37 protein-coding genes, 2 pseudogenes and 1 other annotated feature are annotated in these 42,862 nt (G+C 41.4%); of the genes and pseudogenes, 28 read left to right on the forward strand and 11 right to left on the reverse strand.

Features of this window, described 5'->3' with window-relative positions:
* The 3 genes from N482_RS08990 to N482_RS09010 all read right to left on the reverse strand — a co-directional run.
* A partial coding sequence (locus N482_RS08990) for an AbgT family transporter (protein WP_063376755.1) occupies positions 1–1,581 on the reverse strand: 1,581 nt, incomplete at its 3' end.
* Positions 1,582–2,048: 467 nt separating this feature from the next.
* Positions 2,049–2,167: a sequence feature (AL1L pseudoknot), on the reverse strand.
* An 818-nt stretch (positions 2,168–2,985) separates the two neighbouring features.
* On the reverse strand, positions 2,986–3,249 hold the full coding sequence (locus N482_RS09005) for a DUF3081 family protein (protein ID WP_063376721.1): 264 nt from the start codon (positions 3,247–3,249) through the stop codon (positions 2,986–2,988).
* A 49-nt stretch (positions 3,250–3,298) separates the two neighbouring features.
* Positions 3,299–3,835 carry an isochorismatase family protein gene (locus N482_RS09010; protein ID WP_063376722.1) on the reverse strand — a complete coding sequence of 179 codons (537 nt, stop codon included), beginning with the start codon at positions 3,833–3,835 and terminating at the stop codon, positions 3,299–3,301.
* Between the two features lie 77 nt (positions 3,836–3,912).
* On the opposite strand from N482_RS09010, the gene N482_RS09015 reads away from it, so the two are divergent.
* Positions 3,913–4,854: a ribonuclease Z gene (locus tag N482_RS09015; RefSeq protein ID WP_196765326.1), complete on the forward strand. Its 942-nt coding sequence runs from the start codon at positions 3,913–3,915 to the stop codon at positions 4,852–4,854.
* Here N482_RS09015 and N482_RS09020 read toward each other — a convergent pair.
* The 6 genes from N482_RS09020 to N482_RS09045 all read right to left on the reverse strand — a co-directional run bounded on the left by N482_RS09020 (position 4,840) and on the right by N482_RS09045 (position 11,048).
* Positions 4,840–6,138 (reverse strand): DUF2252 family protein, encoded by a 1,299-nt coding sequence (locus tag N482_RS09020; RefSeq protein WP_063376724.1) that lies wholly within the window; start codon positions 6,136–6,138, stop codon positions 4,840–4,842. The genes N482_RS09015 and N482_RS09020 overlap by 15 nt on opposite strands.
* Before the next feature lie 2 nt (positions 6,139–6,140).
* A complete protein-coding gene (locus N482_RS09025) occupies positions 6,141–6,971 on the reverse strand; it encodes a polyphosphate kinase 2 family protein (RefSeq protein ID WP_063376725.1) in 831 nt (276 codons plus the stop codon).
* Positions 6,968–7,738, reverse strand: coding sequence for an AraC family transcriptional regulator (locus tag N482_RS09030; protein WP_063376726.1), 771 nt, complete (start codon positions 7,736–7,738; stop codon positions 6,968–6,970). The genes N482_RS09025 and N482_RS09030 overlap by 4 nt, the downstream gene beginning before the upstream one ends.
* A gap of 167 nt (positions 7,739–7,905) precedes the next feature.
* Positions 7,906–8,709, reverse strand: coding sequence for a DUF1338 domain-containing protein (locus N482_RS09035; RefSeq protein WP_063376727.1), 804 nt, complete (start codon positions 8,707–8,709; stop codon positions 7,906–7,908).
* A 70-nt stretch (positions 8,710–8,779) separates the two neighbouring features.
* Positions 8,780–9,805 (reverse strand): arginine N-succinyltransferase, encoded by a 1,026-nt coding sequence (astA, locus tag N482_RS09040; RefSeq protein WP_063376728.1) that lies wholly within the window; start codon positions 9,803–9,805, stop codon positions 8,780–8,782.
* 37 nt (positions 9,806–9,842) lie between these two features.
* Entirely contained in the window at positions 9,843–11,048 is a 1,206-nt protein-coding gene (locus N482_RS09045) for an aspartate aminotransferase family protein (RefSeq protein WP_063376729.1), read from the reverse strand.
* A gap of 156 nt (positions 11,049–11,204) precedes the next feature.
* Between N482_RS09045 and N482_RS09050 the strand changes: the two genes are divergently transcribed.
* Positions 11,205–11,633: an Lrp/AsnC family transcriptional regulator gene (locus N482_RS09050; RefSeq protein ID WP_063376756.1), complete on the forward strand. Its 429-nt coding sequence runs from the start codon at positions 11,205–11,207 to the stop codon at positions 11,631–11,633.
* 13 nt (positions 11,634–11,646) lie between these two features.
* Here the strand turns inward: N482_RS09050 and N482_RS09055 are convergent, their stop codons facing one another.
* Positions 11,647–13,560 carry a putative bifunctional diguanylate cyclase/phosphodiesterase gene (locus tag N482_RS09055; protein WP_081227850.1) on the reverse strand — a complete coding sequence of 638 codons (1,914 nt, stop codon included), beginning with the start codon at positions 13,558–13,560 and terminating at the stop codon, positions 11,647–11,649.
* Between the two features lie 447 nt (positions 13,561–14,007).
* On the opposite strand from N482_RS09055, the gene N482_RS09060 reads away from it, so the two are divergent.
* The 11 genes from N482_RS09060 to rluF all read left to right on the forward strand — a co-directional run bounded on the left by N482_RS09060 (position 14,008) and on the right by rluF (position 30,511).
* Entirely contained in the window at positions 14,008–14,310 is a 303-nt protein-coding gene (locus N482_RS09060) for an isoamylase early set domain-containing protein (protein WP_063376730.1), read from the forward strand.
* Between the two features lie 6 nt (positions 14,311–14,316).
* The gene (gene malQ / locus N482_RS09065) at positions 14,317–16,305 is read left to right on the forward strand and encodes a 4-alpha-glucanotransferase (protein WP_063376731.1); all 1,989 of its coding nucleotides are present in this window, start codon (positions 14,317–14,319) and stop codon (positions 16,303–16,305) included.
* Positions 16,305–18,542 carry a 1,4-alpha-glucan branching protein GlgB gene (glgB, locus tag N482_RS09070; protein ID WP_063376732.1) on the forward strand — a complete coding sequence of 746 codons (2,238 nt, stop codon included), beginning with the start codon at positions 16,305–16,307 and terminating at the stop codon, positions 18,540–18,542. The genes malQ and glgB overlap by 1 nt, the downstream gene beginning before the upstream one ends.
* A 1-nt stretch (position 18,543) precedes the next feature.
* Positions 18,544–20,607, forward strand: a complete 2,064-nt coding sequence (gene glgX / locus N482_RS09075; RefSeq protein ID WP_063376733.1) for a glycogen debranching protein GlgX — start codon at positions 18,544–18,546, stop codon at positions 20,605–20,607.
* A complete protein-coding gene (locus tag N482_RS09080) occupies positions 20,588–23,071 on the forward strand; it encodes a glycogen/starch/alpha-glucan phosphorylase (protein WP_063376734.1) in 2,484 nt (827 codons plus the stop codon). The genes glgX and N482_RS09080 overlap by 20 nt, the downstream gene beginning before the upstream one ends.
* A gap of 30 nt (positions 23,072–23,101) precedes the next feature.
* Positions 23,102–24,400 carry a glucose-1-phosphate adenylyltransferase gene (gene glgC, locus N482_RS09085; protein WP_063376735.1) on the forward strand — a complete coding sequence of 433 codons (1,299 nt, stop codon included), beginning with the start codon at positions 23,102–23,104 and terminating at the stop codon, positions 24,398–24,400.
* Positions 24,401–24,409: 9 nt separating this feature from the next.
* A complete protein-coding gene (locus tag N482_RS09090) occupies positions 24,410–25,939 on the forward strand; it encodes a glycogen synthase (RefSeq protein WP_063376736.1) in 1,530 nt (509 codons plus the stop codon).
* A 152-nt stretch (positions 25,940–26,091) separates the two neighbouring features.
* Positions 26,092–27,309, forward strand: coding sequence for an EAL and HDOD domain-containing protein (locus N482_RS09095; RefSeq protein WP_063376737.1), 1,218 nt, complete (start codon positions 26,092–26,094; stop codon positions 27,307–27,309).
* On the forward strand, positions 27,309–28,412 hold the full coding sequence (locus N482_RS09100; RefSeq protein WP_063376738.1) for a DUF418 domain-containing protein: 1,104 nt from the start codon (positions 27,309–27,311) through the stop codon (positions 28,410–28,412). Before N482_RS09095 ends, N482_RS09100 begins: the two co-directional genes overlap by 1 nt.
* Positions 28,409–29,512 (forward strand): ABC transporter substrate-binding protein, encoded by a 1,104-nt coding sequence (locus tag N482_RS09105; RefSeq protein ID WP_063376739.1) that lies wholly within the window; start codon positions 28,409–28,411, stop codon positions 29,510–29,512. The genes N482_RS09100 and N482_RS09105 overlap by 4 nt, the downstream gene beginning before the upstream one ends.
* A gap of 105 nt (positions 29,513–29,617) precedes the next feature.
* Positions 29,618–30,511, forward strand: coding sequence for a 23S rRNA pseudouridine(2604) synthase RluF (gene rluF, locus N482_RS09110; protein ID WP_063376740.1), 894 nt, complete (start codon positions 29,618–29,620; stop codon positions 30,509–30,511).
* 18 nt (positions 30,512–30,529) lie between these two features.
* Here rluF and N482_RS09115 read toward each other — a convergent pair.
* Positions 30,530–31,885: pseudogene (locus N482_RS09115) on the reverse strand (efflux RND transporter permease subunit); the annotation flags it as partial.
* 62 nt (positions 31,886–31,947) lie between these two features.
* Between N482_RS09115 and N482_RS09120 the strand changes: the two are divergent.
* From N482_RS09120 to N482_RS24275, 15 genes and pseudogenes are all read left to right on the forward strand, one after another.
* A complete protein-coding gene (locus N482_RS09120) occupies positions 31,948–32,397 on the forward strand; it encodes a LysR substrate-binding domain-containing protein (RefSeq protein WP_231100823.1) in 450 nt (149 codons plus the stop codon).
* On the forward strand, positions 32,381–32,686 hold the full coding sequence (locus N482_RS09125) for an MGMT family protein (protein WP_063376742.1): 306 nt from the start codon (positions 32,381–32,383) through the stop codon (positions 32,684–32,686). Before N482_RS09120 ends, N482_RS09125 begins: the two co-directional genes overlap by 17 nt.
* A gap of 120 nt (positions 32,687–32,806) precedes the next feature.
* Positions 32,807–33,382 (forward strand): LON peptidase substrate-binding domain-containing protein, encoded by a 576-nt coding sequence (locus tag N482_RS09130; RefSeq protein ID WP_063376743.1) that lies wholly within the window; start codon positions 32,807–32,809, stop codon positions 33,380–33,382.
* A 59-nt stretch (positions 33,383–33,441) separates the two neighbouring features.
* The gene (locus N482_RS09135; RefSeq protein ID WP_063376744.1) at positions 33,442–34,065 is read left to right on the forward strand and encodes a sigma-70 family RNA polymerase sigma factor; all 624 of its coding nucleotides are present in this window, start codon (positions 33,442–33,444) and stop codon (positions 34,063–34,065) included.
* The gene (locus N482_RS09140; RefSeq protein ID WP_063376745.1) at positions 34,058–34,708 is read left to right on the forward strand and encodes a ChrR family anti-sigma-E factor; all 651 of its coding nucleotides are present in this window, start codon (positions 34,058–34,060) and stop codon (positions 34,706–34,708) included. Before N482_RS09135 ends, N482_RS09140 begins: the two co-directional genes overlap by 8 nt.
* Positions 34,708–35,679 (forward strand): YbgA family protein, encoded by a 972-nt coding sequence (locus N482_RS09145; protein ID WP_063376746.1) that lies wholly within the window; start codon positions 34,708–34,710, stop codon positions 35,677–35,679. Before N482_RS09140 ends, N482_RS09145 begins: the two co-directional genes overlap by 1 nt.
* The gene (gene phrB / locus N482_RS09150; RefSeq protein WP_063376747.1) at positions 35,676–37,058 is read left to right on the forward strand and encodes a deoxyribodipyrimidine photo-lyase; all 1,383 of its coding nucleotides are present in this window, start codon (positions 35,676–35,678) and stop codon (positions 37,056–37,058) included. The genes N482_RS09145 and phrB overlap by 4 nt, the downstream gene beginning before the upstream one ends.
* Positions 37,059–37,061: 3 nt before the next feature.
* A complete protein-coding gene (locus N482_RS09155) occupies positions 37,062–37,487 on the forward strand; it encodes a nuclear transport factor 2 family protein (protein ID WP_063376748.1) in 426 nt (141 codons plus the stop codon).
* Positions 37,484–38,206, forward strand: coding sequence for an SDR family NAD(P)-dependent oxidoreductase (locus N482_RS09160; protein ID WP_063376749.1), 723 nt, complete (start codon positions 37,484–37,486; stop codon positions 38,204–38,206). Before N482_RS09155 ends, N482_RS09160 begins: the two co-directional genes overlap by 4 nt.
* A complete protein-coding gene (locus N482_RS09165; protein ID WP_063376750.1) occupies positions 38,203–39,456 on the forward strand; it encodes an NAD(P)/FAD-dependent oxidoreductase in 1,254 nt (417 codons plus the stop codon). Before N482_RS09160 ends, N482_RS09165 begins: the two co-directional genes overlap by 4 nt.
* Positions 39,453–40,178, forward strand: coding sequence for a DUF1365 domain-containing protein (locus N482_RS09170; RefSeq protein WP_081227853.1), 726 nt, complete (start codon positions 39,453–39,455; stop codon positions 40,176–40,178). Before N482_RS09165 ends, N482_RS09170 begins: the two co-directional genes overlap by 4 nt.
* 1 nt (position 40,179) lies before the next feature.
* A complete protein-coding gene (locus N482_RS09175; RefSeq protein ID WP_063376752.1) occupies positions 40,180–41,442 on the forward strand; it encodes an SAM-dependent methyltransferase in 1,263 nt (420 codons plus the stop codon).
* Entirely contained in the window at positions 41,414–41,944 is a 531-nt protein-coding gene (locus N482_RS09180; protein WP_063376753.1) for a DUF2878 domain-containing protein, read from the forward strand. Before N482_RS09175 ends, N482_RS09180 begins: the two co-directional genes overlap by 29 nt.
* 138 nt (positions 41,945–42,082) lie before the next feature.
* Positions 42,083–42,358 (forward strand): nucleoid-associated protein HU-beta, encoded by a 276-nt coding sequence (gene hupB / locus N482_RS09185; RefSeq protein ID WP_063356261.1) that lies wholly within the window; start codon positions 42,083–42,085, stop codon positions 42,356–42,358.
* A 162-nt stretch (positions 42,359–42,520) separates the two neighbouring features.
* Positions 42,521–42,841: pseudogene (locus N482_RS24275) on the forward strand (transposase domain-containing protein); the annotation flags it as partial.
* Positions 42,842–42,862: the final 21 nt, after the last annotated feature.

Raw genomic sequence — 42,862 nt, forward strand, 5'->3', positions numbered from 1 at the left:
AACTATCCTGACACAGGGGGAACCAAACACCCAAATGTAGAAGAGTGCTACCCAACCAACAAAGAAGAACATACTGTACGGTAGCATTGTCGCAACTAGGGTACCGATACCCATGTCTTTTTTATACTTGGTGGCAACTGCCAATATCAAGCCGAAGTAACTCATCATTGGTGTGATTAGGTTTGTAACAGAATCACCAATACGATAAGCAGCTTGTATCGTTTCAGGTGCATAGCCCACAAGCATTAACATCGGAACAAAGATTGGCGCAGTTACGGCCCATTGCGCTGATGATGAGCCAAGGCTCAAGTTAACTAGCGCACACATAAGGATAAACAGTACAAAGACCTCGGGTCCTGTTAGGTTTAATGCTTGTAACAGTGCTGCACCATTAATTGCCAAAATAGTTCCCAAGTTTGTCCACTTGAAAAATGCTACGAATTGGGCTGCAAAGAATACCAATACAATGTACATACCCATGGAGCTCATGCTTTTACTCATCGCATCAATAACATCACGGTCATTTTTCATGGTGCCTACAACGCGGCCATAGACAAAGCCTGGAATGGCGAAAGTTACGAAGATAAATACAACGATGCCTTTTAAGAAAGGAGAACCTGCTACAGCGCCTGTTTCTGGGTGACGTAAAATACCGTCTTCTGGTACGATTGTTAAGGCAAGTAATACAGAAACAACAAGTAAGGAAACGCCGGCCCATTTCAAACCTGACTTTTCTTTCTCTGTTAGGTGTTCAATGTTGTTTTCAGAAAGGTCGATACTGGCTTCATTTGGATCGTATTTTCCAAGTCTTGGCTCGACAATCTTTTCAGTGACCAATGTACCTACAATAGCAATCAAGAATACTGAGATCATCATGAAATACCAGTTTGCCTCTGGACCAACCTGATAAGTCGGGTCAATCATTTGTGCAGCAGGCGTCGTAATACCAGCAAGAAGTGGGTCAATAGTTCCTAGTAATAGGTTCGCACTGTAACCACCAGATACACCAGCAAATGCTGCGGCTAAACCTGCTAGAGGGTGTCTTCCAAGACTATGGAAAATCATTGCAGCAAGCGGGATCAACACAACATAACCTAACTCAGATGCCGTGTTTGAAAGGATGGCTGCAAACACAACCATGAAGGTAACAAGACGTTTAGAAGCACCCATCACCATGCCACGCATTGCCGCAGACAACATACCAGAATGCTCAGCAACACTTACACCTAACAATGCAACAAGCACAGTACCAAGCGGTGCAAATCCAGTGAAATTAGTTACCAAGCCAGTAACAATTTTCTGGAGGCCTTCTGCGCTTAATAAGCTAACAACTTCGATAACACCATCTGCATCTCGACCTTTCGCGCCTTCTGGGCGTGGGTCAATTGCACTGAGTCCCATCCAGTCAGCGATACCACTGAAAATTACGATTGCAATACAGAACATCGCAAAAAGAGTAATAGGGTGAGGAAGCATATTTCCTAAAAATTCAACCGTCGCTAAAAAGCGGTTAAACAAACCACCTTGTTGTTCAGGAGATTGGGGATCTTGCTTAGCTTTAGTCTCTACTGCATTCGACATAGCAATTTTTCTCGGTTCTAAAAAATGCGGCATACCTTATCACTTTTTCATTCAGTGGTCATTTATTAAAGTTAACTAAAAGTGAAAATGAGATAAAGTTACAAGTTATGCTGATAAAGGGCTCTGTGATACTACAGTATGCTCATGATCTAACTCTTTTTAGAGTGAAAAGTGAACTAGTATATTTTTAGAGTAAGTAAGTCTATGAAATATTATATTGCTAAGTAATTAGATGCCAACTAGAAAGAGGTGTTGATAACAGCGGCTCTAAAACTCAGCAACTGCATTTTACAGAGATTATGTTTTTGGGTTTGCAGCTCCATAGGTCACCACTTTTTTTACGAATTAGAAAAGTAGTAGAACGGTTAGGTGCCTATGTGATTTGTGCACTAGAGGCATTCTGTCGTTCGAATCACTATTCAGACTTAGAAGGGTTTGTAAATTCTTGCTCACTATTATGGACACCTCGTTACACAATAGGCAGTTCCTTGCACATTGACTCGATACCGAAATGCTCACGGTAAGCGTCAATAAATGCCACGGCTATTTCTGTTTGGGGTCGAGTTCCGCTTGGGCGAAAAAAGCGGCAGCTTGCCTCAAAATGTCATTTGTTCGTTTTAATTCTTTATTTTCGCGCTCTAACTCAGCCAAGCGCTCCTCAGCGGATTGAGAGTTAGAAGATGGATCAAAAGGCTGAGTCTAAGACTTTTTAACCCATGCAATAATATTTCTAGCGTACACCCCAGTTTATCTGAAATCGATACTAGCACAGCCTAAAGAGACGGGTACTCATGCTGTTGCGTGGTAACCAGCCTAACTGCACTTTCACGAAATTCAGGTGTATAGCGATTTGACTTTTTCATTGTTCCAGTTTCTCAAGAATTTGAGTCTCTGGCAAACCCGGGGAGATTAATTATCTGGATTATGCGACAGTTTAAGAGTAAATAATTTATTTAAATATAATTTTTGATCTTTTTCTGATGAGTCCATTTAAGGCCGCATTCTAAGTTCTAATGGGCATGATAAAATTTTGAGCTGAACTTCTAACTTAATTACAGTGTTGATTTGATTTGTCTGTTTTTTGGTCGTTTAATTGGCTTATCTCAATTTTTGTTTTGTATTATTCCTTTGAATAACAAAGGGTACTTCCTGAGTCGTATACCTATATAATCATCAGCCATTATTTGGGTGCAAATGCGATTTACATCTTTGTCAATCGCAAGCACCCATTGCATGTGTTCAATGGCACGTTGGAACCCTTTTTTTAAAAACTGCTGTTGTTGGTAAAACTCGCAGTTATCATGCAAGGTAACTAATTTTTTTGGGTGTTTTTGCAGTTCTGCAAGCACCCGATAAATGTAATCTTCGGATGTTTTGTTATCGCGCTTTGGGCGCCGTTTTGTATTACGCATCGACTGCCTCAGCTATTTGTTGAAGCTTACGCATAAAGTCATGCTTTTGAGACTCTTTGTCATATTCGAAGTGGTAAGTATTATGAAAGCCAAAACGAAGCAATACACCACTACCTTTGAGGTATATAGTGTAACCATCAGGGTCAGAAAAGGCGTTAACGCCGTCGAGCTGTTTACCAATGTCATACTCTTGCCCGTGCTGTATTATATGTTCGTATACTTTCAGCACTAAATTCGTGCTCAATTCATTTTTCATGACAAAGCCATTTCTTTACAGTTCTATTGATTCATACTTAAATGGTAGTTTACTGGATCAATTTAGATACTTGTTTAAACTGAGGATGTTTAGCATCGGCAAGTGCTTCAAACAAAAATGCTTCTAAACATATGACCTTTGCACCGTCATAGCGAAGTTGTTCTAGCGCCCAGTTTTTATGCTGTAAGTTTCTGGAACATACACCATCAGCCAAAATGTAGACGGTGTGGCCTTGTTTAAGCAAGTCTTGTGCAGTTTGATAAACACATATATGTGTTTCTAATCCGACGATTACTTTGATGCTCGGAGGTTTACAATCATCTTTTACCGCCAAATTACTTGTTTTGAATGCACTAAAAGTTGTTTTTTCAATAACGTTAGATGGGAATGAAGTTAGGCGTTCATCTGTATGACCCAACCCTTTTGGATATTGTTCAAACACAAGCGTGGGTATATCTAATAGTTGAGCCGCAGTGAGTAGCTTGTGTGTGACCTCAATCACATTTTCGTATTCATCTATGTGCTTTTGGAAGTTTTTTTGAATGTCTACGACAAGAATTTGATACTGAACTGTGCGCTCATCCATTTGGTAATCCTTTAGTTATGTTAAGAGTTAAATTAAACTCACTGTGAGTTATAACATACACATTGTCTAGTCTATTTATGCAATTAGAATTTTTAGGGACATCATCTGGTAGTCCCACTATTTATCGCAATATGTCTGCCACGGCGGTAAAATTTGAGAAGAGCAAGCAGTGGCTATTAGTCGATTGTGGCGAGGGTACCCAACATCAAATATTGAGTTCTAAGCTCACGTTATATCAGTTAAGTGTCATTTGTATCAGTCATATTCATGGGGATCATTGTTACGGCTTACCTGGGCTTATTGCGTCGATGGCGATGTCTGGGAGGCAGGAGCCCGTATTTATCATTGCGCCTGAAAAAGTGCTTGCGTATTTGAACGCTACATTTTCACTTACTGATGTCACGTTGCCCTTTGACTTAAAAATGATAGCAATTGAACATGTAAAAAGCGCGCTAGAATTTAACTTTTGTACAGTAGAAGTTTTGGCGCTAAAGCACCGCGTCCCAAGTTTTGGATTTAAAGTAACAGAAAAACTGATCCCTAATAAGTTGCGCATAAGTTTGCTCACTGATGACTGCATACCTACGGGTGCACATTTCAATCAGCTTCAAAAAGGGCTCGATGTAGAGTTTGCCGGTAAGGTGCTTCACTCTAAGAGGTATGCTTTCCCAAGTTGGCAGCCACGCAAAGTTATTGTTTGTGGTGACAACGAAAAGCCTAGTTTATTAAAGCCGCATATAGTAGATGTGGATTTAGTGGTGCACGAGGCAACATTTACGCACAGTGACCTGAAAAAGGTGGGCCATCATACGGGACATAGTGATGCAAAGCGTATCGCTCAATTCGCAGAGTCTATGTCAGTGCCTATTCTGGTTTTGACCCACTTCAGTGTTCGCTACCATGGGCCTGGACTCTTAGATAACTTAGAAGCCGAGGCCCAATCGAATTACAGCGGAAAACTCATATTAGCCGATGATGGCACCACAATCGATATTCCCAAAACGTTACTTTCTGAGTGATTTGAATAGTGCCCAATCAGACTTTACCTGCTGGGCATAGTTATTCGCTAATTCGATGAGCGTGTCGCAAAGTGGTGGTAGTGTCTCTATGCAAGCTTGCTGGAACGACATAGAGCGTCTGTCGCCACGCATGTGGGCATAACCAAGCACTTCTGCGCAACTCTGTGCGTATTGACTGAAGCCTTGCTTTTGGGCCGCTCGCTTGCCCAGCACAATGTGTTCTGGGTCAATGCCTACGCGGGCATGGTGGCGAGACCTTACTAACCAATGTACCCCTTGCCAGAGCGCATCATCGATAATGAGATCAGGCCTCCTCTGCATCTTTCGTTGACAGTTAACCGTTAAGTGGGCTGGGTTTAACCTGTTTACAGGGCTCATTTCGGTGAAATAGTGAAGAGGGGCTGCAATCGTTTGCTGTTTTACTTCAACAATGTGATAAAGCTCTATTGGTGCTTGTGTCCGTGGGCCTACCAATAAATAATAGCGTTTTAGGTTGTTACTGCCGGTACCTGCATCTAGCCTCTCGACACAGTCAATGATGTCATCATCTACATAGGACCTGAATTGAGATATCAAATTCGCTTTTATATCATTGTGAATTGGTTCAAATTTTAGAGGATCTGATTTAAAGCGTAACGGGTAAGCCGTCAAATCTACACTTTTGGCTAGACTGCTTTTAAGATTAAAAGCGGAACCTCCGACCAAACGCTGCAAGCCTTTTTGCCATCGTTTATGCAGAATGTGATCTTGTTTGAATTTAGTTAAGGCACTTTGACTGTTATTTTCACCACGTAAAGAGGCCTCGCAAGTGAGTATGTATTGTTGAACAAAGCTGCTTTGTGCGGCTCGAACATCTTCAGCATGTACAAGAGGCTTTTGCCGCATGGTCAAATCATCAGTAGTTTCTTGTAGTTGTTGACCTGCGTGCTGTGCTAGTGCCATGCTAACTAAGTAACGAAATAGGTCCCAAGTGGCATGGCCGACGCATGCATCATCAAAGTCATTGGGTGAAAAAACAAGAGTTTCACCGTGAGAGCCTTCTTCACTTAAAAATCCGAAATTACTTGTATGGCAGTCGCCTATGATTGTGGTGACCGGTATATCGTAAGTGGTGTCAGGAAATGCGATAAGTCCATCGAAGATATCTCGGTACATTAATGGTGCAGCCCCTCGGAAAAAGTGGAAAGGACTCGACGCCATTTTCACATGCTTTCCTAACGACAGTGACGGCTCGCAGCCATCGTGGCGGTTAAAATAAGTACTTAATAACTTTTCACGACTCATGCTTACATCCTCTTTTGTTTTATACCTAATTGCTGCTCTGCTAATTCTACAACTTTGGGGTCTATGGATGGTGGTTCAATCACCATACCCTCACGTAACGTGAGTGTTAGATATTTCATAACCTCTACACGTGCGTACCATTTATGGTCGGCTAAAATAACAGACCAAGGTGCTCGAGTTGTATGGGTTTTTACTAGCATCTCATTGATTGCCACTTCGTACTCATTGCGCTTGTTTCTATTTCTAATGTCTTCTTGGGTTAGCTTCCAACGCTTATAAGGATTATTCAGACGCTCTGAAAACCTCTTGAGTTGCTCGTCACTACTAATATGTAAAAACAGTTTTATGACTTTAATGTTATCGTCAGTCAAAAGTTGCTCAAATTCATTTATTTCTCGATATGCACGCTGCCAAGCCGAATCGCTGGCAAACCCCTCGACTCTTTCTACCAACACTCTGCCATAGTAAGAGCGATCAAATATTGTCAATGTACCTGCCTTGGGCAGCTTATTAAAAAACCGATAAAGGTAGTGTTTACCTTGCTCATCTTCGGTTGGCGCACTAATAGGAAATACCTGATAGCCACGAGGATCTAACCGCTCGGTAATGCGACGAATTGCGCCTCCTTTTCCGGCTGCATCCCAACCCTCAAAAACGATTACCGCGCGTTGACCTTGATGGAAATAAGCTTGTTGTACATGGAGTAATTCGTTTTGCCAGTATTTTAGAGCTTGTTTGTATACTTTTTTGGTGTCGATTGCTGGGTGTGTATCAATCCCTGCAACTGAGAGGGGATCGTTGTGTATACGGGGTGGAACAATCTGGTTAGTCACCTTGCTAGCCTCGCTCTGTATTGTTTTGGTGTAATTTGCATCACCTTTTTAAATTGCCTAATGAAATGAGACTGGTCTACATATTCCAAGTCATAAGCAATATCCGTGAGTGGTTTATTGGGGTTATGCTTGATGACGTTTCTAGAGTTAAAAACTTCCACCAATGTTGCATATTCTTTAGCACTGATCCCGATTGACTCAATAAACGCTCTTTCAACACGCCTGCTGTTTAAGCCAAGTTTGTCATACATATTTGCGAGCTTTATTGACCTAGGTTGGGTATCTATCTGCATTAAAATGGAAGAAAAAGCAGTAGGGAGCTGGTAATTGGCTTTATTAAAGTGGTTTTCTAACCAACTGCACAATGCATAGACTCTTTGCAAAGGGTCCAATTTAGGCGTAATTACTTTTGTTCTTAAAGTGCTAAAATTTACAACTTCTTGCAATTCGATACATTGATTTTTTATATATTTCAGCGGTATGTTTGTGAGGTGTTTTGCGCCCAGCGGAGTAAGCCGTGCGCCAACCATACTCAGTGTACTTGTTTTAAAGTGCCACAAGTGAGACGTCGTTTGAGGGCCTATGAGGAAACCGCCAGCATGAATTGAGACGCCATTGATAACTGACTCTCCGGATATCACTAGTAATATCGAAATGCACCCATCACTATGAATCGCTTGTTCTTGATTCAAAAGTGTGTCGGTGGTATGCCAAAAGTTTAAAATGTAAGGGGCGAGCGCGGTTGGTGGAGTGATAGTTGTATACACGTATGCCTCTTTTGTCCTTGGTGAATAAACAACTTGAGTTAAATTAACATTCGTCCTTATCGTTTCAATCTACATGGTCAGTATATTTAGGGCAAGAAAAAAGCAGCAAATGGCTGCTTTGCGTGTTTAAGTTAGTTTTACTTCAATTAATATTAACGCAAGAAGAGTTATCTAGCGTTAGTACTTTCGAAGATCTTATCTGCTGATGCGGCTACAAAGCCTGTGTATAGCTCACCGTCAGGTTTGTTATAACGAAGTGCAAATTCATAGAAGCAGCTAGGGATTTCAAATTCACCATCAGAGAACATAACAGGTTGGTGATCCGCAAGTGTCGAAGATTGCTCTAATAACACTTCAGGAGAACCTTTGATTTCACCGCCTGATGTGTTTAGAGCAAACCCTGCATCTTTAAGTGCTGAGTTAACGGCTTCGATAGTCTCAAAGTTTGCTAAGTAGTTGATGCTAACTGTGAAGTGATTTGCACGATAACCCCAAGCCGACATCCAAGCGGCATACTCACTCTCTTCTAGTAGTTTTTTGTATGTTTCATTGCTCACTTGCCAGTGGGTACCAGAATATAAGAAGTTCTCAGCTGTTACAGCACTTTCATCGATGCTGTCGATCATAGTTGCTACGATAGACTGAAGTTCTTCAGAGCATTTCTCAAGTAAAAGTTCAGAAATGAATACTTTTGGCTTACTCGGATCACTATGCTCGTAGTGTTTAGCGTATAGTTTCTTAGCTTCAAAGTGGTACTCACCACACTCTGTGTAACCAACAGCTTTGAAGTGTGCTGCAAGCTTTTCTAGCCCCACTTTTTCGTGGTTAAAGGTACGCAATGCAATGTGATCGTTGATGACATCATCTTGCTGTGTTGAACCTAATAGCTCATGAACTTTTACCGCTGATGGAGTGACCTCTAAATAGTTGCTCCATAAGTTATTGAATAAGCTATCTACATTGTTGTGCATAATGACAATTCCTTAAAATAGCGGCTTGGCCGCGAGTTAATGTTACGACAAAGCACGACGTATTTGATTGTTATAAAACGAACCCACTGATTTTGTCGCCAGCACTTAACTTTAGTGCCTGCGCTGTTTCATGGTTAACCGTAAATGTTTTTGTTGCTTCATCCCACATAGCTTCTGTTGTGAACGTCGCTCGAAACTCAGTGAGCTGCCCATTTGATAAAGCCCAAGTATCCTCTATATGAGGTACTTGCTCCGCAATTATTAGGGTACCGACTTTAGTTTCTCTAACTGTGCGGATGTTTTCTAATCTTGCTTCGATCGTTGGTCCCGCATCGAATAAGTCTATATAGCCCCTATGTTCGAAGCCTTCTTTTTGCAATAGCTTTAATGCAGGTTTGGTTTTTTCATGTACGCGACCAATAACCGCTTGTGCTTTGGGGCTAAGTAAGTTGGCATAAATAGGGTATTTCGGCATCAGCTCAGAAATAAAGACTTTGTCACCTAGGCCAACTAGGTGGTCAGCTTGTGGGAACTCAATACTAAAAAAGTGCTCCTCAAGCCATTGCCAAAAAGGACTATGCCCATTTTCATCGCTCACACCACGCATTTCGGCAATAACTTTATCACTAAACCTTTGGTTGTGTTCAGCCATAAATAAAAAGCGAGCTCGTGACAAGAATCTACCAGCTAAGCCGCGACGAAACTGCTCTCTTAAAAAAAGAGTACAGATTTCAGAGCTGCCCGTATAATCATTACAAATTGACAGTATATCAACGGTATTATAGACGTTTAATGTACTTGAATGATGGACGGTTTTTCCCTGATGGTAGTGGTATAACGGAACCTGCATTCCGACAGCCGCTTCTATCGCAGTGGTGCCTAAAATGTCACCTGTTTGTGAATCTTCAAGAACAAACAAGTAGCCTTCATTCATCGGCGCGTTAAGCACCTTTGCAAAGCTTTCTTGAGAGCGTTGTATCTTGTTCTTTAAAAGTTCATCATCAACAGGCAATGAAGTAAATCCATGGCCTGATTCTACCGCGATGGTTTTTAATGCAGCGAAGTCTTCACTGCTGATAGGTCTAAGTACTTGCATAAGAATATCAACAAGGGCGGAAATCCGCCCAAAATTATTAAGCGTTTACAACGTCTGCCACAGCAAGCTCGAAACGAGCTAAGCCAGCTTTGATTTCTTCTTCAGTGATAACCAAAGAAGGCGTGAAGCGAACAACATTCGTACCCGCCACTAGAGCCATTAGGCCGTGTTTTGCACTTGCCACTAAAAAGTCACGAGCTTTACCTTCGTAGTCACCTTTGAGCACGCCACCAAGTAATAGACCTTTACCACGTACTTCACTAAATATATTGTACTTTTCATTGATAGCATTAAGTCCATCACGGAACACCTGTTCTTTCTCTTTAACACCATTTAAAACTTCAGGTGTGTTAACTGTGTCGAAAGCCGCTTCTGCTACTGCACATGCCAGTGCGTTACCACCGTATGTTGAACCGTGCGTGCCAATTTTTAGGTGCTTAGCAATCACTGTTGTTGTGATCATCGCGCCAATTGGGAAACCACCGCCTAGTGCCTTTGCTGTTGTTAAAATATCAGGAGTGACATTTAAGCCTTGGTAAGCGTACAAATCACCTGTACGCCCAACTCCTGTTTGAACTTCATCAAAAATAAGCAGTGCGTTGTGCTTATCGCAAAGTTCTCTTACGCCTTGAACAAACTCAATATCAGGCGAAATAATACCACCTTCACCTTGTAGAGGCTCCATCATAACAGCACAAGTTTTATCAGAAATAACTTTAGAAAATGCTTCTAAATCATTGTAATCTATATGAATGATGTCTTGTGGCTTTGGGCCGAAGCCGTCGGAATAAGCCTCTTGGCCGCCGACCGTTACAGTGAAGAATGTACGACCGTGGAAGCCTTTGTTGAACGCGATGATTTGTGTTTTTTCTTCATTGAAATTATCGATTGCGAAACGGCGTGCCAATTTAAGTGCTGCTTCGTTTGCCTCTGCGCCAGAATTCGCAAAGTACACTTTGTCTGCGAATGTGGCATCGGTTAGCTTTTTAGCTAGGCGCAGTGCAGGCTCGTTTGTCATAACGTTTGAAAGGTGCCAAATTTTTTCACCTTGTTCTTTAAGTGCATTAACTAGTGCAGGGTGACTATGGCCAAGGCAGTTAACAGCAATACCGCCAGCGAAGTCGATATACTCATCACCTTTTTGATCCCAAACACGAGCACCTTTGCCTTTAACAGGAATAACTGCCGAAGGGTTATAGTTAGGTACCATTACTTCATCAAATAGTTCGCGATTCACTTGCATGACTTCGTCCTCAATAATTACTTCAACTTAAATTACACATTGTGTCTTGTGTATATTCTTATTCGGTCATTATTGCGTGAAGCGATGGAAATTTGCAGTGTAATTTTGGATAAAGTGAGTAGAATGTTCGTCATAATGACGATGGAATTTATCAAAATGATAAGCAAACAAGATGAAAGATTGATTTCTGTACTGCGTAGCAATGCTAGGGCGAGTATTTCAGAACTTGCTAGGTTACTTGATATGTCACGTACAACGGTTCAATCAAGGTTACAAAAATTAGAGCAAAACGGGGTGATACAGGGCTATAAAATTGATTTTGGTCAGGACTATTTGGATAACCTAGTGTCAGCGCATGTGTCCATAAAGGTAAAGCAAAAGCTAACTGCTAAGACGAACAACGCCCTTAAACAGCTTGCACATATTTCGGCTTTATACGCGATCAGCGGTGAATATGACATGATAGCAATAGTGGAAGCGCAGAGTTTAGAGCAGTTGAGCCAACTACTCGATGAAATTGGCAATCTCGATGGTGTGGAGCGAACGAATTCTTCAGTTATCCTTGAGACCAAATTTCAGCGCTAATCACGCGCTGAAATTAGTTGGCTTTTGGTAACCAAACACTTGTGCCTGTAGATGCGATGTGATTGACGTTACCTTTGAGCACTTTATCCCCCACATTTCTTGAAGTCTCTGGGCGGCTTACAAGATACCCTTGTACGCAGCAGATCCCCATGTCTTTTACGAGCTCAAATTGATCTAGTTGCTCAACACCTTCAGCAACAATTTTTAGCCCTAGTTGCGCACCAAGCTCACTGATAGAGTTCAAAATCTTATAGTATTTTGGATTATCTTTAGCTTGTGAAATAAACAATTTATCAATTTTAATTACGTCAATTGGTAAATCAGCAAGCGTACTTAAAGAGCTAAATCCAGTACCAAAGTCATCTATTGCAATGGTTACACCGGCACTTCGACAGCGTTCTAACTGTGCGATAATTTCATCGCTGGCTGTAATAAGAGTTGACTCTGTGATCTCTATCATCAGAGATGTCGCTGGTAAACCTGATTTGTCTAGAGCAGCTAACACCCAGTCGTAGATGGGGCGGTGCTTCAATTGGATCCCTGAAACGTTCACTGAAATTTTTACTTTTTTCATACCGGCATTGTGCCAAGCTGACATTTGACGACAAGATTCCAGTAAAATCCAGTCGCCCAGTTCAAGAATCAAATTGGACTCTTCAGCAATTGGTATGAATTCTGACGGCGGAATAAGCCCCTCAATAGGATGATGCCAACGTGTGAGCGCTTCAAAGTAATCAATAGAGCAATCTTCGACATGTACAATTGGTTGAAATGACAGCTGAAAGTTCTGAGAGGCTATGGCTAAGCGCAGCTCTTCGAGTAAATAATGATAACGACGTATCTTATTACCCATCTCGGGTGAGTACACTCTAAATATGCCTCTGCCATCGGTTTTAGCACGGTACATGGCTACATCGGACATTTGCAGTAACGCATTAGGTGTTGAAGCGCTATCTGGGAATACGGCAATACCGATACTAGCACTTATCTTTACAAGCTTATTGCCAAGTACAAAGTCTCGCTCGACTTCACTTAATATGGTTTGTGCCACTTCAGTACAGAAGCTTGTATCTCTCAAATTGGGGATGAAGACAGAAAATTCATCTCCGCCAAGGCGGGACAAATTTTGGTCCAAACCATGTACTGGGTGTGCATCATTAAGTTGGAATTGTCTAACTACCTGCTCTAATCTACCTGACACTTGTATCAGGATCTCATCTCCGAAGCTGTGCCCAAACGAATCATTTACTTGTTTGAATCCGTCTAAGTCGATAAAAAGTAGCCCACATTTGGTTTTGCTTTTGTCAGCTTCAGTCAGTTGCTCACCAATATGTTCAATATAGGCATGGCGGTCGATGAGTTTCGTGAGCTTATCTTGATACACATGACTATCTGATTGTATTTTAATGCGCTGTAAGTTATCACTCAGAGCTTGGACAGAATGACAGATTTGAGCCATTGTACCACCGGAGTGCAGCTCCTTGTGTTGTATATCCAGTCCGTTTAACAGGGTAGTTAAGTCTTTATTGATTGCATGTAAGGCGTCTAGTTGCGCCGACTCGTGAGATTGACTTTTAAGTCTAGAAAAAATGAACAGGACAATGAGCAAACAAAGCATAAGCAATGCAGGAGAGGACCACACGAGCGTGAACACTTCATTGGTAGTAGCCAGTAGATAGCTTGTATTCTCTTTACCTACAACGACATAATATTTCGACTTGAGCTCTACAAAATCTTGGTCATAAAGAACAAACTGAAACCAAGGCGAAGTGTCATTCACTTCAGAAAAATTTGCAGTTTGTGTATCTAGTGTCAACAAGCCTGATTGTGCGTTTAAAACGTGTTTTGCAAACGTTAAGTTTGCAGCAATCCCAATCACTATGACACTGACTAAGCTGTAAGCTAAATTTTTAAATACATTTTGCATGATTGAGACAATCCAAAATTAACCGATAAACGGATCCTTCTTAACTCTGTAGTATACATCATATTAGTCACAGAGATTACAACCTTTTACACGCTTTTTCTAACAAGTGCAATTACCAAAATAAATTCAACTTTATATAAACAAAATAATTTAAAATTCACTGAGTAAGATCAATTATCAAATTAATTCACTTTACATGATAATAATTCTTATCTACTTTTTTATGTCGTTGGCTTGATATTTGCTGGTACTAAGCTAGGTATCAAGTTGACTGTCCAAAAATGTACTTTTCTGGTGCAAATTAGAGCTGTATTGCACTGTTGTGAGGCGTACAAGTTTATTTGATGAACTAATTTATTCTCACAAAATGTGTGTGTATAGGTAGTAATTATACGGCATTCTTTTGTGGCAAGGAACACCAACCAGGTTAGGTTTTTGGAGCCCGAAATGTTAACAAAACGTTTTTTTAAAACAAAAGACGAAGCAGAAATTACGTTTGAATTTTCTCACCCTGAAGCTAGTAAGGTGGAATTGGTCGCTGAATTTAATGATTGGCAACCTATCACTATGAAGTTTATTAAAAAAGATAAGCGCTTTAGGTTGAAGCACAGACTCCCTACCGAAAAAAAGTTTCATTTCCGCTATTTAATTGATGGGAAGCAATGGGACAACGACCATAAGGCTGATGGATATGCCGCCAATGGGTTTGGCAGTGAAAATAGTATTGTTGACACTCAAAGATTGGCATAGTTGCCAATGGATGGTTTACAGCAGCTGTATTACCTACACGGCATAGGGTATGACTACACTAAATATGACGGTGAATACGTTGTTTTTGACGAGATTACGCGAAAGCGAGCGATAGCATGTTGCGGCATTGATACAAGCGACGATAATTGCATAAACGCGCTGAACTTTGAGTTGGATGTGGCACCTTGGATGCAAATGCTTGAAGAGGTGACATTGGCTTGCTCTAAAGAGGGTAAGTTTATACTTAGAGTACCTGAGTCTCATAGACATAACGTCGCTAGTGTTAATGTACCTGAGTGTGATTTACACCTAAATGTGGATCTTGCTCATTGCGTGGAAGTAGGAAATTACCAATACAACAATGAGACTTACATTGCGCTTGAAGTCACACTGGGCAATTTGCCTATTGGGTATTTTCAAATGGAGGTTGCATGTTCACTCGGTTCTTTTTGTACTGAGTTGTGGTCAACCCCAGAACAATGTTACAACCCATATTCTAAGCCAGGCACAGCAAAGTCTCTTGGGTTGTCACTTCAGCTCTATACCTTAAAAAGTAATCGTAACTATGGAATTGGGGACTTTACTGATCTCAAAACCCTTATTCGCCAATTTGCAAATTTGGGCGGTGACTTTGTCTTGTTGAACCCGTTACATATGTTGTTTCCAGATCAACCAGAAAAAGCCAGTCCCTATAGCCCTTCTCATCGCTGCCTCATAAACCCTTTGTATATCGCATTAGACGACCTAGAAGGCATAATTAGCAAGGCATGTTGGGAGCGGTTTTTAGCAGAGCCAAGCCTTATTGTGGGAATTGATTTTGAGGGTGAATACCTCGATTACATCTCCACCAGCCATACAAAGTATCAACTATTCGAAAAGTTGTATGAGACATGGTGCCTTGATGCATCTAACGATGTTGAGTTTCACAGCTTTGTTGCCGACCGAAAACATGAATTGGGCGAATTACCGCTGAGCCAGTTTGATTGGTTTTTGCAATGGCTGGCATATTCACAACTTGCCGCTTGTCAGAAACTTACAAAAGACTTGGGCATGTTAATTGGGTTGGTTAATGACCTTGCGGTGGGCTGCACACAAGAAGGCCTTGAGTACCAAACTTATCAATCCAGTTTTACTGAAGGCGCGAACGTTGGGGCTCCACCAGATCCGTGGGCCGAAGGTGGACAAAATTGGGGGTTACCAGCGCCCAATCCTCTTAAATTAAAGGAAAACAAGTTCAAGTATTTCAAATCACTTGTCAGAGCAAATATGCGCTCGGTTGGTGCTTTGAGAATTGATCATGTCATGGCGCTACGAAGATTATGGTGGTGCTTTTTGGAACAGGGTAAAGAGCTAGGCTGTTATGTTTATTATCCATTTGAACAATTGTTAGCGATACTAAAAATTGAATCGCATTTGAACTGTTGTGTTGTTATTGGTGAGGATTTGGGGGTTGTGCCACCAGAAGTAACGCATTCATTAGATGAATCTGCAATTTTTGGTAATACGCTGTTTTATTTTGAAAAAAATCATGATGGAGCGTTCAAATCTAGCGAGCAGCTTAGGGCTAGCGCATTGACTATGGTTGCAAATCATGATGTTCCGCCATTTCATGGCTGGTGGTTGGGTAAAGATATAGATATAAAACTAGCATATGGGATCCTTCAGAAAGATCAGAGTAAGCAGCTTATTCGTGAAAGAGCCATGGAAAAACAGCGATTACTCGATTGGTTGCGAAATCATGGCATTGAAGAGGTAATTTTGGAGAGCGCTAGTGAGGTAATTTATCAATCCGTGATGGAAATCTTAGCTGGATGCCCCAGTCAGCTTGTGGCTATTCAACTCGATGACTTAGATCAGCAGCACGTTCCAGTGAACATTCCTGGAACAAATACGGAATACCCCAACTGGCGCCGTAAACTAAACCATGAATTGACAGAGATATTTGCTCAGCAGCAGGATTTTATAAAGCTGCTTAATGAGATCAGGAAAAAATAATGAATTCTGTAAACAAAAAGCTAGGAAGTATTGACGATTATTCAGATCAAGTAAGTGCGCTGTCAGCAGGGCACTTTAGTGACCCATTTAGCTTTTTAGGATCTCATGAGGAGAGGTTCGAAGAACATACAGTCACCGCAGTGCGCGTTTATATCCCAAGCGCTACATCGATTGAGGTGCTGCATAAAGGTGTGAAAACTAAAATGACGCAGTACTCGAATTCAAACTTATTTGTTGCTCGGTTCGAGGCACCATTTGATAAATCAGGATACCGATTAAAAGTTAAGTTTAGTAACACAGAAGTCATTTTTGATGATGTATATCGATTTAATAGCGCGCTTGATGAGCATGCAATGTACTTGTTTAACGAAGGAACACTTGAACATGGATATAAGCACTTTGGCGCACGTTTTATAGTAAATCAGGGTGTTCGAGGTGTACAGTTTAGTATTTGGGCACCCAATGCCAAAAGTGTATCTGTTATAGGCGATTTCAACTTTTGGCAGCCAAACCAACACTTTATGAGATTGCATCCGGCAAGTGGTGTATGGGATTTGTTTGTGCCAGGCTTAACGCCAGACCAATGCTATAAATTTGCAATTACCACACTCGATGGCTGTGTAATTGAAAAAGCAGACCCCTATGCGCAAAAAATGCAGCAAGCACCTGGTACAGCCAGTATTTTGCAAGAAAATGTAGAGGTTGCAGAACTCAGTGCTGAGCAAATTAGTGTACGTTTAGCACGAAATAGTATTGATGCACCAGTTTCTATCTATGAGGTGCACTTAGGATCGTGGAAGCGCAGGCCTGACGAGGGTAATCGATATTTGACTTATCGTGAGTTAGCTGATGATTTAGTCAGCTATGTAAAAGAGCTTGGCTTTTCACATATTCAATTAATGCCTATCAGTGAATATCCTTTTGATGGCTCATGGGGGTATCAGCCAGTTGGTTTATTTTCTCCGACAAGTCGTTTCGGTTCAGTAGATGATTTTAAATACTTCAGCCAAAAATGTCATGAACAAGGCGTAGGGCTGCTTCTTGATTGGGTACCCGGTCATTTTCCTACGGACCCTCATGGATTACAAAAGTTTGATGGTACACATTTATACGAGCATGCAGACAAGCGACAAGGGTTTCATCCTGACTGGAATACATGTGTATTTAATTACGACAGGCCAGAAATTAAAAGTTATTTGTTATCCAACGCAAATTATTGGCTAAGTGAGTATAAACTAGATGGGCTCAGAGTGGACGCCGTGGCTTCTATGCTTTACCTCGACTATTCGAGAAGTGCAGGAGAGTGGGTTGCCAATCAGTATGGGGGTCGTGAAAATATTGGTGCAATTGACTGTCTTCAGTCAAGTAATGCTGCCTGTTACAAAAATAGTCCTCATGTGATGATGGTAGCAGAGGAGTCAACAGCATGGCCGGGGGTAACTCAAAGTGTTGAGCAAGGTGGTTTAGGATTCGGCTTTAAATGGAATATGGGATGGATGAATGACAGCCTCGGCTATATGCAGCGAGACCCAGTCCATAGAAAGTATCATCATCACGAAATGACTTTTTCGATGGCATATGCCTTTTCAGAAAACTATATTCTACCACTAAGTCATGACGAGGTTGTTCATGGTAAGGGATCATTACTCTGTAAAATGCCCGGTGATGATTGGCAAAAATTTGCAAATTTAAGAGCATATTATGGCTTTATGTATGCGCACCCAGGAAAAAAGCTACTGTTCATGGGCAGTGAAATAGCACCAAGAACAGAGTGGGATCACAACCAAAGCCTAGATTGGTCGCTATTGCAAAGTGAGGCACATCAGGGCATTTATAGAACGGTTAAATCTCTTAACGGCATATACAAAAATACACCTGCCCTTTACGAAGTTGACTCTTCTCCTGCAGGGTTTCAATGGATAGATTGTGATAACGCTGGGCAATCAATATTGAGCTTTGCTCGTTTTGGTAAACACTATTCAGATTTAACGGTTGTAGTAAGTCATTTCACGCCACAAGTTTTTCATCACTTTAAATTAGGAGTGCCTAAAGGCGGCGTTTATCAAGTTGTTTTTAACTCTGATGATGAAGACCTTTTCGGCAGTGGTGTTAAGGTGGTTGCTCACCAGCAACAATTGCTCGAGTCTAAACCAACTGCAAGCCACGGGTTTGAGCAAAGTGTAGAAATAACTATTCCACCTTTGTGTACAGTGTATTTAAAGTATATCTCGGCATAACATGTTAAAGACTAAACTTGGATGTACTTATCCTCTTGGTAACTCTGTTCATGCTGAGGGCGTAAATTTTGCAGTTTATGCACCCAGCGCATCAGAGGTCACTTTATGCTTGTTTGCAGGACAGGTTGCATCAGAATTTGCACAGATAAAGATGAACAAGCGGGAAGGCGGACTATGGACCCTATTTGTTGAGGCTGCTCGGGAAGGAGCTCTTTATGGGTACCGTGTTGATGGGGACTATGATCTCGCTGAAGGTTTGTTTTTTAACAAAAACAAGCTTTTGCTTGATCCTTACTGTATGGACTTTCAAGGTGAGTTCACTTGGAGTGAAAGGCACTACTGCCATTTACCTGTGGGTGAATTTAACGTCAATGACAACGCCATCGATATGCCCAAAAGTCGAGTTTTTAGCCCCAAACCATATAAGGGAAATCGACCAAATACTTCGTGGCAGGACACTTTTATTTACGAATGCCACGTAAAAGGCGCGACACAAACTCTTGATACTATTGCTGCTAAAAAGCGCGGTACTTTTTTAGGTCTTTGCGAACAAAGTTTTATTACTCACTTACAGCAATTGGGCGTAACAGCCATCGAACTGCTCCCCGTTCAAGCGTTTATTAGTGAGCAATTCTTGACAACAAAAGGGCTTCAAAATTACTGGGGCTATAATACTTTGAGCTTTTTTGTCCCTCATAAAGCGTATTGTGTGGAGGGGAACATCACAGATTTTCAGCAAATGGTGGCGACGCTTCACGAACATAACATAGAAGTGATCATAGATGTGGTTTACAACCACACTGCTGAAAGTGGTATTGATGGTCCCATGCTGTCCATGAGAGGTTTGCATAATTGGGGCTATTATCGAATGCTGCAAGCTCCAGAATCAGTTTATATTAATGATACAGGATGTGGGAACACGATTAACATTGACGACCCTATAACCTTAAGGCTAGTGATTGATAGCTTAAGATACTGGGTGCAGTACATGGGAGTCGATGGGTTCAGGTTTGATCTCGCCACTATTCTAGGGCGAAGCAATGAAGGATTTAATGCTCAGCACGCTTTCTTCCAAGCCGTGTCACAAGATCCAGTATTGACACAAGTTAAGCTAATTGCAGAACCTTGGGACGTTGGACCCGGTGGCTATCAGCTCGGCGCTTTTCCATCACCTTGGCGTGAGTGGAATGACAAGTACAGAGATGTTGTGAGACGTTTCTGGAGAGGTGATAGCAGCACACTACCTGAGTTGGCTAAAAGAATACATGGTTCAAATGACTTGTTTGAGCACAACCTGCGCGGGCCTCTTAATTCGATTAATTTTCTTACTAGTCATGATGGTTTCAGCCTTTCAGATTGGGTGAGTTACGAGCATAAGCATAACGACCCGAATGGAGAAAGTAACTGCGATGGCCACAGTGAGAACTATTCATTTAATTGTGGTGTAGAAGGTCCTACTGATGACCCTGACGTTATCAGTAAGCGAAGAAAGCTACAAATTAACGCGTTGGTCACGTTATTCATGTCTAAAGGTGTGCCAATGATTTGCGCAGGAACGGAACTAAATCACTCCCAGAATGGCAACAATAACGCGTATTGTCAGGACAACGAAACTAGTTGGTTAGACTGGCAAAATATGAGTGAAACGCAAAATTTGATTAACCCAATCTCATCACTGATGAAAATTCGTAGCCAATTGAGTACTTTCAAGCACCCGTTTTTTGTGCATGCTGAAGACGTGAGGTTTGCTGTACTTTGGTACAACAAATGCGGACAAATTATGAGTGATATGGACTGGCATGATGAAGGCAACAAGACGTTAATTTATGTATTAGCCGATTACGTCGAGTCTAGTTCTGTATTAGTTATATTGCATGCAGATGCTATGGAAATTGAAATTCAGTTGCCAGATCCCCCTTTTTCTAGTTGCTGGGAAGCCGTTTATTCTTCCGAAGATAATTTTCAGGAAGGACAATTCCCCAACTCTTTTGCCCTAACCGGACAGAGTGCATGGATACTCTTGTCGCACAATGAGGAAACCACCAATGGCTCAGAAAAAGTCTAATGTGTGTGTCGTTAAACACTGGCAGGATGCGCCAAAGCTCAATGAAAGCGATTTAGCTGATGATTTAAATCGACATTTTTACTATACACTTGGACGCGACAAAGTGGGTGAATCGAAGCACTATTTGTTTCAAGCTTTAGCACTAACAATCAGAGATAGATTGGTCGCTAGGTGCCGAGCGACCACACAGTATTTGGACCAAGAGAAAACAAAAAAAGCGGCATATTTGTCGCTAGAATTTTTAATGGGGCGTGCATTAGGTAATGCCATTTTGAATTTAGACCTTGAGGAACAAATTGGAACCGCATTGAGTGAATATGGTACAACCTTGGAGGAACTGGAGTCAGCTGAACATGATGCCGGCCTTGGTAATGGAGGCCTTGGTAGACTTGCTGCGTGTTTTTTAGATAGCTGTGCATCACTGGCATTACCTGTTATCGGGTATGGAATACGCTACGAATATGGCATGTTTAACCAATCCATAGAGCATGGTGCGCAAATTGAACACCCTGATAAATGGCTACGTGAGGGGCATCCTTGGGAACTCAGTGCGCCCGAGCAAGCTAAAGTTGTAAAGTTTTTTGGTAACGTCGAGACACATACAGATAAGTTTGGACGTGCACATCATCACTGGACGAACACCCAAGATGTACTAGCAGTACCTTTTGATGTGCCCATTCCCGGTTATCGTAATGGGGTTGTTAACACATTACGATTATGGAAATCAGAAGCAACTGATGAGTTTAACTTGAAGGAGTTTAATGAGGGCAGTTATTCAGAGGCTGTTGCTAAAAAGAACTTAGCAGAGCAGATCACTATGGTGCTGTACCCCAACGATGCCAGTGAAAATGGGAAGGAATTAAGGCTTCGGCAACAATATTTCTTATCAAGTGCAAGTTTGCAAGACATATTGCACCAGTGGACTCAGCAGCATGGAACTGATTTCAATGACTTTTCGGATTACCATGTCTTTCAATTGAATGATACACACCCAAGTGTTGCAGTTGCTGAGTTGATGCGTTTGTTGGTCGATGAATATGAGTTGGAGTGGGATAAAGCATGGCAAATAACCACGACTACCATGGCTTATACCAATCACACGCTGCTTCCGGAAGCGCTAGAAAAATGGTCAGTTTCTTTATTTAGTCGACTTTTGCCCCGTGTCTTAGAGATTATTTATGAAATAAATGCACGGTTTTTGGCAGAAGTCGCACTCAGGTGGCCTGGAGACGTTGAAAAGCAACGGGAGCTTTCACTAATTGAAGAGGGTCCTGAGCCGCAAATTAGAATGGCTTATTTGGCGATTGTGGGCAGCTTTTCAGTAAATGGCGTTGCTGCATTGCATACTGAGTTGCTTAAATCGGGCTTGTTTAATAGCTTTTATAACTTGTGGCCAGGCAAGTTCAATAACAAGACAAACGGTGTAACACCAAGACGGTGGCTTGCGCATTGCAACCCAAAATTGGCGCAATTGATTTCAGAAAAAATTGGTGATGGATGGCAAGCTGACTTTTCGGAAATCCAACGGCTAAGACGATATTATGATAAAGCTTCGTTTCATCAAGAGTGGCAAGCAGTTAAGGCTAACAACAAGCAAAAACTTGCCCAATTAGTTGAGTCAAAATGTGGCGTAACGTTTGATACCGAAATGTTGTTTGATGTGCATGTGAAGAGGATCCATGAGTACAAGCGTCAACTGTTAAACATACTCCACGTTATTGCTCTGTACGATCAAATTAGACGTGGTGAAGTAGAAAATATCGTGCCGAGATGTGTTTTGTTTGGAGGCAAAGCCGCCCCAGGTTATTACATGGCAAAACTCATTATCAAGCTGATAAATAATGTTGCCAATGTGGTCAATAAAGACGAAGCCGCCAAGCCCTATTTGAGAGTTGCATTTCTACCGAACTACAATGTCACTGCAATGGAAACGATTTGTGCAGCGACAGATCTCTCACAGCAAATTTCAACAGCAGGGAAAGAAGCCAGCGGCACAGGTAATATGAAATTTATGATGAACGGTGCCGTCACAATTGGCACTCTTGATGGAGCCAACATCGAAATTCGAGAGCAAGTCGGTGATGACAACTTCTTCTTGTTTGGTGTGACAGCTGAACAGGCCAATCAGGTCCGGCAGAATTATAATCCGACTAAAATTATAGAGTCTTTTGCACCTCTAAAAAACACAATGAAACTGCTATCTAGTGGCCATTTCAATCTATTTGAACCCAACATTTTTAATGACATTATCGGGTCAATCCAAAGTCCTCATGACCCTTGGTTGGTTGCGCAAGATTTTGAAAGTTACTTTGATGCACAGCAGCGCGCTGCGCAGAGTTACACGAACAAAACATTGTGGAATCGCATGAGTATTTTAAATACAGCTGCGAGCGGGACATTCTCTAGTGACCGCACTATTTCGCAATACAGTGAAGATATTTGGCGATTGAAACCCATGCAGTAACCGCCTTGAACATTAATATGGAGATAAGAAATGCCGAGTTATGCAAACCGTTATATCAGTAACCTGACAAGAGACACGTATGCATTGATCCTTGCGGGTGGGCGTGGCAGTCGGTTGCACGAATTAACCGATTGGCGAGCAAAGCCAGCGGTCTACTTTGGTGGTAAACACAGAATTATAGATTTCCCGTTGTCCAATTGTATAAACTCGGGCATCCGACGAGTAGGGATTGCAACGCAATATAAATCACACTCTTTAATACGCCACGTAAACAGAGCATGGGGCCACTTTAAGAAAGAGCTAGGCGAATCTGTAGAGATTTTACCAGCATCTCAACGCTATGGAGATGAATGGTATTGCGGTACTGCGGATGCTGTTTTTCAAAACATGGACATTATTCGCCATGAATTACCAAAGTATGTGATGATTCTATCCGGTGACCATGTTTATAGAATGGATTACGGTGCGTTGATTGCGAAGCATGTGGAGACCGGAGCGGATATGACCGTCTGCTGTATCGAAGTAGACTGCGATGAAGCGGCAAATACCTTTGGTGTTATGACGGTAGATCAAGATAAACGAGTTCGAAGGTTTGATGAAAAACCGGCAGAACCATCATCTATGCCTGACAAGCCTGGAATTTGCCTTGCTTCTATGGGGAATTATGTATTTAACACTGAGTTTTTATTTGAGCAGTTAAAGCGAGATGCGCAACGTGAAGGTTCGGGTCGTGATTTTGGGCACGATATCATTCCTTCAATCATAGAAGAGCACAATGTATTCGCATTTCCATTTCGAGATCCAAGTCACCCTGGCCAACCGTATTGGCGGGATGTTGGGGCTATTGATTCATTTTGGGAAGCGAATATGGAGTTGGTGTCCGTAGAGCCGCAATTAGATCTTTACGACCCTTCTTGGCCTATTTGGACCTACCAAGAGCAATTGCCGCCGGCCAAGTTTATCTTTGATGATGAAAACAGAAGAGGTATGGCGGTTGATTCGACTGTATCTGGTGGATGCATTATTTCTGGATCAGTAGTTAGGAAGTCTTTGTTGTTCTCCAATGTTCATGTGCATTCGTATTGTGAAATCGAAGGTGCGGTTGTATTGCCAGGGGTTAAAATCAATCGTCACTGCAGAATTAAAAATGCAATAATTGATCGCAGTTGTGAGATCCCCACAGGTATGCGTATTGGCTATGATCCAGAGGAAGACCGTAGCAATGGCTTTAGAGTATCTAACAAAGGCATTGTCCTAGTAACCAGAGATATGCTGACCGCATTGCAGGACAGCCAAAAACCTAAAGAATCAAGTTTAGAAAGTGCCTAAGGGTAATATATGCATGTAGTTATGGTGGCAGCTGAAAATGACAGGCTGCCTAATTGCAAAGTGGGAGGCGTTGCGGATGTGATCCGCGACATCCCTTACGCTTTGGCAGAAAACAATATTCAGACCTCGGTGATTGTGCCTGATTATGGTCAAACAAAAATGCGGCGTCAGTTTGTCGCTGATATCGCTGTACCGTTTAAACAGCATTTAGAAACCGCTGTATTGTGGCGCGTTGAACAGGATAATGGCGTCAGACAATATGTGATTTCACACTCTTTATTTTCCGAGCATGGTGGTGACATCTACTGTAATGATGGTGGTCGACCTTTTTATACGGATGCTAATAAATTTGCGTTTTTCAGTGCTGCTGTATGTGAGGTTATTGAACATGCTTTAATTGATGATATCGATGTGCTTCATTTGCACGATTGGCATGCTGCATGTGTTGCTGTGTTGAAGCAATTTAGTCCTAGGTTTGAAAGGTTGAAAAAACTAAAAACTGTTTTCACAGTTCATAACCTAGCTCTGCAAGGCATTCGACCATTTAATGGTGATGACTCTAGTTTGGAAGCTTGGTTTCCAACGCTGAGTTATGATGGCCAGCAGATCTGTGACCATTATTACCCTCATTGTTTTAATCCAATGAGGGCGGCGATAAATTTAGCAGATAAAGTGCATTTGGTATCTCCAAATTACTGCAATGAAGTACAGCAGGGTAGTGATCATCAAGTCGGCTTTTTTGGTGGAGAAGGCTTAGAGCATGATATGCAGTTGGCCGCTAAAAGCGGTAAACTCGTCGGTGTTTTAAACGGGTGCAAGTATGATTATGAAGTTCCTGAAGCCAGTTGGAAAATGATGCTAGAAAGTGCCGAGTCCAATATATTTAGATGGATGGCAAAGCACGCAGAATTACAAAGTTCTCACTACATAGCGCATCAGAGAGTTCTTAAGTGGATTAAATCACCGTGCGAAGGGCCTTTAGTTACGAGCGTTGGTAGGCTAACGGATCAAAAAGCGCTGCTATTAAAGCAGTCAATGGAAGGTGGCCTAGTGCTTGATATGCTGGCAAGTATCCTAACTGATTTTAATGGGAGAATGATTCTCCTCGGTTCAGGTGATGCGGAGTTGGAATATCTATTCTCTCAAGTTATGGCGCGAAATGATAACGTGCTATACCTAAAAGGGTACGGAGAGAGCATTGGAGATATGCTTTATCAACTAGGCGATTTGTTTTTGATGCCCAGCTCTTTTGAGCCTTGTGGCATTAGTCAAATGCTTGCCATGCGCTCGGGGCAGCCTTGTTTGGTAAACAATGTAGGTGGGCTGGCTGATACCGTTGAAGACAACGTGTCAGGGTTTGTCTTTTCGGGCGACAGCATCAATGAGCAATCAAATAACTTAGTAGGTCGATTTAGGCAAGCTTTGGCGTTGTTTGAAAGCGACGCAGATGGCTATCGGAAAATTTCAGAAAATGCGGCAGAAAAAAGGTTCACATGGGAACAAAGCGCTATACTATACAAGCAAAATTTATATGAGTAGTTAGGGCTAGCTCATCCTAGCAATACAAAACTAGTACTTTAATGTTTTAGTTTGATTTTATTTATCAGAAATTCGGGTTAAAATTATTAAATATAATTAAAAATCATAGAACAAAAGTACTGTTATTGAACAGTAAAGCTAGGAGCGATGATTTGAAAGTGTTTGTGGCTCGCCAAGCCATTTTTAATCGCAAAAAGCATGTGGTAGCTTATGAGCTGTTGTTTCGTGACGGAACGAAAAACAGCTTTCCCAATATCGCTGAAAATGCTGCTACAGCTAGGTTGATTATGGACAATCAACTTAATTTAGGGACAAGGTATTTAACATCAGGAAAGAAAGCACTAATCAATATCGGTGAGGAGTCTTTAAATCAAGAGTTAGCGCAATTCCTCCCAACGGACGACGTGATACTTGAACTATTAGAGACAATACCTCCAACTACTGAGAATTATGAAAAGGTCAGGCAGCTATTTCACAATAATTTCAGACTAGCGCTCGATGATTTCAATTACTCCGAAGAGTGGGAGCCATTTCTAAAGCTTGCTAGACTGGTTAAATTTGATTTAATTCAAAGCCCACTAAAAGAAATTGCCCCCTTGGTGAGCGAGCTTAAAAAGCGCAAAAACTTACAATTACTTGCTGAAAAAGTAGAAACAGAAGAGGAGTTTCTATTAGCGAAAGAGATGGGGTTTAACTTTTTCCAAGGTTACTTTTTTGCTAAGCCGACTATGATCGCGCAAAATGACATAGAAATTAATTATGCTGTGGTCATGCTTATATACTCCGAAGCACTCAAACCCAACATGAATATTCCCCGCATCGCCGAGCTCTTTGCGCAAGATACTGCACTGGCCTATAAGCTTTTGAGACTCATCAATTCTGGGGTCTTTCCAATTAAAAATCGTATAGAGTCTTTAAAGCAAGCGCTTGTGTATCTGGGTCACGAGCGCATAATCAAATTTGTAAACTTGATTATGACAGCGCATGTTGCGGAGCAAAAACCAACTGAACTGACTCGTTTAAGTATCGTGCGCTCTAGGTTTTGCGAATTAATCAGTAAACAAATCGCGCCTTCTTTTGCAAGTATGAGTTTTCTAACAGGCTTGTTTTCTCTTCTTGATGCCATACTGGATAAGCCTATGGAAGTTGTTGTTGAGAGATTACCGTTTCCAGACGTCTTACACGATGCTTTGTTAGGGGAGCCAAACACGTTGTTTTATATTCTCAACATTGTTAGGGCTTATGAGAGCGGAAGTTGGTGGGCGATGCAAGAGGCATGTACCATGTTGAATATGTCAGATGAGAGTTTACCCGAATTTCATGCTCAGGCTGTAAATTGGGCTGACATGTATCGTGAACATGTTTATTGATGCGTAGAATTGCGCTGGTCGATGCCTTGCGAGGATTTGCTTTGCTAGGGTTGCCATTAACGAACTTAGTCTACATGGCAGATTTTAATAATGGGTATGCTGCACAGAGCGGGAACGCAATCGACTCGTTTTTAACTGCATTTATTGACGTAGTAGCACAAGGCAGATTTCGGACCTTATTTAGTATACTTTTTGGGGTCTCGATGTGCCTGTATCTTGAAAAACACGGCTCTTCAATTTTTGTCCGTAAAGCGCAAACAAGGCTGTATGCGCTTGGGGTGATAGGCTTGATACACGGTTTCTTAATATGGCCAGGGGACATTCTGGTCAATTATGCGTTGTCAGGCCTGCTATTGATTTATGTGATAAATACGGACTCAAAAACACTTTTTAAGTTATCCATCAGTGCCATCACTTTGCCAATTTTACTACTAGTTTACTTGGCGATGGCATTTCCTGAGCCCCGTGTTGAAGACAGCATATCCACCTTTGGGAATGAAAACTCGCCGATGATGTTGTTTTCCTTTTTACGACAGAATGCAGAAAATTACCTTAATATGCTGGCGTTGCTGCCTTTTCTTACTCTTTGGTATACTTTTGGTTTAATGCTCATTGGTGTTCTCATACATAGAGCACAGTGGTTTCAAGGTAACGCTTTACCAAACTTTTTGTCTGTGTTCGTTTTGATCCCGCTGGCTGTGATCGGCTCGGTCTTTACACGATGGTTCCTTTTTCACGAAAATCGGATCGTATTTGAGGTGCTTAACTGGCTGTTTGCCATTCCATTTTGTGTCGCTGTTGTGAGCCTCGCAACTCAATTTTCGGCCATCATTGAACGTTATAGCAGACTTTTAGCGGCATTAGGTCAATACTCTTTGTCTCTATACCTATTGCAATCCATCATTGGTGTTGTGATACTTCAGTTCACTTTGCAAAATTCGCAATTATATTTTCATCAAATTCACTTTTTAACACTATTTGGTGTGCTCACTGTTCTACAATTAACCTTTGTGTGGTTTTTTTCTCGTTGCGAAGTGATAGGGCCTGCTGAAAAGCTATTAATGAATTTACAGGTATGGTTTCAAAAGAGAGTAGTTAAATGACCTTTTTAAAAGTATTGCTATTATTTATCTTTCTTGCTTTTTCGTCTGTAAGTTTTGCAAAATCGAGTTTCTCCGTGCTGTTTGTTAATCCTTCTTTAGCAGGAGAACCCTTTTGGGGCAAGGTGCAGCAAATTACTGAAGAAGCATGTAAACAATTAGGTGTCAATATCGATGTAATCTATGGTGATGGAAATCGCCATATTCAAATAGCAGAGCTAAAAAAATATCTGGACTATAGGGCAAGTCCTGATTATGTAATTTTAATGCTGTACCCCGGTGGCGCAGAGCAAACTTTAACGATGTTAAACAATTATGGAATAAAGTTTATTACTCTCGAGCAAACTATTACTGGAATGGAGAAAGATGAGATTGGTATTCCCAAACAGCGCTTTGAACATTGGTTAGGAGAAGTATATTTTGATAATTACCAAGCGGGGTTTGATTTAGCTAAAGCCTTGCACGAAAGTGTTATGTTCAGTGGCCATAAAGGCACAGTAAATGGGTTAGCGATTAACGGTCACTATGGAAGCGAGTCGGATAAGCGAAACCAAGGTGCAGCGGACTATTTTAAAAATGCAGATATTAAGCTTCAACAAACAGTTCACGCCAGTTGGTCAAAAGAACAAGCGTATACGAAAACCAAACGTTTATTTAAGCGCTACCCTGATACTCAGCTGATATGGAGTGCCTCTGATTTAATGGCGATGGGTGCTCAGACAGCGGTTCGACAACTTAAAAAAGGCGAAGGGCAAGTTGCGATTGGCGGGTTTGATTGGTTATCAGATAGCTTGTCGTTGATTAAAAAAGGGCGGTTAAGTGCTTCTGTAGGCGGACACTTCATGATGGGCGGGTGGGCACTCGTTTCTATATTCGACTTTCATCATGGTAACTCGTACTGGTTGCAAAATAGCCAAATTACTTTTGAATTGTCCGCAATCACTCGAGACAATATCGATGAATATATTTGGATTTCGAACAATCCGGACTGGTCAAAAATCGATTATAAAGGTTTTAGTATTCTAGATAAAAGCGTAAAGGGTTATTACTTTTCTCCAAAATATCTGAGACAAAACAATCAGGATGCTGTGGTCGTCGAATAGCATTAACACATTTATTGGTTCTAAAAGGTAATCGAGCCCATTTATTAGATTCAATTTAAGCTTAATTAGATATACAATTACGCTTTTTATGACATTGGGATTGGCGTGGATACACCTAAGCGATTAAATAAGTACATCAGTGAAACAGGCTTTTGTAGCCGAAGGGAAGCAGATACTTTCATAAGTGAAGGAAGGGTTTCAGTTAACGGTCAGGTAGCTGAAATGGGTCTAAAAGTGACAGGCAGTGATGAAGTTCTCATTGATAATAAGCCACTGAAAACCAAGCCTAAACGAGTTTACATCGCTTATAACAAGCCGGTAGGTGTGACCTGCACAACTGAGCGAAAAATCAAAAGTAATATCGTCAGTGCCATTAATTATCCAGAACGTATTTTCCCAATTGGTCGGTTAGATAGACCCTCAGAAGGCCTGATATTTCTTACTAATGAGGGAGATATCGTAAATAAAATCCTGCGAGCTGGTAATAATCATGAAAAAGAATATGTTGTTACAGTGGATAAACCGATTGATGATAACTTCATAAAGGGCATGCGCTCGGGGGTGCCAATACTTGGTACTGTGACTAAAAAGTGTTTTGTTAAGAAAAACGGACCCAAAAAGTTTACTATCGTACTTACGCAAGGTCTCAATAGACAGATTAGAAGGATGTGTGAGTACTTTGGCTATGAAGTCGATACGCTTAAACGTGTACGCATTATGAATGTTAACTTGAACGGCTTACGTCCCGGTCAGTGGCGACATTTAAGTGACAACGAAATGGCGGAGATCAATGCCTCTATTGAAGGTTCTTCAAAAACGGAAGAAGCGTCACTCGATGACAAAAAGCGTGCGCAACCCAACAACAATGCACATAAAAAACGCGATGAAGTGAAGCCACATAAGGGCAAATCACTAAAATCTAATCAATTTAAAAAGCCAAGTAAGGTTTCACAAAGGCTAAAGGGCACTTTGTCATTGGATAATAAAAATGGCCGCTAAGCGGCCATTTTTTTATCCTTATGCGTGTTTGGGCGCCTTAATCTTAAATGCCAAACAGTAAACCACAGGAATAACGATTAACGTTAAAATTGTGGCGAAGCCTAATCCAAACATAATTGTGACTGCCATTGATTTAAAGAATACGTCAAAGAGTAGTGGGATCATGCCCAGAATTGTTGTGATTGCGGCCATAGAAACTGGACGTACACGACTTACGCCCGAGTCAAAAACAGCTTGGTAAGGGTCTTTACCACTATCTACCTCTAAATTAATCTGATCCATCAATACGATGCCGTTTTTGATGAGCATACCTGAGAGGCTTAGTAACCCAAGTAGTGCCATGAAGCTAAATGGTGCTTGGAACACTACGAGTCCTGCGGTAACGCCAATGATTGCTAGTGGCACTGTACTCCAGATCACCAAAGGCTTGCGCACAGAGTTGAACAGTAATACGGTGATCATAAACATGCTGAGGTATCCAATTGGCAATGAACCAAAAATAGCCTTTTGTGCATCTGTAGAAGATTCATACTCGCCACCCCATTCCATCGTATAACCCTGTGGGAGTTCGATTGCTTCAATATTAGCTTTAACACGTGCGAATAATTTTGCGGGTGTTTCATTACCAATGACATCATGATCAGCCATCACTGTAATCGTGCGCTTTCTATCGCGACGCATTATTAAGCTGTCTTCCCATACGACCTCAAAGCTGTCAACGATTTGGCTTGCAGGCACATACACATTTAAAACTGGGCTAAAGACTTGTAAATCTTGTAAGTTCTCAACACTATATCGTTCAGCCTCTGGGGAACGCGCTACGATGGGAAGCATTTTAGTGCCATCGCGATATAAACCAACAGTTTTACCTGACACACTGGTCAACAATAACTGATCAAGGTCAGTTTTACTGATCCCTAATCGGCGCGCTTTTTGTTCATTAAAGACAGGTTGGAGTACCTTACTTCTTTCTCTCCAGTCATCGCGAATACTATGAGCACCGTCGTCTTTGGTTAAGATAGATTTGGCTTCCTGAGCTAGCTGCCTTAGGACAACTGGATCTGGGCCTGAAAATCTTGCTTCGATTTTCGCATCAGTTGATGGGCCAATTTCCATTCTCTTTATCTTAAGCTGACCATCGAGTTCATTTTGCGCTGCGAATTCTCTTATCTTGGATATGATGGTTATCACGTCTTCGCGGTTTTCAACTCGGATTATCATTTGGCCATATGCATCGTACTGCTTTTCTGGTCCATAGGTGAGCATGAATCTAGGCGCACCCTGACCAATGGTTGTTGTCACTTCTTTTACAATGTCGTACTGCTTTAAAAATCTCTCAAGCTTTTCAACATTGTCTGATGTGCTTCTGATATCATGTTGCGCTGGAAAGGGTAAATCATGGACTCTCAGATATCGGGATCGGGCCATGGTTTAACTTGTTCCATGCCACAGGAGATTTGGAGTCTATTGCCATTGGCGAGGTCAAATTAGGTCTTGTCGCAAAAGCTGGCCTAATGCCAAAGGAGCTTACATTTGAAGAACTAAATCAATACCCATGCCTTGCTATGAAAGAGAGTGGATTCGAATTTGACAGTGACCGCTTAGAGTATTCAAAGAGTATGAGTGTTATGAAGTTAGATGACATTTCGGCTATCAAAATGTTTGTTTTGCAAGGGCTAGGCTTTGCAATGATGGCTCTCAATCATTGTGAAAAAGAGTTGAATGAAGGGGGGCTTGAACAAATCCGAGTTTTAGATAGGCAAGACCAATTTAATATTGATATACATGCATTTAGACGAAAATTACCACATTATGGCTCAGTAGCAAACTATTTGTGGGGTGGCTTCAATCAGTTAGGAGAGCAGTACAATGGAAGAAGAATTTAAGCAAAGAGTGTATACGCTCATAGGGGCTATTCCTTGCGGGAATGTCGCAACATATGGGCAAATAGCAAAGCTATCTGGTTCGCCCAGACATGCTAGAGCGGTTGGTTACTTGCTAAAAAATTTACCCAAAAACAGTTCACTTCCTTGGTACCGGGTCATAAATGGGCAAGGGAAGATTTCGTTTCCAGAAGGATCGGAAAAGTTTTCAGAGCAACAAACACATCTGGCATCTGAGGGCGTAAAAATCGCTGCTGGTAAAGTTTCGTTAAAGAAATTCCAATGGAAATAGGGGGTAATATCTTTATACATCGTTTTGGCGCGGATGCGACTTTGTGATTGTTTTAAAAAATTGATCGGTTTTCATTTAGGGGGCGTACATAGAATTAATCTTAAATTTTACTAAATCAATATGAAACGAGCACTTTTTCCCTTACCTGTTTTTTTGCTGCCTCAAGGTTACACCCGGTTAAGGATATTCGAACCCAGATATTTACACATGGTAAAAGGTGCTATGAAGGAAGGGCACGGGTTTGTGATGTGCCATACAGATAAAACCAGAGAGTGTGACGTTTCTGAACAGGGCGTCTATGTAGAAATCGTCGACTTCTCACAGGATAAAAATGGCCAACTTTTGATTGATGTGTACGCGAAGCACCGAGTTTTGATTAGTAATGCCTATAGCGATGAAATGAATTTGCGTCATGGCGATTGTCAGATTGTACAAGAGCCGTTGTGGACATTAGGCGGTGAAGAGGAATTAACCTTTCATGAACGGCTCGCTGATTTATTAAGAGATTTATTCGTTGTGAACGCTGATCTTAATGATTTATATAAAAAGAAAAACTACGCCAACCCCTTGTGGGTCGCTGCGAGATGGTTAGAGCTTCTGCCTCTTACGCTAAAACAAAAGACTGAAATACAGAGCTGCCGAAGTTATGTTGGCGTGGCAAATGTATTAGCAGAAATTTTTGATGATCAAGAGTGATCGAAATGTGATATGTCTCCGTATAGTCTATTATATTACTGGCTGAGAGCGTTGAAATTATGGTTAGTTTGGAGCAGTCTATAGATTGCCGTATACAAAAAGGTAAAAACGTAGGGATGCAAGAAACCCCTTCAGAGCAGTTGACTCAAGCATTAATAAACGTCGCCACACATGCCGACAAAAAAGCGTACGCATATTTGTTTTCATACTTTGCCCCCAAAATAAAAAGATTTGGTATTAAGCAGTACGGGTCAGAGGCTATGGCGATGGAACTTGTTCAGGACACTATGACGTCTGTTTGGCGAAAGGCAAAGCTGTATCGTCCAGAGAAAGGGGCTGCAACGACGTGGGTGTACACGATTATGCGTAATGCGTCGTTTGACGCGCTTCGTAAAATCAAGAGCAACAGAGAAGATAATTTAAGTGAAGAGATTTGGCCACTATTCCACGATGAGCAAGTGTGTGAGAGAAGTTTTAAGGATCATTTACAGTCAAATCAGTTAAAAGAAAAGATAAAGAGCTTACCAGCACCACAGAGGGATGTTGTTGTTGGTGTCTATTTTGAAGATATGACACAAGAGCAACTCGCTCAACATTTGGACATTCCTGTAGGTACCGTCAAATCACGCTTACGTTTGGCATTAAAGAAGTTGAAAGTGGAGTTGGGAGAGCAGCATGATTAAATATCACCCATCAAAACAGCTGATGCAAAAACACATTATGGGAGAGCTGCCAGCCGGTCTTAGCGTCGCAATTGCTGCTCACATTGAATTGTGTGATACATGTAGCAAAGAGTTCGAATTACTTGAGGCGCAGCAAGCTAGTGTGACTTTTGAAGAGCCTTGTGAAGAAAACGACAGTTTCGAATTGGATTTTATGATTGATGACATTACTCAGCTGTCTATGTTCGACCAAGTAGTTTCGCATGAACCTGATATATTCGAATACGAAGACAAACGTGTTCAACTTCCTCGCGCAATCGCAGCTTTAAAGTTGGGGAGTTTTATGAACGCAGGGAAAGTTTCTAGGGCACGATTTGAATTGGATGAAGGCCCATTGCGAAGCAGCTTGCTTCACATTAAACCTGGTGGAGAAATTCCTGAACATACGCATACCGGTTTCGAGCTAACATTGTTACTCGACGGTACGTTTGAAGACGAAAGTGGGCAATACGTTCCCGGCGACTTTATCATGTTAGATGGACGACATAATCATAGCCCAAGAACAAAAGATGGCTGCTTGTGCTTTACGTTGGTGGATAATGCGTTACATTTCAATAAAGGCTTAAGCAAATTACTCAACCCTATTGGAAAGTTGATTTACTAATGACAAACACAGAAAAGCATTTTGAAACCGCGATTCAAATTGGACTTAGTGCATGTCTAGGTGGTGATCGCGTGCGTTTTGACAAAGGTCACAAGCGCTCTAACTTTTGTATGGACGAATTTGTCAACCACGTTGAATACGTGAAGTTTTGTCCCGAGGTGGCGATTGGCATGCCGATACCGCGAAATACTATTCGACAGGTTAGGTATGGAGATGTTATCAAAGTGTGTAGACCTGATGGGTCCGGAGATGTGGGCGCAAAATTAACAGAGTATGGCGAGCGAGTTGCTAAAACTAAGGTTAAGGCGTTGTCAGGATTTGTATTTTGCGCTAAAAGCCCAAGCTGCGGAATGGAGCGCGTCAAAGTATATAACGATACTGGAACTGGCGCGTCGGCAGAAGGCGTTGGCGCGTTTGCAGAGCAAATAATGAAGCATAATCCGCTACTTCCATGCGAAGAAAATGGGCGGCTTAACGATGTCCATTTGCGAGAAAACTTTGTTATGCGAGTGTATGTATTTAAATCTTGGCAGGAGTTAATTGAGCAACCGGTTAATAAAAAAGTACTTACTGACTTTCACGCAAAACACAAATATCTGCTCATGAGTCATAACTACAGCGCTTATAGAACACTTGGTCGTTTGCTGGCAGAAGGCGAGCCGAAAGAGTGTGATGTATTAGCACAGGATTATATTTCTGGCCTGATGGAGGCGCTGAAAAAGCCAGCCAGTAGAAAAGGTCAAGCGAACACACTTGCGCATCTTCAGGGTTATTTTAAGAATGATATCTCTCAGGTCGAAAAGGCTGAGATGGTCGAGGCGATTGACGAGTATCGTAAGGGCTTGGTCCCATTAAATGTGCCATTAACGTTACTTAAGCATCATTTGAGGGTTCATCCTAAAGCGTATCTTCAACAACAAGTGTATTTCGACCCTTACCCAAGTGATTTAAAACTAAGGTTCTCAATTTGAACAAGACGATATTTTGGTTTAGGCGTGATTTACGGCTTCACGGTAATGAAGCGCTTATTCAAGCAATTAATAACGGCGCCAGAGAGGCGCTGTTTTTTATTTGTGAAAAACAGTGGCAAAAACATAACGCAAGCGACATTCAGCTGGATTTTCTCAAGCGACGGGTAGCGTACTTAGGTGAAGAACTTGCGCAGCTTGGTTTAAAGCTTACAGTACTTGACGGTGATAATTTTGACGTTTTGCCAAATAAACTCAAGCAGTATGCGGAACAAAATAATATATCTACCATCTATGCAAATAGAGAGTATGAAATAAACGAGCTCGACAGAGACAAAGCGTGTAGCGAGTTGGGCGTAGAACTTCGTTTATACGATGGAGATGTGTTATCACCACCTGGCAGTATTGTTACTAAAGGAGGTGAGATGTTTAAAGTGTTCACTCCTTTCAAAAAGGCGTGGCTATCGTTAAATAGTGAACGAATGTTTCCAGTGGGACGCAAATTGGAACCTATTGGAACAGCTATTGGTTGGGTGGCCCCTGAAGCGCTGGCGTCCAATGGTGCGTCCGATAAGTGGCCGATTGAAGATCATGTTATTGAAAAAGTAATCTCGCAGTTCATTTTTGAAAAAGTTCATAAATACGACGCACAACGTGATATACCCAGTATAAAAGGGACATCTGGATTAAGCCCATATTTAGCGCTTGGTATCGTTGCGGTCACTGAATTAATAGGCCGAATCCAGTACGAGACACCAGATGTTTTAATCCGCACTAAGTCAGCAGAATTCTCTTACGTGAATGAATTAATATGGAGAGAGTTTTATAGGCATTTAATGTTTGTTTACCCAAAACTCTGTAAAGGGTACAATTTCAACGAGAAATACAACTCTGTTGCATGGTTAAATCAAGAAAGTCAGTTTAACGCATGGTGTGAAGGAAAAACTGGATACCCTATTGTCGATGCAGCAATGCGGCAATTAAATCAAACTGGATGGATGCACAATCGGCTGAGAATGATTGTAGCCAGCTTTTTGACTAAGCACCTATTGATCGATTGGAGATGGGGTGAGTCTTATTTCATGAGTAAGTTAATAGATGGAGACTTGGCATCAAATAATGGCGGATGGCAATGGGCTGCAAGCACAGGTTGTGACGCTCAGCCTTACTTTAGAATATTTAATCCAATTACACAAAGCGAAAAATTTGATCCTGATGGCACTTTTATCCGTAAATACGTACATGAATTAGAGTCAGTGCCAGCTAAACATATTCACTTTCCGCACGATTTTCTCAGCGCGTTTGGTGATAAAAAGTATTCGGCACCTATTGTTGAGCACAAGGCTGCAAGGGAAAGAGCGCTTGCCGCATTTAAGGTATAAAGAATGGAACAGCACCTTATCAATTTTGTTGATATATACAACAAGCTATCAGATAAAAATCTCAATCTACTTAAAAATATATATGATGAGGAAATTGTATTTACGGATCCTCTTCATGAGGTAGAAGGCTTAGAGGCTTTGACAAAGTACTTTGAAAATATGTACGCAAACGTCAATTCCATCTCGTTCGATATTAAAGAGCATTTCGTTTTAAATAACATGGGGTTTCTTTACTGGGATATGAAGTTTTCCCACAGTAGATTAAATGGTAAAAAAACAATCACCGTAGCAGGGCACAGTAAGCTGACTTTTAAAGGTTCGAAAGTGGTTAACCATTTTGATTATTTTGATGTTGGAGCGCTGTTGTATCGCAATATTCCCTTGTTAGGTAACGTTATCAAAACAATAGAAAAGAGAGCAACTTCATGACTGATTCTGGGCTAAAAAGCGTGCTTATTACAGGCGCAACATCGGGAATTGGTGAAGGTCTAGTTAAACGTTACTCGAGGTCACATAACGTTGTTGCATGTGGCCGTAATGAAGAGAAACTCAAGAAACTTGAAGTGCGAAATGTTCAAACATTGAAGTTTGATATGACTGAAAAAGCTCAAGTTGCAAGCGCGTTTAATGACATTGAACAAGTAGATATCGTGATACTTAATGCTGGTGTGTGTGAATACATCGACGACGCTCAACGTTTTGACTCCGAATTGTTTGAAAGAGTCATACATGCCAATGTCATTGCAACTGGATATTGTATTGAGGCTTTGCTCCCGAAGATAAAGCCTAGTGGCCAATTAGTTATAGTCAGTTCTAGCGCGAGCTTTTTGCCGCTGCCCCGAGCGCAAGCTTATGGAGCATCCAAGGCGGCATTAAGCTATTTAACGCGTGTTATGCAAGTCGAATTAGAAGGTATTGATGTGACTTTGGTTCACCCGGGGTTTGTAGAGACTCCGCTGACTGATAAAAATGACTTCCCGATGCCGTTTTTAGTCACTGTAGAAAAAGCATGTGAAGAAATATATGAAGGGGTTGAGCGCCGCAAAAAAGAAATACAATTTCCAAAGCGCTTCACTCTGTTACTTAAGTTATTCTCATTACTCCCTTTCCGTTTATGGCTGCCCCTAGCAAAAAGGATAAAACGTTGAAAAAAATAGCAATCATTGGCTCCGGTATTTCTGGAATGACAGCAGCTTATTTACTGAATAAAAAGCATGAAATTACTCTTTTCGAGAAGGATAGTAGGCTTGGGGGTCACACCGCTACGATTGACGTTGAGACGTCAGAAGGCAATATTGCTATTGATACTGGCTTTATCGTTTTTAATGATAGAACTTACCCTCTTTTTGAAAAGTTACTCGACGAAATAAACGTTGGTCGCAACCCAACGCAAATGAGTTTTAGTGTAAAAACTGCGGAACGTGACTTTGAGTACAACGGTCATACGTTTGCATCGTTGTTTGCGCAAAAACGCAATATTTTTTCGTTCAAATTTTGGCGTTTTTTGTATAATATCGTCAAGTTTAACCGCATCGCAAAAGAGCTTTATCACAGCGGTGACTACTCTGATCACAAGAATCTAGGTGAGTTTTTAGATGCTCACGGTTTTGACGACTTTTTCAAAAGCCACTATATCTTACCGATGGGCGCTGCGATTTGGTCAACCAGCTTAAAAGGGATGTTGGATTTTGAAATCCAATTTTTTATTCGATTTTTTTACAATCATGGATTGTTAGACGTTGCCGGTAGACCTCAATGGTACGTTATTCCAGGTGGTTCAAAACAATATATTGCACCCTTAACACAATCCTATAAAAACAAAATCAGACTGAATGCCAATATAAAAAGTGTTACACGAGACAACGAAGGTGTTGAGGTTATTTTTGAAGATGGCTCAGTTGAGGGGTTTGACGAGGTGGTATTTGCTTGTCATTCAGATCAAGCATTAGCGCTATTAGCTGATGCGACCGATCTAGAGCGGGAGGTACTTGGTGCAATTGAGTACACGCCAAATAGCGTCGTGCTGCATACCGATACCAACTTATTACCAAAAAGAATAGCCGCCTGGGCAAGCTGGAATTACTTACTTGATGAAGGGCAAGCCAGACCTGCTACGGTGACTTACCAAATGAACATTCTGCAAAATTTAGAGTGTAATCAGCAGTTTTGTGTGACTTTAAATAATGACGAGCAAATTGCACCTGACAAAATTATCCAAAAGTTTGAATATTTTCATCCTGTCTTTAACACTCGGAGTATTTCGGCTCAAAAGCGCAAAAACGAAGTAGACGGCGTAAATAAAACCTATTTTTGTGGTGCATATTGGTTTAATGGATTTCATGAAGATGGAGTAAGAAGTGCGGTCGATGTAGCCAAAAAGCTGGGGGTAGAATTTTGAGAAGCGCCATCTATGTGGGGGATGTGAGGCATAGGCGTTACTCTGTATCATCTCATCACTTTAAGTACCCCATGTATATGATGTGTATCGACCTAGATGAACTTCAGTATCTAGATGATATACACCCTATGTTTGGGACCAAAGGTCGAAAAATTTTGAAATTTTGCCAACAGGATTACTTAGATGGCGAGAGTAATGATTTAAAGCAGCGTGCGCTGGACAAAAGTAGAGAGCTTGGCGTTGATGCGTCTAATAGCCAAGTTTATTTAATGGGGCAAGGTCGATGTTTAGGATATTATTTTAGCCCAGTTAATTTTTATTTCTTTTCCAAAGACGCTGATACCTACACACATATGATTGCCGAAGTAAGCAATACGCCTTGGAATGAGCGACATTATTATCTGGTTCCGCTCGGAAAGAAAGTGAACTTTAAGAAGACCTTCCACGTATCACCTTTCATGAATTTAGATATGGAATATCATTGGCATATAAAAGCGCCAGCGCAACATGCCTTTGTTCATATTGAAAACAAAAACCAACGCGAACTTCTTTTTGACGCGACTTTGAGGTTACAGAGAGTGCCACTTGAACGGCAGGCGATTACCTCACTGTTAAAACGTTTCCCAGCGATGACCTTTACAATATTAAAAGGTATCTACTGGCAGGCTTTGAAGCTGTTCATGAAAAAAGTTCCTTTTATTAGTCACCCCGGAAGTTTGTAAGATGGAAAAAACGACACAACCCTATAGTGATATAAGCGACAGCTGGACCAGTAAAGCCTGTAAAAAACTTGTATTGACAGCGCTTGATCAGATCACATGGGGGCATATTAAACTTATTGACAGCTCACAAGAATACAGTTTTGGCGTGCAAAGCTGTGACCAATCAGTAACCATTAATGTGCTCTCTCAGCAAATGTATTCTAAATTTGCGCTTGGAGGAAGTGTGGGCGCAGGAGAGTCCTATATATTAGGGTTCTGGGAGTGTTCAGACCTAACCAAACTGATAGAAATATTTGTTGTCAATCAAGATGTTTTAGATAAGTTCGAAAAGAAGTTTGCACTATTATCCGGCTTGATGAACAAAGTTACGCATTTTAAAAACCGCAATACTAAAGCTGGATCGAAGAAAAACATTGTGGCTCATTACGACTTAGGTAACGATCTCTACGGTGCTTTTTTAAGCGATGAGATGCTCTACTCCAGCGCTGTTTATCCTACTCATGATGCATCACTAGAAGATGCGCAAATTCATAAGCTTAAGCAGATTTGCGAGCAAGTTGACCTACAAGCCGAAGATCATGTTATCGAGATTGGCACTGGGTGGGGAGCATTCGCAATTTATGCGGCGCAAAATTATGGCTGCAAGGTTACGACGACAACGATTTCCGAAGAGCAATATGCTTTTGTAAAAGAAAAAATTGATACACTCGGGCTGCAAAGCCAAATCACTTTATTAAAAGATGATTATAGAGAGTTAACAGGTCGATTTGATAAACTTGTCTCGATTGAGATGATTGAGGCTGTGGGGCATGATTATCTTAGCGGCTTCTTTGAAAAGTGCAGCACTTTGTTAAAGCCCAATGGCGTGATGTTAATACAAGCAATTACAATTGCCTGTCAGAGATACCAGCACTATTTGAAAAACTCTGACTTTATTCAGCAATATATATTCCCAGGCGGGTGTCTTCCTTCGGTGACAGAAATGAGTAAGCAAATTTGTAATAACACGGATATGGTAGTGCACTCCATTAAAGATATCGGTTTACACTACGCGAAAACCTTATACGACTGGCGGGTACGTTTTAACAGGGCATGGCCATCCATTAACAATCAAAAGTTCGACCAGCGCTTTTATAGGCTGTGGGAGTTTTATTTATGCTACTGCGAAGGTGGGTTTAAACAAAGAGCAACCAGTGCGGTACATTTAGTCGCTAGAAAGCCAAGGCATTTGAACAATGATGAAACGGTATTCTGTAATTATTAACTTTATAGTGTTTCAAGTCGCTTGGTTCGCGGTTTTTTTCCTCAACCACCAAGCTGTACCGGTATTGCTGCTCGTGATAGGCATCATGGCTATGATGAGCCCAGACAGAAAAAGTGACTGCATGTTTGTTGTATGTGGGCTGGGTGTTGGTTTGATGATAGAGCTTATTGCAGCTGGGACGAATGTGATTAAATATGTAGGTGGCCCCATACCTGTATGGCTTGTTTTACTGTGGTGTACGCTACTTTTTAGTTTCAGAGAGTCAATGGGTAAATTGTTTACTTTACCACTCAAGATCCGTGTTCCACTTGTATGGTTGGGAGCCCCTGGAAGTTATTATGCGGGGCAACAAGCAGACCTTTTGATTACCGCAAACCCCACATTATTCTTCTGGCTAGTATACGGAGGTATTTGGTATTGTGGATTTGAATCATTAAGGTGGCTTAACAGTCATCCAAAATTAAAGCGAAAAATAGGTACGGATGGGGTTTTAGGTACCTGATTTAGCTAAATCCGTGCAATATAAGGACAAACAGAGCGAAATAATTGGCGTATACGTGAATTTGCACTTGCACAAAGGGCAAAAATGGATAAACATAGAATTCGCTCCGGCAGAAAATAAAAATATAGGAATTTTATAATGAACAAAGCTCAACTAGTTGAAAAGATAGCGAACGACGCTGATATCTCTAAAACGGCAGCTGGCCGTGCATTAGATGCTTTAACTAGTGCTGTAACTGAAGCTCTAAAAGAAGGTGATTCAGTAGCACTAGTTGGTTTTGGTACTTTCTCTGTAAAAGAGCGTGCTGCTCGTACTGGTCGTAACCCGCAAACAGGTGATGAGATCCAAATCCCTGCAGCAAATATCCCAACATTTAAAGCGGGTAAAGGTCTTAAAGATCAAGTAAACCTTTAATAGGGTATTACACAGACTTCACAGAAAATCGAGATGTCTACTAATAACGAAAAGAGATCTTGATGCTCTAATGCCTATCAGTGTAGGCATTAATTGTTCGAACAATCGAACGATATTTTGAGTATGTAAGAATCCGATAAACATAGTTTATCGGATTTTTTTATGCTCGTATCTCAGGCCTTAGATGTTATGAATAGTTGGAAACCTAATCAGGTAGAAACGCTTGCTGATTTACTCCCTTTAGAATTCATTGAAGAAGCTTACTCTCCCGATACTGTCACGCTTAGAAAGCGAAAGTTGACGTTGGAGTCTATTGCTTGGCTGTTGATAGGCATGGCAATCTACAGATGAAAACAACCAATCGTTCATGAAGCCAAAGAGTAAGGGTTAGAAACGCAGTACCCCCAAGTTCGAATGGTTTGCCAAATGGAATTAATCGCTCATCTCATTACATGGAGTGCGTTTGACTCATATGCTGTAAATTGCGTAATAACATGATGCCGA

The organism is Pseudoalteromonas luteoviolacea NCIMB 1942 (assembly GCF_001625595.1).
Taxonomy (GTDB): Bacteria; Pseudomonadota; Gammaproteobacteria; order Enterobacterales; family Alteromonadaceae; genus Pseudoalteromonas; species Pseudoalteromonas luteoviolacea_A.

Coding starts and splice junctions, on each gene's coding strand:
- N482_RS09005 (WP_063376721.1), bottom strand. CDS start 3,249: ATGAAAAATGAATTGAGCACGAATTTAGTGCTGAAAGTATACGAACAT.
- N482_RS09010 (WP_063376722.1), bottom strand. CDS start 3,835: ATGGATGAGCGCACAGTTCAGTATCAAATTCTTGTCGTAGACATTCAA.
- N482_RS09015 (WP_196765326.1), top strand. CDS start 3,913: ATGCAATTAGAATTTTTAGGGACATCATCTGGTAGTCCCACTATTTAT.
- N482_RS09020 (WP_063376724.1), bottom strand. CDS start 6,138: ATGAGTCGTGAAAAGTTATTAAGTACTTATTTTAACCGCCACGATGGC.
- N482_RS09035 (WP_063376727.1), bottom strand. CDS start 8,709: ATGCACAACAATGTAGATAGCTTATTCAATAACTTATGGAGCAACTAT.
- astA (WP_063376728.1), bottom strand. CDS start 9,805: ATGCAAGTACTTAGACCTATCAGCAGTGAAGACTTCGCTGCATTAAAA.
- N482_RS09045 (WP_063376729.1), bottom strand. CDS start 11,048: ATGCAAGTGAATCGCGAACTATTTGATGAAGTAATGGTACCTAACTAT.
- N482_RS09050 (WP_063376756.1), top strand. CDS start 11,205: ATGATAAGCAAACAAGATGAAAGATTGATTTCTGTACTGCGTAGCAAT.
- N482_RS09055 (WP_081227850.1), bottom strand. CDS start 13,560: ATGCAAAATGTATTTAAAAATTTAGCTTACAGCTTAGTCAGTGTCATA.
- N482_RS09060 (WP_063376730.1), top strand. CDS start 14,008: ATGTTAACAAAACGTTTTTTTAAAACAAAAGACGAAGCAGAAATTACG.
- malQ (WP_063376731.1), top strand. CDS start 14,317: ATGGATGGTTTACAGCAGCTGTATTACCTACACGGCATAGGGTATGAC.
- glgB (WP_063376732.1), top strand. CDS start 16,305: ATGAATTCTGTAAACAAAAAGCTAGGAAGTATTGACGATTATTCAGAT.
- glgX (WP_063376733.1), top strand. CDS start 18,544: ATGTTAAAGACTAAACTTGGATGTACTTATCCTCTTGGTAACTCTGTT.
- N482_RS09080 (WP_063376734.1), top strand. CDS start 20,588: ATGGCTCAGAAAAAGTCTAATGTGTGTGTCGTTAAACACTGGCAGGAT.
- glgC (WP_063376735.1), top strand. CDS start 23,102: ATGCCGAGTTATGCAAACCGTTATATCAGTAACCTGACAAGAGACACG.
- N482_RS09090 (WP_063376736.1), top strand. CDS start 24,410: ATGCATGTAGTTATGGTGGCAGCTGAAAATGACAGGCTGCCTAATTGC.
- N482_RS09100 (WP_063376738.1), top strand. CDS start 27,309: ATGCGTAGAATTGCGCTGGTCGATGCCTTGCGAGGATTTGCTTTGCTA.
- N482_RS09105 (WP_063376739.1), top strand. CDS start 28,409: ATGACCTTTTTAAAAGTATTGCTATTATTTATCTTTCTTGCTTTTTCG.
- N482_RS09125 (WP_063376742.1), top strand. CDS start 32,381: ATGGAAGAAGAATTTAAGCAAAGAGTGTATACGCTCATAGGGGCTATT.
- N482_RS09130 (WP_063376743.1), top strand. CDS start 32,807: ATGAAACGAGCACTTTTTCCCTTACCTGTTTTTTTGCTGCCTCAAGGT.
- N482_RS09135 (WP_063376744.1), top strand. CDS start 33,442: ATGGTTAGTTTGGAGCAGTCTATAGATTGCCGTATACAAAAAGGTAAA.
- N482_RS09140 (WP_063376745.1), top strand. CDS start 34,058: ATGATTAAATATCACCCATCAAAACAGCTGATGCAAAAACACATTATG.
- N482_RS09145 (WP_063376746.1), top strand. CDS start 34,708: ATGACAAACACAGAAAAGCATTTTGAAACCGCGATTCAAATTGGACTT.
- N482_RS09155 (WP_063376748.1), top strand. CDS start 37,062: ATGGAACAGCACCTTATCAATTTTGTTGATATATACAACAAGCTATCA.
- N482_RS09160 (WP_063376749.1), top strand. CDS start 37,484: ATGACTGATTCTGGGCTAAAAAGCGTGCTTATTACAGGCGCAACATCG.
- N482_RS09175 (WP_063376752.1), top strand. CDS start 40,180: ATGGAAAAAACGACACAACCCTATAGTGATATAAGCGACAGCTGGACC.
- N482_RS09180 (WP_063376753.1), top strand. CDS start 41,414: ATGATGAAACGGTATTCTGTAATTATTAACTTTATAGTGTTTCAAGTC.
- hupB (WP_063356261.1), top strand. CDS start 42,083: ATGAACAAAGCTCAACTAGTTGAAAAGATAGCGAACGACGCTGATATC.